Below are 56,811 nucleotides of genomic sequence, written 5' to 3'. Positions count from 1 at the left end.
GGAGCACATCACTTTCGTTCTTCTTCCGTCTCCTTCAACATCTCCAACTCTTGGCAGAAGTCGTTAAACTCCTCCAAACAATGGGAGTTCTGGTCAAAAAACAGGACGAGATTGTTGAGCGCTTTCATCGTGGAAGGCGAGACGTGGTGTTCGATGCCTTCGACGTCCCTCTGGATCGTTTCCTCACTGACGCCGAGCATCCGCAGAAATTCTTCCAACCGCTTGTGGCGTTGCTTCATCGATTTGCCGAGTTGCTCGCCCTTCGGTGTCAAGACGATTCCGCGGTACTTTTCGTAGGTGACCAGTTGCTTCTCATCAAGCTTCTGGATCATCTTGGTCACAGAGGACGGTTGCACCGAAAGCGAGGAGGCGATGTCGGATACTCGGGCGTACCCTTTTTCCTTCATCAATTCGTAAATCTTCTCCAAATAGTCCTCCATGCTGGATGTGAGCATACCAAATCCTCTCTCTCCTCGGAAGTATCCATGACTAGATTCGTCCGTAACATTTTACCCGAATTGCTTGCATCGTGCAAATTGCACAAAGCCAACGATTACCAAGAGAATTGGCCGCCAAACGTCTGATCCAGCAATAACAGGTTCAGGAGGTACAATCACCACAAAGATGCCTGCCCCAATTCTCGACGTACCGATTGTGCTCCGCGGTCGTCTTACTCTATGTGCGGGTGCCTAGATTGGTGAGTTGGTCGAGGGGAGACGCATGGTTTTTAGAGGTGTTCGTCCCACGGCATATAGCCTTTGTTCTTGAGGTAGCGGTAGAGGATGCGTTCAAAAAAGCGGTTGATCCTCGTCGGCCAACCTTCCTTGCCGTGCAGCGGGTCGACCCAGACGGTGAAAAAACCGAACTTGTTGCCTCCGTAGATGTCGGTAAGCAATTGGTCACCGATCACCACCGTTTCCTGTGACGAAGTGTGGAGCAGGCGCAGGGCCCGTTCAAAGGGGTGACCCCACGGTTTGCGCGCTTCGTAGACGAACGGGATGCCGAGCGGGCGGGCGAACTCGGAGACGCGAACTTTTCTGTTATTGGAGACGATCACAACTTTCAGACCTGCTTGGCGCAGGGTTTGAATCCATTTCATCAGGCGTTCGGTGGCGTGCAGGCTGTCCTGTTCGATCAGTGTGTTGTCAAGGTTGGTGATGATGCCGCGCACACCGCGCGCACGGAGTTTTTGAAAGTCGATGTCGAAGATCGTGTGCAGATGCAGGCTGGGTATGAAGCGTTGAAGCAACATGCGCCAATTCCCCCTTGGTCCTAAGAATGCTGGTAGGAGTAGCGTTCGCGGTTGCACAGGGCGGGATACAGGGGAAAAGGAGGAAACAACTGACACCTGTTGAAGTCAGTAGCAAGGAGGGATGATTATGAAAAAGGAACGCTTCTTGCTGCTCGCCGTGCTCGCTGGGGTGTTGATGGCGGGCAGCGTGTATCTGTATGGAGGCAAGCCGCAAGTGGAGCAAGCACCTCCAACAGCCACCACGGTTGCAGATGCCGCTGCGAAACCAGAGCCCGGACAAGCTGTTCGGGTGCATGTAAAAGGGGAAGTGAACACGCCGGGCGTGTATCAACTTCCTGCCGACAGTCGCGTGATCGACGCGGTGCAAGCGGCGGGTGGAGCCAAGTCTGACGCAGACACTGACAAGCTGAACATGGCTGCGGTGTTGAAGGACGGCGGGGAAGTCGTAGTCCCGAAAAGCGGAGCAGAGCCGGTGGCGTCCGCGCCGAAGTCCAGCACAGGCAAGCTCAACCTCAACCAAGCGACGGCCGAAGAACTCGACAAACTGCCTGGCATCGGCTCGACGCGCGCCCAAGCGATCGTCCAGTACCGTGACAACGAGGGTCGATTCCTCTCCATCGACGACCTCAAAAAAGTCCCCGGCTTCGGCGTCAAACTCATCGACCAGATCCGCGACAAAGTGACGGTGGAGTAGGTAGAAGTCTCTCAACGAAACGCCCTGCAAGTGTTACTCACGCAAAGTAGAAGTTCGCATCCTGTTAGAAGCCCGCTCTGTTTCCAGCAAGTTTTCGCCGCACTCGACACATCTCTACCTAGCAAGTTCCCCGCTGTACACCCCCTTCCTGAAAGTGAGGCTTTCTCTCATGACCCCCCGTCTGATCCTGTTCGCTGTGGTTTTTTTTGTCACGGGCATCTATGCAGGCCATTGGGTGCCTGCCGCTTGGCATCCGGCGTGGTTGCTACTACCTGTCGTCCTGACGCTCCTCGTCTACAGGCAACTTCCGAGAGTCGGGTTGCTGCTCACCGCCTGTTTCGTGGGCGTCTTCACCGTAGACGTGCATCAGTGGTACAACCAGCCAACGCTTGAAGCCTATGTAGGGCAGTCTGTTACACTCCGTGGTCAGGTACTCGACGACCCAACCCCCACGCGGTTCACGATCCAATTGACCGCACTCCAAGGCCACCCCGTCGGGGAAAAAGCGGTGGTTCGTCTGAAGACGCCCACCACGCTACATCACGGAGACCTGCTGGAACTCCAAGCTCGACTGGAAAGACCGGCACACGCCCGAAATCCCGGTGGCTTCGATGCATGGACGTACTACACACGCCAAGGCGTGAACTATTCCATCGCCCCAGATAGCCTCCACGTGATCGGGCACGACGACCGTGGGATACAAGCTCGCTTGCTCTACCCGTTGCGCCATCGGCTGTTGGCGGTCGTCCGCAACGCCTACAGACCTGACCAAGTCGCTCTCATCTCGGGAATCGTGCTCGGTGTGGAGGAGGGGCTTGATCCTGAAGTGAAGGCAACATTTCGCGAACTCGGCATCATCCACATCCTCGCTGTCTCCGGTGCTAACGTCTCGTTGCTGATCCTGCCCTTGCTCGCCCTGTTGAAAAAATTCGGGCTCACGACCCCGAAACGCTACAGCCTCGCCATCGTCGTCATCTTGCTCTACGGCGGTCTCGCAGGCGGTGGTGCCTCCGTGACGCGCGCTTGTACCATGAGCCTGCTCTGGTGTCTCAGCCGCATCCTCGCACGCGATCCCGACCCGCTCACCGCTTGGGCGCTGGCTGCTGGAATCCTGCTCACACTCGATCCGTTTCTGCTGACCAACATCGGCTTCCAACTGACTTTCCTGCTCACGCTGGCCTTGCTCATCGCCGCCCCGTACCTCGAAGCGCGCAACACACTCCTGAAAGCTCTGCTCCTGACCTTCCTCTCCGAACTGATCTCCACCCCGCTTGTACTGACGATCTCCCCTGTGTTCACACCGCTCTCCTTGCTTGCCAACCTCTACATCCTCCCGTTGATCGCCTTTCTCACACCTGCCGCCGTGCTCAGCATCTTGCTCGGTTTGCTCCACCCCGCTTTGGCAACCTTGCCTGCGCAGATCGTGTCGTGGGCACTCGACTTGCTCGTCCAGCCGTTGACCGCTGTCGGGAACGCCGGCTGGTTGGTGCGCCACTATCAGGCTCCAGCAATAGCGTGGCTGTGGCTGTACTACGGGGGATGGCTGCTAGTCGCACTGCGTCGAGTCGGCACCGGGTGGTACGTTCTCGCTCACCGTACTCGACAAGTTGCGCTGCTCGCCATCGCCTGCGCGCTCTCGATCGGCGCCCTCTGGCGCTTTTTCGCCCCGCAGGACTTGCGCGTCACATTTCTCGATGTCGGGCAGGGCGACTCGATCCTGATCGAGATGCCACATCACCACGTCTGGCTCGTCGATGGGGGCGGCATCCCGCAATTTCAACACAGCGAGTATGACATTGGGGAGCGCATCGTCCTCCCGGCGCTGGCGGCGAGGGGGATCGACGAGATCGATACTCTCGTGATGACCCACGCCGACGAAGACCACATCCGAGGTCTCGCCGCCGTCCTGCAAAACGTCCGCGTCCACCACATCCTCGTCTCCGATCTCACCACCGAAAAGCCCTTCTACCAAGACCTGCTCAGCACCGCTCGACAAAAGCAGATCCCGATCACTCAAGTCCACGCCGGACAGTCATGGACACCTGAGACCGATCTACAAGTCACGATCCTCAACCCACCGGTCAACCCCTTTCACAACACCCGCTCTGATACAAATGCCAACTGCATCGTTTTCACCCTGACGTACTTGACGAAGAGCTTCCTTTTTACGGGAGACTTTGAAGGGGACGAGGAACCCAGCCTTCCCCTACATTTGATCGACGACAGGAGGGACACCCCTGCCTCGAAACCTGCTTCCCGCCACATCGACGTCCTGAAAGTCGCGCACCACGGTAGCGCCTACTCCACGACGCTTCCGTTCCTGCGCCAGACCACCCCCACGCATGCGGTCGTCTCCGCCGGTGCGCACAACCACTACGGACATCCGGCCCCCGCCACACTCCAACGCTTGGGCCAAGCACACGCCACACTCTGGCGCACCGATGCCCAAGGCGCGATCGTCTGCACCACGGACGGGCAATATCTGGACATCTACTCCTGGTTGGAACGGGGATACTAGTGGTTGTACCACCCTGCCATGAGGTTAGGTGTGCAGGAACTCCAACTCGACAGGAGGAGATGACGGATGCCGAACAACCGCCGCAACCGCGCCGAAGTGCCCGGTGCTCGCAATGCGTTGGATCAGCTGAAGACAGAAGTCGCTGCCGAACTGGGGATTCCGAACTACGACCAAGTGGACAAAGGGATGTTGCCATCCCGAATGAACGGCTATGTCGGCGGCGTGATGGTGCGGAAAATGATCGAGTTTGCAGAGAGCGCGATGATGCAAAGCCCGCAAGTTTTGCAGGCCGTGGAGGCGCAACCAGGTGCTCAGCCCAACGAGATCCAAGCCGCGCAGGACTCCGTGATCGCGGCACAGGCGTACCTCGATCAGATCGGCGGCCTGCAAGCGTATCCAAATGGGGGGCAGCAACAACAGCAACTGCACTGACGTTTTCACGGTACAAAAACGAGGACAGCGCCTCCCGCGCTGTCCTCGTTTCATTATGATGGTAGAAAATGTGCGTTGCTTCGCGCCCGCCCTCCACTGTACGCTAGGTGATATACATCAGTGGGAGAGGGTCATGGGGATATGAAAAAAACAGCAGAGCAAAAAGAACCCGTCGATCAACTGATTGCCAAGATCTACGAATTGGCAAAGCAAGTATCTGAACATCCAAACGAAATTCTGAAGCTTCAAACAAGTGAATTTGTTCGTTCCTTTATCGATTTAACCCAAGCGGTCGAACACTTAGATGCCGCTCGCGAGCTGTTGCTCGGACGAGCGGAAAGCCTGTTAAGCCGCCCGCGAGACACCGAGAAGCGTCTGCGCAAGGAGCACCTCAAACTTGTCATCAACAACCAGCAATAAACCAAACCATAATCCCCCTCCCCGTTCCCCTGTATAGCGGAGCATTGCGCGACGGATACTCTCTTGTAGGAGTATATCTTGCGTGAAAAGGGAGGGGGATTTGACTTATGTACGAAACTTGGGTCAAACACCTGATTGATATCATGGACGAGGTTGCGCCTGTGACCGTCGTTCGCACACGCTTTGAACAGCCGGTTGGCTCCGTATCTGGGGATCTGTCGACGTTGATCCACAGCCGGCTCGATCTGACCGACGACGACAGCCCGTGGTGTGATCTGGTGGTCGATCAAGTCGACGGCCAGCTTCAAATCGGCTACATGATCCATATCCCGAACATCAACAAGCGCACGGACGAAGAAATCACCGAGAATGTAAAATCGGTCGGCGGTGGCGCGCGAACGGTGATGTTGCTCACGCCCGTGGGCGAAGTTGGACAGGAAACCTACGTGATAAAAGGCATGATCACCGCACCGCTGGAACATCCGTACGACAACCCGAACTCCGCGACGCACGACATGGCGGATGCGCTGGTCCGCCTGATGGAAGTCGGCGGGTACGAGCGCAGCGGCACGATGGAGGGCGTGGGCGGGCGAGACGAGCATGAGGCAGATCTCGTCACGTGGCCGCAGGAATGACCGAGCGTCGACCGCTTCCGTCATCACAAGGACTGGACCAGCAGGCGCTCGATGAACTGTTCCACATGCAGCCGATCGACACCAACCTGACCCCTGGCCAAAAAGTTCGTCGCGCCTTGACCCCGCGGTGGGAAGTGATCATTCCCGCCGCCTATGACCCCGTTCAGGAGGAAGACCGGATGATCGACAACATCCTGCGCGAACACCTCAACGACGAACAAAACCCCGGCGCTCCATAGGCCGGGGTTTTTTTTCACGGAACGGTCACAAGAGATTCGGTTCTGGTATGATGGGAAGAACAGATTTTTTTGCGCGACAGGTGCAACTTTTTAGTGCCTGTTGGCATCGTTTAGTAAGGGAGGGAAGAACGGGGATGCAGCAGGACTTAGAGATCGTAGCAGAGGCTTTGGAGAGCAAGGAAAAACTCTCGAATTTTTTGCGCACGATCGAACCGTTCATCTACCAGACGGCCTATTATATGACAGGCAAGAAAATGGATGCCGAAGACGTGACACAGGATTGTTTGTGGAAAGTCTGCCGTTCCCTGAGCCAGTACCAAGGGCAAGGTTCGTTGCGTGGCTGGGTTCACCGTGTCGTCGTCAACACCGTTCGCGAGCAAGCGCGCAAAAAAAAGGCGCAGTTCGTCGAATTGAACGAGACGTTGCCGGCAGATGGCATGTCGGTAGAGAAGCAAGTGGAGACCAAGATGACCGAGGAAAACCTGCACCAAGCGATCGCGGCCCTGCCTGAAAATTACCGCGAAGTGCTGGTGTTGCGCCACATACATGACTTGTCCTACCAAGAGATTGCCGATACGTTGCAACTCACAGAGGCCCAAGTGAAGACCCGACTGTTCCGCGGTCGGGAAAAATTGCGAACTTTGTTCACCGGAGGTGAGGAAGTGTGACCCATGACAGCTACCGTGAATTCATCCAGCGCGAACTGGACGGTGACCTGTCTGCTGAAGAGACGGCGTGGCTGGATCAACATATCGCCAGCTGTGCGGCCTGCCGCACCGAGCGGCAAGAGTACCATCAGTTGAGCGAAGGCTTGATGAGCATGAAAGCGGTGCTGCCGGACCGCAGCTTCGTGTCGCAGATGGAGTTCGACTTTGACGAACTTTTGCGTCCGCAGTCGCCACCGACCCCGTTGCAGAAAAAAGGCCGCCGACGCATCCCTTCGGGATGGTGGCAAGGCCTGTCCGTTGCCGCCGCCGTCGTCCTCGCCATCGGCTTTACCTATAACTTCCTCCCCAGTGGAACGGCGACACATACGGCTCAGCCCGACACCACGACCGACACGCCTGCGCCTGTCGTCGCATTAGGCGACGAGCACCGCCCGCCGACCACGCCAGATTCTTCGACAAAACCTGCTGACGCGCCGACCGCGAACGTCGAGAACCAAAAGACCCCCTCGACGGAGCCCAAGCAGCCAGCTGGCACGAAGGTCGCAAGCTCGCTTGCCGGAAGCAGCACACAACCGACCACGGGCAGTTCGAACCCCGCCACGGTCAATTCGAAACCTCCCATCAGCGCTGACACCACCACGACGACGGGCACTGCTTCAAACAGCAAGCCGACGACCAGCAAGCCGGAAACCGAGACGCCCGCTTCATCGGGGTCACCGCACGGAGGCACAGGCACGATCGTCGCCGTCGGCCCGTCGCAGGAACATGGAGGACAGGGCATCGTGCCGGCGCTCAAGGACCGCGATCGCTTCTATGGGCAAACCGCTGGAGCGCTGGCTGCGGAGCAACCGCCGTTGCCGATGATCGTCGGGACGATCGATCATGTTCCGTCTGAGTTGGATGAACACCTGCAAGACCAAGTGCGGCTCGGCAATCCGTCTGCGCGTTGGGGCACGATCCCGACGCAGGTCGTTCAACATGTGCTCACCGAGATCGGGTTCGCTGCGATCTCGAGCGTACACGAGACGACACATCCAGACCGTGTCGATGTCGTCCAAGGCGGGCAGACGTACCGCGTTCGTCTGATGCAACCGTTCGAGGCGGGTGCCAACGGCATCTGGCAACCGGTACAGATCTCCCGTGAATTGTCGTTGCAAAGCCTTGAGCCGACCGACAAGCCGATCATCGAGTACTTCAACCAGATGACACAGGAGCGGCAATTCACGATCGTATCGCTGCATGTCGAGGAGAACTTGTTGATGAACCGCACGGTCGTCGGAGCAGACTTGATCCTCAACACCGAGGCGGGTCCGCGCCAAGCCTATTTCGCCTACACGTTCCGTTTGAAACTCAATCAGGACTTTAGCTGGTCGCTCGACGGCAAGCCGATCGTCCGCCATTAAAAGGAGCCCACGCGTGTGGCTCCTTTTTTGCATGGATGAATTCCCCATACCTGTCGCATACTACAATCATTATCGACACGGAGGAATGCACCATGAAAAAAACACGCCTGTTGCTCGCCACGCTCCTCACACTGTCCCTGCTCACCGCTCCGGTACTTGCTGCTGACGGTCAAGGTGAGCCGGGCAAGAACGCTGGGGGAGTTGGCGGCAAGCACAACTTCGACCAGTGGCAGACGATCAAACGCCTGCAGATTCACAACTAAGTTGACTCGAAAAAAGAGACCGCGCACTTGGCCGAGGTCTCTTTTTTGCTCGTCTCCTAAAACCCGCTCGTCCTGCATATGGATAGCAGGGAGAGGGGGAACTACACATGCGCACGATCAAACCGCTCTGGCTGACTCTGGCCCTGCTCGCCAGCCTCAGTCTAGCGCTCGTTGGCTGTTCTGAGCAGACCGCGAAACCTGTACCGAACAAATCCACCCCACAGACACCTTCAAACGCCACCAAGCTCCCCACAGAGTCTGACAAGCCGATCGAGAACCCGACCCCGACTCCCAAGTCGGACGACGAGATCCAAGCGGAGATCAAGGAAAAACTCAACCGCATGACCCACCCGCAGGGCTACGTGTTGCCGACCGATGCCGAACAACATGTCACAGGCGTCTCCACCCTCGCGCAAGTCAGCGAGCAACTTCGCAAAAAAGGCTACTCCATCGACCTCGCCCGTGTGCTCACCCAGCAGTTTTACCAAGAGCACGCCACATCGGGCAGCGCGTATGTCACGATCCTTGCGACAGATGGCTACCCAGGTGCCTATGATCCGCGGCTGGAGGCGGTGTTCGCCCGCAAAAACAAATTCGCGTGGACGATTACGCAGAAGCACCCGGACGACGTGCTGAACGGGCCGAATGTCGCGACGTATGAAGTGGAAGTGCTCAAGGACGGCAGCTACCGATTGAACGCGTGGAAAGCAGAAAATCTCTAAAAAAGTAGTGAGACCGATTCTCATTTGCGCGAACTTGTGATAAACTAAAGGCAAATGTATAGTAACGGTCGAAAATCGCGAAAATACTAGTATGCTTTCCCAATACCTTCATATGTTTGACTCCTGACCTTTTTCGATCTACGAGGTCAGGAGATTTTCTGCGTGGATTCCTTGCAGAATCTAGGGAGATGTTTTATAATCTCTCTCAGAAGACATTGAAGGAGTGGTATTTAAAATGGCAAAGACTTGGGTTGACAAAGATACCTGTATCGCATGTGGCGCTTGCTACAGCACCTGCCCGGATGTGTACGAATCTGACGACGATGGTTACGCGTTCGTCAAGCTCGAAGGCGGCCTCGAAGGCTTCGTTGAAGTTCCGGAAGAGTTCCTGTCCGATGCACAAGATGCAAAAGACGGTTGCCCGACTGAATCCGTTCGTTGGGAAGACTAATCTTACAAACTTCATCTTACACCGAAACCGCCGGGCTCCGGCGGTTTTTTCATACGAACAATTCCGCGAATATTTCTGATATACATTTTTTGAACGTCAGGTGTAACCGTTAAACCACCTCGGTGTCTATTTTGACGATAACGGTGTGGAGATGGGGAACTGGCTTCTGGGGGAGTGAGTGCTGATGCTTGAACCGGAGGATCGCTCCAGAGCGCTAGAGGATTCGTTTCACGATCTATACGACCGCTATTTCCAAGACGTGTACAACTTCGTCGCTTACTCGATCTCACGTTCGCAGGACGCAGAGGACCTCACACAGGAAGTCTTTGTCAAAGCCTATCGCGGTTTGGCGAACTTTCGTGGGGATTCGGAGCTGCGCACCTGGCTTTTCGCGATTGCACGCAATACGATCCGCAATTGGATCGTGCGCAAAAAGCCGCTGCCCAGCACCGAGGACGAACTGCTCTGGCAATTGCCAGAGTCCGGCAGTACGCCGGAGGACGCCTTGGAAGAGAAGGAAGCGATGCAGAAGCTGCAGCAGGCCCTGGACCAGATCAAGGATTCCTACCGCACGGTGATCGTGTTGCGAGGACTCCACGGATTTTCCGTCAAGGAAACCGCCGATATCATGGGGTGCAGTGAGACCAGCGTCAAAGTCACACACTTCCGCGCCTTGCGGAAGTTGCGCACGCTGCTCGCCGCGGACCCGACCTTTCCCATAACTCTCCACCCACTACCGTCAAAGGAGGTGGGTACATGAACTTCCGTCACCCAGAGAGACAGCCGAAGTCTAGAGCTGACCTTCAGTCACTCGAAGATGCGTTGGCCAACTTGCCGCAGAAGCAACCGCGCGCAGGGTTGAAGCAGGAACTACTCACGAGGGTGTTAGCCGAAGCTCGTCGTCAGGAAGCGACGGTTGTTCGGAAACGCCAACTCCGATTCACGTTTCCCAAACTTCGATTGACCGCCACGCTGGCGGGGGCTGCTCTGTCGATCGCATTTGCCTTCCTGTTGTTGCCAGACACGCCGCAGAGTGCTTCCACATCCGAGGGTAGCATCAGCGGCATCAACGCCAATCAGCAGATCGCCCAAGAGATTGCGATGAAGAAGGGCGACAACGAGGATCGCTTGATGCGTCAGACGATTCCGCACACGAACGGCCAGTTTGTCGGTGAAGGTGTGGAGATCGTGCTCAACGACAAGCAATCGCTGCTGATTCGCAAGGGGGCGTCGCAGAGCGAGATCGAATCGAACTACGACTTGCTGCGCCTCGTCCAAGAGATCTACACCAGCGGCGGCCAAGTGGTCGCGATCAACGGCATCCTCGTCAAACCATACACCGAGATCGTCACGCGAGGTTCTTTGACCGAGGTAAGCGAGCGCCGGATTCAGTCGCCGTTCACGATCAAAGTCATCGGTGACAGCGACAAATTGTACATGAAGCTGAGCCAGAGCTCTTCGATCCTGATGTCCTTGAAGGACGAGAAGGAAATGGACATCGAGGTCCAACGCACGCATCTGGTCAGCATCGCGATGAAATAAGCAAAGCCACCTCTCTCCAGAGAGGTGGCTTTTTTTCTCGGCAATGGGATTCGTGATACAATGGAGACCTACATACTTCACGGAATGCACGAGGGAGGCAGCATAGATGACATTGAAATTGGGTTGGATCGGATTGGGGAACATGGGGCAGCCGATGGTGACGAGACTGTTGCAGGCTGGATTTGACGTGACGGTCTACAACCGCACCCGTGCCAAGGCGGAGGCGTTCGTCGAACAGGGCGCTAAGGTCGCCAACAGCCCGCAAGAACTGGCGGAACAGGTGGACACGGTGATCACGATGGTGGCGGACGGTGCGACGCTGGAGGAGGTCCTGTACGGCGAGAGCGGCGTGATCCACGGCGTGCGTGCTGGGCAGACGGTGATCGACATGAGCACCGTGGGGCCGGAGCCGGTGCGTTTTGCGGCGGAGGCCTTTTTGCAGCGCGGGGTGAAGTTCCTCGAAGCCCCGGTGTCTGGTTCAGTTGGCCCGGCGAAGGAGGGCACGCTGGTCATCCTCGTCGGTGGGGAGGAGCAAGCGTATGAGCAGCACAAGCCGGTGTTCGACGTGCTCGGCAAAGCGTCGTTCCACTTCGGGGAGAGCGGGCAAGGGGCGCAAGCGAAGCTGGCGATCAATCTGCTGCTCGGCGTGGTGCTACAGGGACTCTCGGAAGCCTTGGTGCTCGGCAGCAAGGCCGGGCTGGACCGCGAGACCCTGCTGAGAGCGATCGGCGTGACCGCCTGTGCAGCACCGATCGTGCTCGGCAAGACCCCGAGTATCCTCGCAGGAGAGTACCCGGCGGCGTTTTCGCTGAAGCACATGGAGAAGGACTTCGGACTGGCGCTTGACGAAGCGAAAAAAGTGGAAGCCGCGCTCCCAGCGACATCGGCGGCGCACCAGACCTATGTGGCGGCCAAAGCGAACGGGTTGGGCGATCAGGATATCATGGCGGTGCTGGCTCACTTGGAGCGGATGAGCGGGTTGAAGTAAAGTGCTAGGTTATGAACTCCATATTTCAGTACAAGAATCCTTCCCTTGGGAGGATTCTTTTTTGTCAGTAAATTGAAAATAAATACTGTTGTAATTATTTGTTTTATGCTAGAATAATCAGTGTAATCTAACAATGTGTAAGTTTTTGAATTTTTTACACTCACTAAGGAAGGGTGATTCAAAGATGAGAAAGTTTGTGTTGGGAAGTTTGTTTGCTCTGTTGTTTAGTAGTACACCGAACTATGCGTATGCAATTGGTGGAGGAGGTAATCAGAACATCATTGTTCCACCAGTCACGACATACCCGGATACCTATGAGCCAAATGATTCAAGCTCTACCGCCTACCCGATTTCCTATGGGCAAAAAGTAACCTCCTATCTCTCGTCTGGATCTGACGTCGATTATTACAAGTTCGTTCCGACAACCACGGGTATGAATTTTTTGGCCATGTCAGGTGCAACCAATAAAAATTATGATGTGATCGTCTATGACAAAGACTTGAATTTGATCGCGATGAGCGACCAGCCCGCCAATATCATGGAGGAGTTGTCATTCAAAGTTACAGCAGGCAATGTGTATTATTTGCAAGTGTGGAGCGAGCTTTCCGATTCTAGTTCGTCGCCTTATCAAGTTAAACTCATCGCGAGTAGTCCAGTCACTTACGCCTATGATTCACGGAACCGTATCTCCACAGCCACACAAGATCGGGCTCTGTACACGCTCAAATACTCGTTTATCTGGGATAAGTACGGCAATCTGCTGAAAGTGAACAAGGAGAAGATCGCCCAATGAAACTAAAAAATATACTGGCGTTCTCGTTAGCGACCGTTTTGGCCGTGACCTCGGTACCCACTGCAATGGCCGCCAATACCAATGGTTCGACGACTCTGACGTCGACCTCAGCCTCTGACAAAACTCCAATTAACCTGAATAACGTCTTCAAGCAAGCACCGTATGTCATCCCAGCCTCGAAGGATTATGTTTCGACGCTTACAGGCAGTGTGTACATCTCCAAGGACGACTTGGTGTTGCCAGGCGCAAACGGGTTTGACCTGAAATTGAAAAGAGACTATGACAGTTACTCTGCCCAGTTATTTGACGGAGTGGAAGAAGGAGGGACTTTTGTTGCCAAGCCCAAATCCCAACTGCGGACTTCGTTCCTCGGTCCCGGTTGGAGATGGGAATTGCCGTATGTAGATGGTTACGATGTCCACTTACCAAGCGGGGAGACCTACTCAAGTGGCGGTGCATACAAAGATGTAACGTTTGAAACAGACAACTCGTATCTCGATACCACTCGGAAGCTCACGATGTTGAAGGAAGGACGCTTTTACTTTTTCAATAACGAAGGACAGTTGATCCGAATCAAAGATACGTTTAATAATGTCATCACCTTCACGTATGATACGACAGGTCTAGACTGCTTTACTTTCGCACCGATTGCTGCTGGAGCAGGTAATAGGGGAACTCCGATTCGTAAAATTCAAAACAATATCGGAAACTCCATCACGTTCGATTACATCCCGGCTGGAACTGACGCAGATGGCGCTCAAAAAGTAGTTGTGAAAAGTGGTGCACGAACGTTGTACTACCGCTTCACTCCGACTGCTGTTGAATTATCGCCTACATCTGCACAGACCGTCCCCTTGCTGACAGAAACGGAAGTACTGCCAACAGTCAAAACCCGTTACCAGTATGCTGTGAAGGACGCATGGAGACAAACGTACATGTCCTATTTTGGGGCCAGTTACAATATCTTAAGTCCTTATGCCTTGATTACAACGGTTGAACACCCTACAGGGGATGTGTCGCAATACCAATACACAGAAATGGCAACCTTGCTGAGCGGCGTATCGTCCAATGACTTGTATCGCATCAAGGATGTCTCGGACGTAGTCAGCGATGGCGACAACAAGACAATCTACAATCATATGAGTTTCTCCTACTTTGGAGACATCACCCGACAGTACACAGATCGCACGTTCCGCACGGTGGTCAAGGATGATTTAGGGCGAAGTACTACGTACACCTACAAAAAGGATTCGCTGCCAGCGACACCGTTTTTCAAGAAAATTACGCAACGTGAAGAGCGCGGCGACTCTGTGAAAACAACGACATATGTGTACGATGATACGAAAAAGTATCCTGACCCGACTCAGATTCAAGAGGTCAATACAAGTAAATCGAACCCATCTGTATCAAGTAAACCGAAGACAACAACTCGATCTTATGATGAATATGGTTATGTTACCAGTGAGACGTTACCAAATGGTACGTATAATGAGTACAAGTACATCGCTTTTGCTGGATTTAATATGAACCCTATCTATCACGCGATGGTTTCCAAAACAGAATATCTGACAGGCAGTCCGACTAACACAAACGTACCTGCAACTTACAAACAGACGGACTATACGCTTGACCAAGCAACAAGTGCAGTGACAAAACAAGTTGTCAAAGACAAAAGCGGCACTCTCTTGCAACAAGAAGACTTTCAATATGATACCGCTGGCAATGTTATCAAGAAAAACGTTACTGATGGTACCCAAGTCTACACAACGAATTACACGTACAAGAGCGGCTTCCTTTCACAAAAAAGCACGGACGTAACGGATGTCAATGGAGCAACTTCGACGGTCTCTGAAGCCTACGTCTACGATGTACCAACTGGTCAGTTAAAACAGTACACAGACGCTCGTGGCAACATAAGCACCTATGAATATGATCTGCTCAACCGCATCTCAAAAGTCAGCAATCCGGACAAAACTGGAACCAAGGTCCTCTACGACGATCTGAAGAACACCACAGAAATGGACATCCTTGATGCCGTTGGAGCTACAGTGAAACGAGACGTCACCAAGTGGAACCCATTGGGCTGGAAGTCGGAAAGCGGCCATTACGAAGGCAGCACGTACCAACGAGATATTCAATTCGAGTACGATGCCTATGGTCGTAATCGATGGGTCCGTGACGCCAAAGACCAAGCCGACACGATGACGTTTGATCTGTACGATCGACTCTTGACGGTCACACATGCCGATAGTTCGCAAATCAAATATGAGTATGACGATATGAATAACACCAAAACCACCACGGATGAGGACGGGCATGTAACACGTGAAACGTACGATTTCGATGGGTATGTCGTCAAAACGGAATCAGTGCAGCCGGCGGGACCTCTTGTTATTTCTAGCGTGGCATACGATAATGTAGGCAATATTGTAAAAATAACAGATGGTCTGAGCAACCCAACCGAGTATCAATACAACGCGCTGTCTAAGCTCTTGGGTGTTAAAGCCCCAGATGGCAGTCAGACGGCCTACGAGTACGACATGCGTGGGAACCTGACCAAAGTCACCTACAACGACCCGAACAAAAGTACGATTTCTAAGTCGTATGACCAACTGAACCGCCTGATCAAAAAGGTCGACGAACAGAATCAGACCGTCAAGTATTTCTACGACGGAAATGACAATTTGATCAAACAGATCGACAAAGACGACAAAACCCTCAACTTTGAGTACGACACAAGGAACCGACTGACCAAAAAAGTAGCGGGTACTGACATCGTTAAGTACGACTACAACACCCAAGGTCTGCGCTCGAAGATGGAGGACCAAACGGGTACTACGCAGTACGCGTACACCGCTGACAATAAGCTCGCGGTTGAACAGCTACCGGATGGCAAGACGGTCTCGTATACGTATGATGTGGCAGGCAACCGCACGACGATGGTAGATCCATTTGGTCGCAAAATTGCCTTCACCAGTGATACCCGCAACCGACTGCAATCACTTTCGTTTGACAACGCTACGAACCCCACTGAAGTAGCGTATGCGTACACCAAATCGAATCGAGTGCAAAAAGCAACACAGGGTAATGGCTTGGTTTCCTCCTACGAGTACGATTTGAAAAATCAACTCACCTCGTTGCAACAGAAAAAGCCAGACGGTTCGCAACTCAATCTATTCCAGTACGGCTATGATAGCAATGGTAACCAGAACAGCATCACAGAAAATAATTCAGCCACACAACTCACATACGACAAGGTGAACCGTGTAGCGACCTCGACTCAATTCAACGAAGCTTATCAATACGATTTCCGCAGCAACCGTACCGGCTTGCAAACGGACAAACCGTTGGTGATCCCGACCAACACCTACGAGTACGACCTCTGGAATCGACTCACCAAAGTAACAACTGCGGATAACAAAGTTGTCACCTATAAGTACGACGGCGACGGTCTGCTCTACGAGCGAACTGAGAACGGTTCCACAACCCGTTATTATTACAACGACCAACAACAGGTCATCGCAGAAGCGAAAGTAGTCAACGGTTCGCCTGTTCTGCTGGATCGCTTCATTCGTGGTGTGAATGGTCAACTGGTCCTGCGGGAGGATGCAACGGGGAGTAAGTCCTACTACCAACACAACGGACACGGAGATGTCGTCGGACTTGTAGATGCCAACGGTGCCCAACTCAATACCTACTCTTACGACATCTGGGGGAACCAACTGACGGCTACCGGACAGTTGAACAACCCGTTCCGTTACACTGGAGAGTTTTCGGATTCAACGAGTGGTTTGATCTACCTCCGTGCAAGGTGGTATGACCCAAGTCAAGGTAGATTTATAACAGAAGACTCTTTCGAAGGCAATCTAGAGCAATTGCTAACTTTGAATTTGTATGCGTACGCTAGCCAAAATCCGCAACGCAATATAGATCCTAGTGGTCACATGACGGTTAGGGAGGAGCCTATCGCCCAAAATACGCCCATCTATGAAGAAGAAATGGAATCGGGACTCGCTTGGCTCAAAAAAATTGCTGACGCTATCCAAAAGGCATTTGGTGGGGAAGTTAAACGAACTAACAAAGATGGATGGGAAGTAAGGATTCCTGATGGGAAACAAGCACTACAAGTGAGGATAATGGCTGCGAATCAAAATAACCTAGTTCCATATTACCGTGTTGTAAAGAATGGGAAACCAGGGACCGACTACCTAGGTAAATGGACAAATAACCAGAAAGATACTCATATTGATCTAAATGAAAATCCATTCGAACAAATATCCGTGACATTAAGAGGATATTTTAGCAGGAGGTAAGAATGAATGAGTAAAAAAGAGTTGGAAATTATGTTGGCATCAGTAAGAGCCTCCATTATCACAAGTTTTTCTGTAGATTTGTTAAATAATTGCGTTATGTTTACTGTGCATACGTATCATAGTGAAGTAGATTACGTAGAGAATACAATTGTCTTTGGTGGGGTAGCCTCCTACTTTTTCTCAGCAGGAAAGGATAATGCTCGTAGAGACTTATACCCTCCTGACATTGATGATATTAGAGAAATGTCATCAATCTATTTTTACGAAAATGGAATTGGATCTATTGGTTTTGTAGACATTACAGACGAATGGGCCAAGAGATGGGTACGATACTACGGCTCGAATGTTAATTTTCTTGTCGAAATGACTGACTCTGTTTTATTCATCGAAGCCAACCGGATTCGAATAAATGATACGGAACTGATTGTTGAGTACCCAAGCGAGTAATCAATCATTGAAAAGAATCCCTCACTCTAGAGGGATTCTTTTTTTTCATCCTACAGGTTGTAAATCTCACCCAGAAACCCCCTTCTATAGTACAAGATACAAATAACATACCGCAAAACAAAAGTGACGACTTAAAATTTGGGAGGGAGGTTTTACGATGGACAAGAAAAAGATCTGCATCCTGATCATCCACGGGATGGGGGAGCAGGGCGTTTACGAGACGTTGGACACCTTCACGCGTAACCTCGTTGAGTCGCTCCACGCCTCCAGGCAGACTGGCATCCAGTTAAAACACCACCGCATGCGGCTCCGTGATGACATGCATGATTACATCAAACTCTCCCGGCTCGATGAATCCTCGACGGAGGTCGACATCCACGAATACTACTGGGCGCACACCATGCAGCGCGTCATCTCGTTCCAAGAAATTGTGCAGTGGCTGATCCGCGCTTCTGACGGGGCTGAGAAATTCTATGAAGAGAACGAAGAACTTGCCCGCCGCTATGAACATGACGATGCATTCGCCAACGCCTACCAAAACGGCAAATTCAAACGCCGCTGGTACCTCAAACACATCGGCAAGGCAGTTCGGCTCTTTTACGGACTCTCCCGTCTCTGTGGCACCCTGCTTCCGAAGGCTGTGGAACCGCTGTTCCGCGTGCTGATGGGCAAACCGGAGCAGATGATCGTCGATTACCTGGGCGACGTCGCCGTCTACACCTCCAACGACCGCAAGTCGAAATTCTACGAGACCCGCGCCAAAGTTCTCGAAGGCGCTGTGGAAAAACTCTCCGCCCTGCTGCACCAAGACTATGACAAAATTCTGATCGTCGGCCACGCGCTCGGCAGCGTCATCGCCTATGATGCGCTAAACCAGCTCAACTTGCAGATGAACCACGACGAGCAACTGGCGTCCGATGGTCGCAAACTGTTTGAACTGATCACGATCGGGTCGCCGCTCGACAAAGTCAAGTTCTTCCTCCGCGAGTATGTGCCGTCCGGCGAATACGTCAAACGGCTGATCTTGAATTCACTGAACGGTTTCCGCCGCCGCGACGCTCGCGATCTGGATTCGGATTCTGGACCGGAACTGTCGAGCACGTTGCAAAACCACTTGCAGCATCTGCACTGGACCAACTACTACGATCTCAAGGACCCGATCGGTGGGCACCTCGATTTCTACGAAGGCGTGCAGAACCAGCAAGTCGACAACGGTCTCGAATGGGGCTTTGCACACGTGGGCTACTGGCAGAATCCGAGCATCTATTCACGAGTCATCGAACGCGTCCAAGCGGCTGAAGCCCAAGCGCGCAACGACATCCAAGTGGGAGAGACGGCCTAGCATGAACACTCATCCAGAATGCACGCAAGGTCCCGATTCCAACAAGTCGGGACCTTTTTCTTATCCCCGAAGGTTGTAAAAGGACAAGCTCCGGGACATTTGTATGATAGTGGAGACGGACACCCTGAAGGGAGTGGTGACAAACGATGGAGAAGACAAAGATCGCGATCTTGATCACACACGGAGCAGGGGACCAAGGAGAACTCGACACACTGGATGTATGTGCCCGCAACCTGGTCCAGTCTCTGCAAGTCGCCCGCGGTAGAGACTTGAAGCTGACCCACCGCCGCTTGCAAGGCGCCAATGGCGGTCAGGATTATGTGCAACTGACCGACAACAAACGATCCAACTGGGAAGTGGATGTTCACGAATACTACTGGGCCTCTCGCGTCGAACGTCAGATCACGCTGAAGGAGACGCTCGGTTGGATGGGCAAAGCGTCAGACGGTGCTGGCATCCACGGTGTAGGGCCGGTGTTGCGCGGGATGAGTCAGCTCGGAGCGCTGGGGGAGAAGTTGATGCCCAAGTGGCTCGACCCGCTGTATCGATCGCTGATGGGCATGACCGCGCAAATGCTGGTTGACTACCTTGGCGATGTTGCGGTCTACACCTCGGGGGATCTGCGCTCCAAGTGGCATGAGGTGCGTGAAGACGTACTGAGCGGGGCGCTGGAGAAACTGCTCATGTTGATCAATGAAGATTACGACCGCATCATCCTCGTTGGACACTCGCTAGGCAGTGTGGTGCTCTACGATGCGTTGAATCGTTTGAACTTGAACATGAACGACGATGCTGTGTTGGCGGCCAAACGACACAAATTGTTTGAGTTGATCACGCTCGGCTCACCGCTGGACATGACCGCGCTCTACCTCGCGGAACACATCGGGGAGCACGAATACGTGAAACGCTTGATTGTGGATCACGTCAATGGATTCCGACGCCGCTGGCCGGAAGTGTCTGCACCGCAGGGAACGGTGCTGACAAGCTATGTCACCGACTGTCTAGCCCATCTGCGTTGGACGAATTACTGGGATGTGCTCGACCCGATCGGTGGGCCGCTCAACGAATATCTTGGGGTGAAAAACGTCAAAGTCGACAACAACCGCGCCTTTGGATTTGCGCATCTGGGGTATTTTGAAAATGTGGAGATTTACCGTGAGGCGCTCGAACGTGCTACGCCAAGGGAGACTGTGAAAGTGGCGGAAGCAGATCGTCACCTGCGGGCAATTTAATCAGGGGTAGGGTCTCGACAAAGGGGTCGGGGCCTTTTTTGTTGAATACTACAGGTAGCAACATCATTTTAGGAGGGATACATAATGAACAACAACTTCTACCACATCACAGTGAACGCAGCAGACGGCACCCCGAAGCAACTGGAAACCTACCAAGGTGACGTCCTGCTCCTCGTCAACGTCGCGTCCGCATGCGGCCTGACCCCGCAATACGAAGGTCTCGAAGCACTCAACCGCAAGTACCGCGAGCAAGGACTGCGCGTGCTGGGCTTCCCGTGCAACGACTTCGGCGGCCAAGAGCCTGGTTCGATGGAACAGATTCAAGAATTCTGCAAAATGAAGTTCGGCGCAGACTTCGAACTTCTGGAGAAAGTCAAAATCCTCGGCGATGACAAGCACCCGCTCTACACCTACCTAACCACGCATGCCGAACCGACGGGCGACGTGCAATGGAACTTCGAAAAATTCCTGATCGCGCGCGATGGCCAGATCGCCGCTCGTTTCAGCCCGAAAGTGACGCCGGAGGATGCGGACCTGATCGCAGCTGTCGAACGCGAACTGGCGAAGTAAGCACTCTACACCTCTGGGGAGGGGAAACCACCAATGAAGGACGTATATCTCGTATCGGCCGTTCGCTCCGCAATCACCGCGTTCGGCGGTCCGCTCAAGGACACGATGCCTAGCGAACTGGCAGCTCAATTGCTCACCGCCGCTGTGGAAAAAGCCGGGATCGAAAAAGGCCAAGTCGAGGAAGTCATCCTCGGCCACTGCATCCAACGCACCGACGAGCCGAACACGGCGCGCACCGCCCTGCTCAAAGCGGGATTCCCGCACACCACGACCGGCTACACGATCCAGCGTCAATGCGGCTCTGGCATGCAAGCCATTCTCGATGGGATGATGCAGATCCAGACTGGATTTGCAGACATCGTCGTCGCAGGCGGCGTAGAAGTCATGTCGAACGTGCCGTACATTCTCAAGCAGAACCGCTGGGGACAGCGCATGCAACACAGCACCGTCTATGATGCGCTGTGGGAGTGCCTGACCGACCCGATCTCTGGCGACATGATGGGCGTGACGGCAGAAAACCTCGCGGAAAAGTATGGCATCACTCGCGAGGAGCAGGACCAAGCTGCGTTGGAATCGCATCAAAAAGCGCTCGCCGCGATCGAATCGGGTCGCTTCGAGCGCGAGATCGTCCCGGTCACGGCCAAGTCCGGCCGCAAAACGGTCGAAGTCACCCGCGATGAACATCCGCGTGCGGACATCTCAATGGAAGGCCTCGCCAAGTTGAAAGCGACGTTCAAGTCGGAGAACGGCTCGGTCACGGCAGGCAACGCATCAGGCATCAACGACGGGGCTTCAGCAGTCGTCCTGATGTCGGGGGAGAAAGTTCAGGAACTCGGCCTGACCCCGCTGGCCAAGATCGTAGCGGGTGCGGTGGTAGGCGTGGAGCCAGAACTGATGGGCTACGGCCCGGTGCCGGCGATCCAGAAGTTGCTGGCGAAAACTGGCCTGACCGCGAACGACATCGACGTCTGGGAGATCAACGAAGCATTCGCCGCCCAATACCTTGCCGTGGAGCGTCTGCTGGAACTGGATCGCACCAAAGTCAACGTCAACGGCTCGGGCATCGCCCTCGGACATCCGGTCGGCAGCACCGGCTCCCGCATCACGGCGACGCTGGTGCATGAACTGCACCACCGTGAGCAGAAGTACGGCATCGCTTCGCTCTGCATCGGTGGCGGCCTCGGCATCGCGTTGCTGGTCGAGCGCGTCTAACGTCCCGCGAAAAAACACCCTGATGCCATCGGCACAGGGTGTTTTTGGCGAGAGCAGATCTCCCGAATCTAGGCGTTGATTTCGAGAGTGTGCGGACTGGTGCTAGTCGGTTTCGTTTCCTTCGTGCGCAACGGCTGGTTTTTTCACCGGGGCGTTGCCTTTTTTCGTCTTCAAGTCGTTGTACTTGTAGAGGATATCCCCCGTCATCGCATCCACGAAGACCTTCCAATCGGCGGGGGCCGTTTGGTCGTATACGTTGACGATGTAGACCAAGTTGATCTGCTCCGGTTCCGGGTAGGCGAAGTAATGGAGCATCGCTTTCGGAGGAGCGGAGGGCTGTGTGACTTTGACGTGTTCGAGCGCCGCTTTGATCGCTTGTTCACCTGTGAAGGTCGGGGATTTTAAACGCTCGCTGTTCCGTTCTACGTTCGGGGTGAATTGCCCGTTGATGGAGCGCACCACGCGGGACTTGTCGATATGTACGATCACCTCGTCCCCCCAGACCGGGATACCGTTGACGACGTGCGCGAGGCGGACGTGGTGCATGCCGAGCTCGTCTTGGTCGATGCGCTTGAGGGCAAATGATTTTTTGGCCTTGTCTACATGATACAGGTCCTTGATCGAATCGAGGAAGTGCAGGGCCATGTCGAGCGGCTCGCCCTTGAGCGGCTTGGAGAGCTTGCCGGAGATGAAGCGCGGCGTGCCGAGTTTGTCGTCCCACTTGACTTGGATCGTACCGCCAGAGCGTTCGGTCATCTCCTTCAGCTCACGATGCTCGCTTGGAGACAACTGGTCGCTCGGTTCGGCGTGTACCGTCAGGGGCGAGAGAAGCACCGCCAGCGCAAGGAATGAGGACAGCCAACGTTTTGCTTTCATTGTCAAACTCCCTCCTTTTTGGAATGCCTGTCAGAGAGTAGCGTACCCAACCCCGAATCAGCACATGCTAATGCGGACAAAAGGAGGTATGCCAGATGAGTCAACCTGCCGTGTTTCTCGACCGTGATGGCGTGATCAACGACCACGTTCGCTACGTGAACACGCCCGAAGACCTGATCCTGTTCCCAGGTGTCGGCCCTGCCATTCGCTCCTTGCGCGAGGCAGGCTATCGAGTCTTCGTCGTCACCAACCAAGGCGGTATCGGCCTCGGTCATATGAAGGAAGAGTCGTTGCACCTGATCCATGAGCAGATGGAGCGCGAACTGGAGCGTGACGGCGCCACCCTCGACGAGATCGCCTATTGCCCACACAAGCCCCATGCCCGCTGCGCCTGCCGCAAGCCAGAGCCCAAGATGATCCTCGACCTCGCCGCCAAGTACGACATCGACCTCTCGAAAAGCTACATGGTGGGCGACCGAGAGACAGACATCGAATCCGGGCAAAAAGCGGGAACCCAGACGATCTTCATCGGGGCCAAAGGGGAGAGCGACCCGCGAGCCACTTTTTCTGCGAAAACGCTCGTGGATGCTGTGGCCTTCATTTTACAAGCGAGAACGTAGCAAGCCTGCGTGATACCAAAAAGGCACAGCCCCTCACAGGGCTGTGCCTTTTTTCGACCGAACCTATTTGCGGAACATGTTCTTGATGATAAAGAACGCATTCGCCGGACGCTCGGCAATCCGGCGGGTGAAGTAGCCGTACCAGTCGTTGCCATAGGGAACATACACGCGCATCGCATAGCCTTCCTTCACCAACTGGCGCTGCGTCTCAGGACGCACACCGTAGAGCATCTGGAACTCGAAGCGGTCGTTCGGGATGTTGTGCTTCTTCACGAACGCCTTCACGTGGTTGATCACCATGTCATCATGGGTGGCCACCGCGGAGAAGTGACCGGACAGCAGGTGCATCTCGATAATTTTGAGGTAGTTCTGGTCCACATCGACCTTGTTCGGGAACGCGACTGTCGGGGATTCCAAGTACGCGCCTTTGACCAGTCGCAGGTTGCAGTTCTCGTAGGTCTCCTCCAAGTGCTTCATGTCATCGACGGTGCGGAACAGGTAGGCTTGGATAACCAGACCGACATGTTTGCCATACTCGCGCTTCAATTCGTCGAAAATCTCCATCGTGATCGCGATGTGCGCATAGTCCTCCATGTCAATTCGCACGAAATTGTTGTGCTCACGCGCTTTGTCGAGGATCAGGCGCATGTGCTTCAGGCACAATTCCTTGCTCAGGTCGAGACCGAGCGACGTCATTTTCAGCGACATGTTCGAGTTCACGCCCGATGCCTTGACCGCGTCCAGCACGTCCAGACAAGCCTGCGTAGAAGCCATCGCTTCGTGCTCATCGAACACAAACTCGCCCAGATGGTCGAGCGTCACAACCAGACCGTCACGGTTCAGCAATTTGACTTGTTCAATCGCTTCCTTGAGCGTCTCACCTGCAACGAAACGGGCCGCACCGAGTCGCATCCCATACTTCTTAATGAAACCGCTTACTACTTTGTTACCAGCAACGGACAAGACCATTTTCCTCGTGAAAGACACGTCAATCAACCTCACTCACTCTATGAAATGGAATGTAATAGACACAGAACAGACAAATCCACAACTAGTATAGCACAATCCCAATAAAAATGGACAAGTCTCGACATCCCGCCCATTTTCAACCCCGAATTGCGCAGGCCGGGCTCCTGTCACATAGAGTATGGTGACTTTCCAACCCGAGAGGAGCTCAACCATGTCGCAGAACGTTTGGAATCCCTATGACTTCCGCAACGAGGGAGAAGCCGTTGAAACAACCCTCATCTCTGAACAGACGCAACCGCCCGTCCCGCAAACGTGGCAATTCCCGCTGGAAACCCAACAATACCCGAACTACTACGAAGTCCCGATGCCGCAAAACTTCCCGTACCCGCGCACCTTCCGCACCGTCACACAGTCCGGCGACGAGGTCGAATATCAACTGCGCTTCTTCCCCGGACCAGGCCCGTTCTACCCAGGTCCTGTGTTTGGCCCTGTGCCGATCATCCGCCCCTTGCCGCCCGTCCCGTTCCTGCCGCCGCTGATCCCGCCGTTTTTCTGGTAACCGAATCGGGCATACTAATCGACGGGCATCCTGAGATGCCCGTCTACCTTGCTTCGACTTTTGAACTTCGCTACAATTAGCCTTGGCATGCATCATGACTACATATGAACATTGGGGGTACTCCTAGTGGCTGTGAAAACCTACAATCCTGAGCCGTTTATGGATTTCAGTCATCCAGAAATTCGTGAACAGATGTTGACCGCACTGAAAAAAGTAGAGGCAGAGCTCGGTCGTGATTACCCGCTCGTCATCGGCGGCGAGAAGATCACCACCGCTGACAGATCAACCTCGATCAACCCGTCCAACAAGGACCAAGTCATCGGCGTCGTCTCCAAAGCAGACCAAGCACTCGCGGAACAAGCGATGCAATCGGCACTGAAAACCTACGACATGTGGAAGGAAGTCGCACCCAAGGAACGCGCTCGCGTCCTCCTGCGTGCAGCTGCGATCATGCGCCGCCGCAAGTACGAATTCTCCGCATGGCTTGTATACGAATCCGGCAAAAACTGGGGCGAAGCAGATGCGGACACCGCAGAAGCGATCGACTTCCTCGAATTCTACGCGCGGGAGGCGGTGCGCCTCTCCGAAGAGCAGAACCTCACCCGCGTCGACGGTGAAGACAACGAACTGACCTACCTGCCGCTGGGCGTAGGTATCGTCATCCCGCCGTGGAACTTCCCGCTGGCGATCATGGCCGGCATGACTTCGGCAGCGATTGTAACCGGGAACACGGTCGTGCTGAAACCGGCAACCCCGACTCCGGTCATCGCAGCGAAATTCGTGGAACTGCTCGAAGAAGCGGGCCTTCCAGGCGGTGTCGTGAACTTCTGCAACGGTGCAGGCTCGGTGATCGGCGATTACCTCGTCGACCACCCGAAAACTCGCTTCATCTCCTTCACAGGTTCCAAGGAAGTGGGGGTGCGCATCTACGAGCGGGCAGCCAAAGTCCAAAAAGGCCAGATCTGGCTGAAGCGCGTCATCGCAGAGATGGGCGGCAAGGATGCACTCGTGGTGGACCAAGGTGTGGATGCACGCGAAGCGGCACAAGCGATCGTCACCTCGGCTTTTGGCTTCTCGGGTCAAAAATGCTCCGCTTGCTCGCGCGCGATCATTCACCAAGACATCTACGACGAAGTGGTTGCACATGTCGTGGAACTCGCGAAACCGCTGACCGTTGGCCCGTCGCATGAGGAAGGCGTCAACCTCGGCCCCGTTGTAGACGAAGCGGCGTACAAAAACATCCTCAACTACATCGAAATCGGCAAAGGCGAAGGCCGCGTCCTCGTCGGTGGCGGCAAAGCAGAAGGCAACGGCTTCTTCATCCAGCCGACCGTCATCGCAGATGTGGACCGCAACGCACGCATCGCTCAGGAAGAAATTTTTGGCCCGGTGCTTGCGATCATCAAAGCGAACGACTTTGACGATGCGCTGGAGATCGCCAACAGCACCGAATTCGGTCTGACGGGCGGCGTCTACTCCAACAATCGCTTCCATTTGAAGAAAGCGCGCGACAACTTCCATGTCGGCAACCTCTATTTCAACCGCAAGATCACCGGCGCGCTCGTCGGCGTCCAACCGTTCGGCGGTTTCAACATGTCCGGCACCGACTCCAAAGCGGGCGGCTACGACTACCTGTTGCAATTCACGCAGGCGAAGTGTGTCGTCGAACGCTTCTAGTTCACCTCAAAAAGGACCCTACCCGCTTGCGGGTGGGGTCTTTTTTTCTCAGCTGTGACACAATTCCTTCATTTGAATTACCCTGCTCATTAAGGTAGAATGTGCATGGAAACAAATACATAACGGAAAATGGTGACCTCCATGACCTTTAACGATACCTTCTTACGCTCGATTCGCAAGGAACCGATCGACCATGTTCCGGTTTGGTACATGCGTCAAGCGGGCCGCTCTCAAGCGAGCTACCGCAAGATCAAGGAAAAGCACTCGCTGATGGAAATCTGTGAAATTCCCGAACTCTGTGCAGAAGTCACAATCGCGCCCGTTCGCCAACACAATGTCGACGCTGCGATCCTCTACTCCGACATCATGATCCCGGTGAAACCGCTAGGCATTGATGTGGACATTGTGGCTGGCATCGGCCCGGTGATCGCCAACCCGATCCGCACGCTCGCAGATGTACAAGCGATGCGCCCGCTGGAGCCGGACAACGACCTCAAGGCCACGCTGGAGACGATCCGCATCTTGAAACAAGAACTGCACGTGCCGTTGATCGGCTTTGCAGGTGCCCCGTTCACGCTCGCGTCCTACATGATCGAGGGCGGCCCGTCCCGTGAATACCACAAAACCAAAGCGATGATGTACACCGCGCCGGATGTCTGGCAAGCGCTGATGGACAAGCTCGGTGACATGATCATCACGTATATGAAGTCACAAGTGGCGAACGGCTGTGCAGCGATCCAAATCTTCGACTCTTGGATCGGGGCTCTGTCGCAGGATGACTACCGCCGCTATGTGTACCCGACCATGAAGCGCATCTTCGAAGGGTTGGCTGATCTCGGCGTGCCGAAGATCTACTTTGGCGCGAACACTGGCCACTTGCTCGATCAATGGAAGGAACTGAACATCGAAGTTGTCGGCGTCGACTGGCGCATCGGTCTCAACCAAGCCCGTTCCATCGTCGGCAGCAAGTTTGCTGTCCAAGGCAATCTAGACCCCGTTTACTTGCTTGCGCCCAAGGCTGTGCTGGAAGCGGAAGCGGCGAAGATCATCGACCAAGGTCTTGAACAGCCAGGCTTTGTCTTCAACCTCGGTCACGGTCTGTTCCCGACCGCACCGGAGGACGTGGTCACACACCTGACGCAATTCATCCATGACTACAGCAAGCGGAGGCTGAGCGAACGATGAGCAAAAAAGTCATCGGCATCCTCTCGATGGCCTACGGAACACCGACCGCCGTCGAGGAGATCCTGCCCTACTACACCCATATCCGTCGTGGTCGTCCGCCAGAGGAACAACAACTCAACGACCTGATCGCGCGCTACGAAGCGATCGGCGGACTGTCTCCGCTCAACGAGATCACCGGTCGCCAAGTGGTCGGCCTCGCCATGCAACTCGCATCGCTTGATCCGGACAACGAATACCGCGTGTACATCGGCATGAAGCACTGGCATCCGTATATCGAAGAGACGGTGAAGCAGATGCACGCAGATGGCATCACCGATGCAATCGGCGTGGTCTGGGCTCCGCACTACTCCTCGATGAGCGTGGGAACCTACATCAAGTACGCACAGGAAGCGGTTGAAAAGTGGGGCGGTCCTGCGAACTTCAAGTTCGTGCAGGACTGGCACTTGCAACCGCTGTTCATCGAGTCGACCGCTCGTCGTGTCCAAGCGGCGTTGGAGCAGATTCCGGCAGAGTTGCGCGAACAGACCCCGGTGGTTTTCACCGCCCACAGTCTCCCAGCTCGCATCACCCAGAGCGGCGACCCGTACCCGCAGCAGATCGAAGAGTCTGGCCGCGCCGTTGCGGAGGCAATCGGTCATGGCAACTGGTTTACCGGCTGGCAGTCGGCAGGTCGTACACCGGAACCTTGGTTGGGGCCGGACATCCTCGACGTGATCAAGGAACAAGCGGAGCGAGGCGTGAAGTCGCTCGTCATCTGTCCGTTCGGCTTCGTCTCCGATCATCTCGAAGTACTCTATGACGTGGACATCGAAGCCAAGCAACTAGCAGAAGAACTCGGCATCCAACTCGTCCGTGCAGCCTCACCGAACGACGAGGCCGCGTTCCTGCGTGCCGTCGCGACCGCCGTCCTCGAACAAGTTGAGAAGGACTGATACAGCATGGAGCGGAAAACTGTCCTCATCATCGGAGCTGGGATCACGGGTCTCAGCGCCGCTTACTACGTCGAGCAAAAAGCCCGCGCAGCAGGCAAGTCTGTCCAAGTCATCGTCCTCGAATCGGATGACAAGCTAGGCGGCAAAGTGCAAACGGAGCGCATCGACGGATTCACGATCGAAAAAGGCCCGGATTCCTTCCTCGCCCGCAAACCGGCTGCACTCAACCTCATCCGGGAACTGGGCATCGACGACGAACTCGTCGGCACTAACCCGGAGGCGAAAAAGACCTACATCCTGCACCGCAAAAAGCTCCATCGCATCCCACAAGGCATGAACGTCGGCGTGCCGACACAATTCGTGCCATTTGCGACCACCGGCTTGCTATCGCTCGCTGGTAAAGTCCGTGCTGGCTTTGACTTTTTCCTGCCCAAGGCAGAGGAGACGGGCGATCAATCGCTCGGCCTGTTCCTAGAGCGACGCATGGGCAAGCAAGTCGTCGACTACCTCGCGGAACCGCTGCTCGCTGGAATCTACGCAGGCGACCTGCGCAACTTGAGCTTGCGTGCGACCTTCCCACACCTCGAACAGTTGGAGTTGAAGTATGGCTCGCTGATCAAGGGCATGCTCGCCCAAGCCCAACAGGTCAAGTCGGCACAAAAAACGCCACCGAAGCCGGAGCTCGGGGCGCGCACAGTGCCCAACAGCGTGTTCCTGACCTTCCGCACCGGACTGTACCGCCTGATTGAACGGCTGGAATACGTGTTAGAAAAAAGCGGCGTCCAGATCCGCCTCGAAACCAAAGTCAAGCAACTCGACAAGACGGCGGACGATCGCTACAGCCTGCAACTTGACAACGGCGAGACCCTGCTCGCAGACGCGGTCGTGATGACCACGCCAACCTACGATGCGGCGAAAGTTCTGCCCGAACAATTCTCGCAGAAGGCCTACCTCTTGAAACTTCCGTATGTTTCCGTGGCGAACGTCGTGCTGGCCTTTGGCAAAAACGCCATCGACCGCCCGCTGGATGGCAGTGGATTCGTCGTCCCGCGCAACGAAGGACGCACGATCACCGCCGCGACATGGACGTCCTCCAAGTGGTTGCATTCGGCAGAGAAGGGCAAGACCCTGATGCGCTTCTACGTGGGGCGTTCCGGGCAAGAGGAGATCGTCGACAAGTCGGACGCAGAGATCATCTCCAAAGTGCGCAAGGATCTCTACGAGACGATGGGCATCGAGACGGAGCCGTTGTTCCACCGCATCACCCGTTGGTACCGAGCGATGCCGCAGTACACGGTTGGACACCTCGACCGCGTGCAGGAATTTGTGGAAGAATCGCGCAAGGAATTGCCCGGCGTGTATTTCGCAGGATCGGGTTTCTATGGACTCGGCATCCCGGACTGCATCGACCAAGGCTTGAAGACCGCCGAACAACTGGTGAACAAGATCTGACACAACTTTGTGTCAGATCTTTTTTTTCATGATCCTCCTGCCGGTTTTCCACAATTGTGCCACAAACGTCGAGTATTCTAGAACCAGGAAACAACATGTGTACAACGCCGAAACCCCTGTACCGGCGTACACATTCAGCAAGGTTGCCATTCTTGAAACGCTCCACCTAACCCCCCTTTTTCGTTAAAGAACGATTGCCGCGCTCCTGATGGAGACGCGGCCCTTTTTTTGTACATACTAAAAGAAAGGGGACGTGCTATGTAGATATTCACAAAATGTTTAGAAAACTTCGCTTGTAATCACAAAAGTCGAGGCGTATAATCAGAACAAACAGATAAATAGGAGAGGTGAGAACCCTTGGCTACCAAAACTGAATGTTGCGCGCTGTGTCAAGCGGAAACTGAGGAAACAGAAGGAACTCCGTCTTACGAACGCAAGAACTTCATTGAGACGGCAGGTCAACTCTGCCCGGAGTGCTATAACGTCCTGTCAACGAACAAGGAATGGCACAACCTGCTGTAGAGAGAAAAACCAGAACCCAACAAGCTTGTTGCACAAAAAAAGCCTTCCGCTGGAGACGGAAGGCTTTTTTGTGTTAGCGCTTGGTATACAGATCGGGGCGGCGGTCTTCAAAGATCGGAATCCGGCTGCGAATCTCCGGCACGACGCTCAGATCGACGGTCGCGTAGAGAATTTGCTCGGTTTCCTCGCCTTCGACGAGCACCTCACCCCACGGATCGACGACCATCGAGTGACCGAAAAACGCGGTCTCCCCCGCTGTGCCGACACGGTTGGTCGAGACCACGAACATCTGGTTCTCAATCGCGCGTGCAAGTTGCAGGTGACGCCAATGGTTCAAGCGCGGGTGTGGCCACTCCGCAGGCAGGAACACGATCTGAGCTCCGTTCAGTGACATCGTGCGGGTCAATTCCGGGAAGCGCAGGTCGTAGCAGATCATCGTTCCGACTTGCACACCTTCCAACTCGAACAGCCCGATCTCATTGCCAGCCTCCAAGTACTTTTCCTCGTCCATCAGACGGAACAAGTGGATCTTGGAGTAGCGGCCGACGATCTCACCCGCTCGGTTGAAGACATAGGTGGAGTTATAAACTTTGCCATCGACGAGGCTTGCGACCGAACCGGCGTGGATGTTCAGGTTGTACGCCTGGGCGAGTTCGCTCATCAGCGCGATCGTCTCCTGACCGTCGTGGTCGGCGATCTCCTGAATGTTATCCAGCGAGTACCCGGTGTTCCACATCTCGGGTAGCACGACCAGATCGGCGCCATTGGCGGCTGCTTCTGCGATCAGGTCGGCTGCGCGGGCGCGGTTGACGTCCGGTTCCCCGAACGCGATGTCCATCTGCAACAGGGCGAGACGTAGTTGTTGACTCATGGTGTGAATCCTCCGTTTTATACAAAAGTATGTAGTTCTAGAGTAGCATGCATCCCGAAAATTATCCAGAATGGTACAATAGGAGAAAGGAGTGGTACACAGATGCTCAACGATATTCATCACATCGCCCAATCGATTACCCAGCGCGTCTTCAACGAAGGACGTGCGCAAGCGCTACAAGCGAACGGACAGTTGACGGAGCAGGACATCGAGAGGCTGAACACCAGCATGAGGGAGCACATCAAGATCCTGTTGCAGTTGGTGCAGGAGGAGCGGTGGGAGGACCTGCGCAAACTGGTTGACGAGGGGGAAAAGCCGAACCTATGAAGGTTCGGCTTTTTTTGCGGACGCTCGTGTTTTGACGACACTAGTAGTTGATGCTCGATCGGAAAACGTTTAGGATAGAGGACGAGATGTTGTACTCGCAATCGCAGGGGGAACTTATGGAGAAGATCGTGAAAGTCAGACTCAACGAAATCCCGCATCTGCGCTCGGTGGCGTTCATCGCGGTGGTCGCGCAGCATGCGATCGGGATGTTTACCCGCACGAACGGGATCAACCTGTCGGACCTCGTGGTGCTGTCGGTGTTGTTCAATCTGATGAAGTTTGCGGTGCCGATGTTTGTGTTTATCACAGGACTGGTTATTTTTTATAACTATTATGCAGAGATTCGTGTGGGGTCGTATCTGGTCAAGCGGGTGCGGGAGATCATCATCCCGTATGTGATCTGGGCAGTATTTTATTACTTCTACTGGGCGTGGGATCGCGCAGACCATGCGTGGCATGACCTCCCCAGCGTGTTGTTGACCGGGTCGGGGTATTATCATCTGTGGTTTGTCGCGATGATCTTCCAGTTTTACTTGCTGTACCCGCTGTTCCGCCTGCTGTTCAAGGCGTTGCAGCCGTACCTGAGCCGGGAGCGGGTGTTGGTTCCGTTTCTGGTGGTGTTGACGGCGTTTTTTATCTGGAGCACGGTTTACCTCATCAACCACAGCAGTCAGTGGCATTCCAACGTATTCGGGTTGCGTGGGTTCTTGAATAACTTCGACCGCACGTTCCCAGTCTGGTACTTGTACTTCGTGCTCGGTGGCGTTGCGGCGCTGGCGATCGGCAAGTGGCGGCTCTGGGTGGCGAAGGTACAGGGTTGGAACTACGTGGCGTTTGCCATTGGACTAGGCTGGGTGACCTACGAGTTGGCGAAGGGGATCAATCTCAACGCCAAGCTTCCGAGCCAATTTCCGATCTACCTCGGGGTCTCGAACTCGTTCAAGCTGTCGATGATCCTGTTCACGCTGTCCTCGTTCGTCCTGCTCTACCAGTGGGCGATGAAGTGGAGCGAGCGGGACAATTTGCTGACGAAGCTGTCGATTCTGATCGGCAAGTACTCCTATGGGACGTTCCTGATCCACGCGCTATGGCTGGATGAGGTGTACCACGTGGTTGTCGATTACATGCCATCGTACAACAACACGGTGAAGGCGCTGGTGGCGGTGGTGCTGTGCGTGACGCTGTCGCTGGTGTCGACGATGGTGATCAGCAAGATCCCGTTCCTCGGGGCTCTCGTCGTCGGGACGACAGGCAAGCGTCAGAAAAAGCCGAAAGTTTCCTTTTAAGAGTGAGAAAAAAACCTCCTATGCCTGCGGGCGAGGAGGTTTTTTTGCACAGCGAGCTAGGCGCCGAGGACTTGGAGTTTGCCTGATTCGTGGATGTGTACGCCGGTGTCGGGTTGTTGGGCGAGGCGGGACATGGCGCGAGCGACGGTGCGGGCGTGGATGGCGCGGTAGTTTTTCGGTGTGGCGAAGGTGAAGGCCTTCGCGAACACCGTGCCGATCCGCTCCCCGAGGCGGAACTCTGGGCGATCACCGAGCAGGAGTGAGGGCCGGATGATGTGCACAGTGGGGAGCCCGAGGGCGGTGATGGCTTGTTCGACCTCGCCTTTGACGCGGTTGTAGAAGACTTTGGAGTGGGCGTTGGAGCCGAGTGCCGTGATGAGCAGAAACTTTTTGACTTGGGCTTGCTGAGCCAATTTTGCAAGTTCCAGCGGGTAGGTGTAATCGACGCGGCGGAAGGCTTCCTGTGAGCCGGCCTTTTTAATCGTGGTGCCGAGGCAGCAGAACACGTCATGTACGCCCGCGAGGTGGCTGGCGTAGGAGTCGAGGTGATCGAAGTCGACGGTGACCTGTTCGAGCTTGCGGTTGTGGATCGGGAGTGGACGGCGGACAAAAACGATGATTTTCTCGTAGTTGGGGGCTTGGAGTAATTCCTTAACCAGTTCGCCACCGACTAAACCAGTGGCTCCGATGACCAATGCTGTTTTCATATGTATCACTCCTGAATGAGTTCTCCACCAGTACTATCTGTGCGTTGTCTTGCATATACTCTACCAATTCACAAGGAAAAGTGATAGGGGGCAGCGCAGAATGATAGAATTGAAGGTTGGAGAGTTTCATGTGCTCAACAGTGGGTCGGTGTTGGTGTATGAAAATGAACCGCTGGAGTTTGTGCTGGACGACGGGGATGGAGAGTTGAAGGTCCAGTGTGTGTTCGAGGAGCGGGATGATGTCGCGCAAGGCGAGGTGCTGGAGGGGGAGTGCGAGAACGAAGGCGAGGAGAGTCGGTTGATTTTTGTCAACTTCAACAGCCGCTTGGGGACGGGCAGCAAAAAGCCGGTGGAGGTCGGGGTGTACAACGAGCGGAAGTTGTATTTGAAGTACTTCGTGGCCGCGCCGAAGTCGTCTTATAAGGTGTTTCATTATACGTGGTTTTTGGGGAAGGTTGTGAAGTAGAGGTTTTGTGGGTGTTGATAACTGGCTTGAGAAGAGACCTAGTATGCTGTTATGGTATGCTGGGTCTCTTAGTTTTGAAATGAGATCAAAGAAAGAGTCAGTGTGTCGCTCGTTGCAAAACATGCGAAATTTGACATCGCATGAACGCTGAGCGTATATTTTGATATGAGTAAAAAATAATATGTGAAGTCATTTTGATGAAGTTATAAAATTTGATTGCTTCCGCGGTAGCTTTTGGAGTTCTCACTACGACTGTCCGATTGGAATGTAACCACATCAATAACTTACCGGAGGCAATTAAATATGGACAAGAAGCGCATTGCATTATCGGTCGTAGTCGCAGGCTCGTTGCTTGCTGGAGGAGTAGCTTACTCGATGAAAGACATAAAATCGACCGTTCCGATCGCAGCATCACCGCAAGTTGCAACTGAAACTCATTCCACGATCCATGCTGATCGTCCGCAATATAGCAACATCAATGATCTACGTCAGGCATCGGACCTAATCTTTATGGGGACGGTTCAAGGCATTGATGGCACTCGCAATTTGGCACGTGACCCACAGAACCCGCTACAGGAAGATCCGAATCTTTATATCGAAGGTGTTGACTACAAGGTTAAAGTTGTTGAGTCTCTAAAAGGTAAGGCTGAGGCCGATGTACTTGTCACCGAGCAAAAGCAAATGCGATTAAGCAAAGATCAGCCAATGGTTCTGGATGAGGATTACATCGGCTTGAATACAGGGCAGACTTATATCTTTTTCGTCAAAAAATCGACTTCCACCGGTCGTTACTACAGTGCAGGTGTCCCCTTTTTCTTCGTCATTGAGAACAACATGGCCGTGTTGAAGACCACAGAAAAAGACCTAGAGGCTCTTTATAAGCCTGCAGACGTTACTTCGTTCAAAAAGGCAGTCAAAGAGGGTAATTGATGATACAGAAATAATTGGATTGGCACGTGCAGGATGGTCAAATAGTAAAGACTCTGGCCTCAGCCAGAGTCTTTTTTGTAGGCATACGTATGTGCACGCACATGTCCTGTGTCACATGAGTTGACTAGGCTGATCGATTTTTCCCGTTGCAAGGTGAGTGGGAACTGCAGACTCCGAGTGGATACTTGATTTGGGTCGTGATTTGCCTGAATCCTGTCTTGAACACAACGTCGACAGGCCCTCGTTCATGGTTGGAATTGCACTTGATGCAGAAAAACACGACGGATCACCTCAATCTCCATAATATCACAGATGTTTGCAAGAAATAGTATAATATTGGGAAAGTACTCGTGTAAAGTGTTTGCTTTCAGAAAGATTTAAACATTATTACAGGAGGGGAAAATCTACAGGAAACTACATCTCTCCGCCTGATGTGACACGGATTGTCGAAGGGTTGCTGTGGAAGATCGTGGGGGGCTATTATATACTATCGAAGGCTGTCGGTATTTATGGGGGTACATATCAAAATGAGGATTCATGAGTTGAGCGGCTTTGGAACCAGTCTTTGTTGAATTTGTATCAATGTCTTCGTGTACGAATACACCAAATCAAAAAAGAGAACCCGCTGTACTTGAATCCGGGTTCTTTTTGTATGTACAGAAATGTAGTGATTGGTTATAATTAGTATCTGATTCTAATAGATAATTGCTACTATTTTTATAATATAGAGTTTGTACACGGGAGGTAACTTCGGATGTCTACACTCGACGCCACTGCGACTGCTGTGGTTGACAAGATACCGTTGGGCCGACGCATCGGAGAGATCATGGAGGAGAAGGGCGACGCGTTTTCCATCCGGGCCTTCTCCACGCGGATCGGGATGAATCGAGAGATCCTGCGCGTGATCATCGCAGGAGAACGCACGATCCTGCCGTCGGAGTTGGAGCGGATTGCGGAGGGGCTGGGAATCAGCCTTGAGCGGCTCAAGCAATTGGATACCATGCACATGGAGCAGGAGCTTAAGGCTCTCATGAATTCCAAACAAGACTTGAAACGTGCTCTTGATCTGGCAAATCAGCTTGTTCTTGTTGCTAGAGGTGCGAGTGAGAAATGCATCAGTCTGTATAGTCTGGGCAAAGTGCATTATCTCTCGCAACAGTATGATGAGGCGCATCAAATCTGGTTGGATGCATTGCCATTTGCGGAAAAGATTCAACAGAAAAGTGGAGAGAACAACTTATACCATTTGGTAACTGCCAACTTGATGCTTTCATACACCGTTCGAAAAGAGTATTCGAATGTGGAAGTCATGCTGAAGACCGTAGAATCTGTGTTTTTGGATGCACCTGAAAAGATCGGGTCTGTGTACTATACACGGATGCGTATTATGCAACATACGGGAAACCATACGGAAGCTAGAAAGTACTCGTACCTTTGTTTGGAACAATTTAAGCTGACCAAAGATGACTATCAGATTGGGCTGGCGTTGATCAATGCTGCTGACTGTGATTATAGGCTCGGTGATTTTGAGACGTCTGTTGAACTTCTAAAAGCAGCTTGTGTGAGACTTGAAGATGTGCCGCATTTTCAAATCGTCGCTGGAAAAGATCTAGCAAAAACTCTGCTCAAACTTGGGAGATGTACTGAAGCACTTCAGATCATCGAAACGTATCTGCCACGTGCTGTAGATTATCCAGATTACAGAGGGAAGTTATTGATCTTGTATTCGATTGCAACAAACGACATTTCGTATGCAGAAGGTGTCACTAAAGATGCACAATTTGCATTGAAAGTTCGTCTTCTCGCGTATAAGTATTTGATGAATCATTACAAGGAGCAACGTGACGCATGTACTCTGTTACGTTACTATGAAGAGGCAGAATTACTCTCTGCTCCTAATTATGATTATCTTGAGGAGGATGAACTTTAAATGAGGAAAAGGATTGCAATAGGTCTTGCCATTTTTATTCTGCTTGCTGTAGCACTACCAGTTGCCCAGATTCATTCTTTAAATAAAAGCGCCGAGGGAGTACCAATTGGACCACTTTCAGTAAAAATAACCCTTCTGTAGTGATCAAAGCCCCTCGGTTAAAACGAGGGGCCTAGTCATGTCACGATGCCCAATGACATATGCCATTGAAAATAAGACATACCACCTCCTGTAAAACCAACGCAAATCAACCGCGTTGGTTTATTCTATTTATTAGACATAACCAATTCGGGTGGTGGTTTATAAAATGGAAACACTTGGACAACGCATTAGAAGTCTCCGCTTGAAGAAAGGCATCACACAAGCAGAACTCGCTAAAAGCATCTGCACTGGATCAATGATCTCGCAGATTGAATCAGATAAGGCCAAACCGTCCTATGGCGTTCTGGCGAGAATCGCTGAAAAACTCCAAGTACCTGTCGAGGACTTGATGAGCAACGTGGAAATGAATCTCATCGTGCTGAGCGAGTACAAAATTGCCCGCTCGATGATGGCGATCGGTGAGTACAAGAACGCGCTCCCTCTGCTGTTGAATGTACAAGAACGGAACAACGGCAAACTGATCCCCGCAGAAGTCCTATTGGAGATCGGAACGTGCTACCTACACACCAATCAAACCAAGGAAGCGGAACTCACATTCAAAAAACTCAAAGAATACGCCACCGCACTAGGCGACCAATCCATACTCTCACGTGTCAGCTACTTGTTTGGCCAACTGGAATTGAAACGGAAGCGATATCAGATTGCCGAGCATCATTTGATGGAAGCAAGTGAGTGTTTTGAGCAACAACGCGGCGTTCGTGATGAGTACTTGCTCACCTCCATCTTGACTGCTTTAGCAGAGGTCAGAACACGAACAGGGCGTGTCCGTGAAGTCACGCTGACCTACAAACAACTCCTCCCCTTGTTCCAGGCTCGCGAAGATTTTGAAGGTCTTGGAACTCTCTATATGAAGTTGGCAGAATCATATACTGTAGCTGACGATCTTGAGCAGTCCGTGGAATGCTCGCAACGGGCGATCTTCTTTTTTGAAACGATGAACAGCATGACCCATAAGCTCTCGACACAGGTACGGTATGCTGCACTCCGAGCGGAACAGGGGCACGCCGAGGAAGCGATCCAGCAACTGACCTCGATCAGTGAGGAGTTACGAGGGATGAGAAAAAGCGAAGAAGCCGGCATTGCCTATGCGGAGTTGGCGAAAATCCAGTTCAAGTGCGGAAAGTTGGATCAGGCCGAGGAGTCCTGCCAAATGGCGCGTGGCCTCCTGCCTTCGATACACCTTCATCAAGGGTGGGTGCTACGAGTACAGGCCATGATTGCGAAAGGCCGGTCTCAGACAGAAGGATCGGTACGGTTTCTGAAACAGGCTGCGGAGTGCTTCAAACTACTTGACGCAACTGTGGAGTACGAGGAGACGATGCAGGAACTGTCCGTTTTTTATTCGGAGCAGAATAACTGTGAGATGGCGTTGAAGATCGCTAGGGAGATGCTGGCGTTTAACCGGATGACGCTGGAGCAGAGAGGGATTGTGCTGTGAGGATGGTGGAGGAGGGGAAGACAGTGAAGGATACTGAATGGAGCCTGTATGGGCGTGGTCAGATCCCCTCTGGGGAGCGGCGCGGGTATTTATATAGAAGTAATGCGGATAAGTCCCTGTGGAAGTGGAAGGACGTTGTGTTTGAGGCGAAGTCGCCGCAGGAGGCGATTGAAGGTTTACTGGCACAGCGAGTTTCAGCATTTTAGTTAGAGACTTGATTCCATCTTGGTTTTAATGGACAATCTTAGAAGAACTGCTTCGAAGGGAGTCAAAAAACAAGATGAAGAAAACTGTAGATGTAGTAGGAGCTGTCATCCGAAATGAAAAAAACGAAGTGCTCTGCGCACTTCGCTCACAAAATATGTCTTTGCCAGGGCTCTGGGAGTTTCCAGGAGGCAAGATTGAACCCGGTGAAACACCGCAAGAATCTTTGAAACGTGAGATCATTGAAGAATTGGATTGTGAGATCGAAGTAGGTGAATTGGTTGCAGATGCAACTCATGAGTACGAGAAAGTCATCGTTCATTTGATTACCTACTTTGCCACGGTCGTAGGTGGGGAGCCGAAAGCGAGCGAGCATGAAAAACTCGTATGGCTCCCAAGCGAGCAACTGTGCTCCTTGAATTGGGCTCCTGCCGATTTGCCTACGTTGGACAAATTATTGTCCTAACACGTATTTAAGTTGAATCCTAAAGGTCTTATCGAATCAGGTCGTTAAACAGGTCATCTGGAATCGAACGGTGGAGTTTCCATGTGATATTCATGGGCCTGTCCCCTGAACTTCTCATGTAGTCCATTTCTCCAACATACGTAAACGGAAGGGTCGTACCATGCATCTCTTTGAACTTACGGACAAAGAGGTGGAAATGTACGTCCCTATTTTTGTGCTCGACGTACAATTGACCACGGGATGCTTGATGGGAGTCTTGATTTGGACTCTGCCAGTGGAAATGTTGATTGTCGACAAAATAGTCCTTGTAATCAAGATGATCTGCTATACCTTCGTCTTTGTTCAAGTTGATGAAAATAAGGTAGTGGTTATCTACTTTACTCACACCTTCACGCCAAGAACCTTCCTGAGCTGGCGATTGGAAAAGAAACATCAATTCATTGCGGGTGTAGTTCTGATATTCAATTAAACCATTTTGGGAACCGAAGAAGATATCGGGCTTTGAGGTACGGTGGAACTCGATTAGACCATAAATCAATCTCTGTTGTAGATATCCAGCCATTTCGTGCACATGCCATGCGTCGAATACTTTCTCAGATATAATGAATTGCTCGTCAGAGAACTCACCGAATGCCCATTGCTGCTTTGAAGGTATTTTTGACAAACGTCTCATAGCTTGCAGAACAAATGAGCCGTGGACTTGCTCGTTGATTAGAGTGGTGCTGAATCGCTTTTGCAACTCCGAAATGACTTGGCTTACAGTGACGGTTTTCAACTTGGTTGCAAGGTCAAGCACTACAAACTCATAGGGCCAACGCAAAGGAAGCATTTGTTCTAAGCGCTGTACGAGACTGAAATGAAACTCAGAAGCGAGCAAATTAATATCGAATTCGTTCAGGTCCTTCATAGCTTTCTTTGTTTGGACCCAAGAACCAAACTTTTTTATGAAGTAGAATAGGCTTGGTGCCTGTTCGGAATACAAAAAATCTGGAAGTTCAGGCGAATACCCAAGGTCACGGCGGAACTGGTTGTACAAATCGGTAAGCATCTGTCTGCTGTCCATTCTTACGTTATCGAGGGTATTTAGAATTTGTTGTCTAGAAATCTCTTCGAGATCGACATAACAACCTTCTGGAAGATTCGAGAACTCGGTTTCCAAAGTCACTCGAAGTGCATCACGGTCAAACGCTTTGTGATTGACTTGGCCGGAGAGGGCAAGCGGGACGATGAACGACTTCTGATAGTTCCCGATAAAGTCTAGCACAGTTACATATTCCTTACCTTTAGCTTTTCTAAGTCCACGTCCAAGTTGTTGAATAAAAATCGTCGCAGAGTCTGTGGGACGCAAGAACAGCAACATGTTGACCGTTGGGATATCAACACCCTCGTTGAAGATGTTTACAGTAAAAATGACATGTAGAGGGTCTTTGTCATTGATCAAGCGTGAGATCATTTCCTGACGCAATACTGGGTGATCATTTCCTGTCAGACAGGCGGTATGGTAGCCCCGAGAGTTAAATTCATTAGACATGTATTGTGCGTGTTCAATAGAGGCACAAAAGCCGAGGGCCTTCAAAAGGTCTCCATCATGACCAAACTTCTGAATCATGTCGATCACATAGCCGACCCGCTCATGAGAGTTAAGAGCATGAACTAGCGCCGCTTCGTTGAATGTACCGTTTTGCATAGGAATTTCTTCGTAGTCTACATGTGGGTCGCTCAATCCGAAGTAGTGGAACGGAACTAGCATCCCACGTTTGAGTGCATCACGGAGTCGTGTTTCGTAGACAACGTTGTGATCGCATAATGCCAACACATCACGGCCATCCATTCGTTCCGGTGTTGCTGTGAGACCTAATAAAAACTTTGGTTTGAAGTAGTCGAGAATTTTTTGGTACGTATCGGCCTGCGCATGGTGGAACTCGTCAACGATAATGTATTCAAAATGATCTGGTTGGTAACGAGCTAAAACATCTTCTCGATACATTGTCTGAACCGTGCTGAAGAGATATGGACGATCCCAGTCCTTCTGTGTTCCCGAAAGTTTTCCACACATTTCTGGATCATTAAATACATGGGCAAACGTGGTTTTAGCACCCTCTAGTAATTCGTCACGGTGAGCCAAGAACAATAGAGTGCTTGCTTCAAATTGATGAACGTCAAAAGCAGACAAGTAGGTTTTTCCTGTTCCAGTTGCGGCGATGATAACGCCTCTTTTGTACCCGTTCTGGCGCGTCTCTCGAAGGGCTTGCAAGGCTTCCACTTGCATGGGGTTTGGAGTGGGGGTCTTTTTTATTATTTCTTTTTTAGCAAGCACGTCTTGACCTTTTGCGATGGAGTAAAATTTCATTTGCGGTTTTTGTTGATAATCGAATTCGTATCTCTCCAAAAACTCATCCGTTACAGGGATTGATCGAGGATCGCTCCACATTTCTTCGAAGATCTGGTGAGCCCGTTTTGCAACAGGAATGTGCGAGGAGGTAGGCAACTTGACGTTCCACTCAAAACCATCCTGCAAGGCTGCTTTGGAGAGGTTTGAGGAACCAATGATGGTCGTATCCATTCCAGATTCACGGGTAAAGAGATACGCCTTCGTATGGAAGGAACGTTGGCCTGAGTTAAAGACACGTAGTTCAACGTTATCAAGTTCATGAAGTCTACGAAGGGCTTTAGGCTCTGTGTATTTCAGATACGTAGAAGTCAGAATCCGAACTTTTTTGTTTTCTTGCTGCATTTCATCAAATGCCCGTAACAACAACTGTAGCCCGGACCAACGAATGAAACTTACCATGAAGTCCGCGCTGTCGGCGGTGATAAGTTCAAACTTCAGCATCTTGAAAAGATTCTGATCTCCCAGACCATAGTTCGTAATCAATAAAGGGGAGGTCAAAAACATTTCAGGGAAAACGGGGATCAGACGGTCGTCGAAGCTGTAATGAATAGCTTGGAGCGGCATTTGTAATTCCTCAATCTGAGGGCTATCAATTTTTCTACGCAACTCGTTTGCTAACTCAAACATCCCTTGATAATCACCCTGGCCGGCTAAAACTTGAAGGCGATCTCCGATCTCTCTGGAGATTTGTTGAATGATTGCATCAGCGTAGGTCTGTGGCTGGAGAGGGTAGGCGCGAGAGTTGCTTGGATAGGATTTATTTTTGTACATCAATTCTTCAAAGAGTCCGCTTCGTTCGTCCATTTTATCAAGTTCACCTCAAAAGTATTAGCAGTGTTGACTAAACAATCTTTCTACGTTGTATAGTTACATACCTCTTTAAGATAGTGTATCAATTCAAATTTCGAACATGGGAATAAAGGGATATCAATAATACTATTAAATTCTGCTTTTTATATTATGATCACAAATGTGTTGATAGAATCCATGTATTTGGATATAATTCAATAAATAATATATGGATGGAGTGAGACAATTGTTGAGAAGTTTTATATATTTGGACAAAGTGACCCTAGATGATTACCTTGCAAGTTTAGATGGATACATAGTTGGAGATGAGATCGAGCAAAATGAAATTGAAAGATCGATAAGTGACAAGTATTTCCAAAACGACAATGTCACTAACGATTCAAGCAGAGAGACAAGGCAAAAATTAGTTGTACCTTTAGCAAGTAAGTTTCAACGATTATATACACTTATGGAACAAAAAAGCCTTATTCATCAGTTGGATGATATGAATAATGATGATTATATCGGTATTAAAAGGGGAAGTATAATAGAAGCTCAAGTATCGATAAATTTACCGGATATAATTAAGGTTATTGAAGGGTTAGGAAATATGACTCCGTATTTTGATTTGTTAGGAGATGAGAGCCCTATTCAAACAGATAAAGATAAGGAATTGTTTGGGAAAATAGTTGGGCTTGGTGAAATAAATAAGAACAATGATTTTAGTGTTATTATGAAATCTGTTTTAGAGAAGAATAGAAAGCTCATTACAAATCTAAAAAGGTCAAATTTGCTTCAAGAGCTAAGAGATTTGCAAGGGGAATGTACAATATTAGGGAAAGTCCAATCGATTTTGCCTAAAGGCAAAACGCACGAGGTCAATTTTTTGGCCTCTGAGATTAAGGAACTATTAGAAATTGGTAATCGGCAACAAAGAAGGCAAAAGCCCAAAAATAATGTACCAAATGAGATTATGGAGGTAGTTAAAGGACCTGCTTTGTTGCTCATTCCTTTGGCCATATATAGATAGGGGGCAAAATGATGCACTTGAAAAGTGAAACATTCCTGAGGGTCCCATTGGAAAGTGCTCGTGTTGAACTCAAAGAACGGTTAAGAATTGGGGGAGAGATAGAGATTAAATTAAAATTAATGCTTGCGGAGTCGCAATTTGAAAAACATGAAGAAGCCTACTATATTTGGTCAAATTATAATAAGAGCCTTTTAGGTAAAAAAATTTTTACTGACAGAACAATTTCTGATGAATATAGTTTTTCTTCAATAGAAGTGGTCAGCATCAGAGGGGTAAATGAATTTGAAAAGAGAAGGAATCGGGTAATCGAAAGAATCAGAAATGAGATGAAATTCTTACGATCTGTTATATCTCAGTTGGAATTCTATGATGAGCAACTAGAGCCTAAAACAGGAGGTGGACATGAAGTGAGCAACAATAAAAAGGTTTTCATCGTACACGGACGCGACGAACTAGCAAAATATAAAGTATCTGATTTTCTAAGCAAAAGGAGTCTTGAACCATTAATTCTCCACGAGTTACCAGGAAGAGGAAGAACTGTTATTGAAAAAATAGAAGAGCATTCAGAAGTTGGATTTGCAATAATCCTAATCACACCTGATGATGTAGGAACATTACAAGAGGAATTTAAAACGATTGGAGTCACTAGCCTTAAGCCACGTGCGAGACAAAATGTAATTCTTGAGTTAGGCTACTTCATTGCAAAACTCGGACGTGAGAACGTTGCTGTATTATTATCAGGGGAAGTAGAAAAACCGTCTGACATTGATGGTATTATATATATATCCTTGAGCGACCGTGGTTGGGAGACCGACATAATAAAAGAACTCAATTCAGCAGGTTATAATGTTAGGGTATAAAAAAGCCGATTCCAAAGGAATCGGTTTTTTTTTTACGCCTCGTCTACAACCTTCACGCTCTTCATCTTATCGCCTTGCTTAATCCCGTCGATCAGCTCGATACCCGACAGAACTTGACCGAATACGGTGTGGTTGCCATCCAGATGAGCAGTCGCAGCGCGATCATGCACGATGAAGAACTGCGAACCGCCGGTATCGCGGCCCGCGTGAGCCATCGACAGAGCGCCTTTTTGATGTTGGTGCGGGTTGTTTTTCACTTCGCACTTGATGGTGTAGCCTGGGCCGCCAGTGCCGGTGCCTTGCGGGCAACCGCCTTGTGCGACGAAGCCTGGGATGACTCGGTGGAAGGATAGACCGTTGTAGAAGCCGTCGTTTGCCAGCTTCTCGAAGTTTTCTACAGTGCCCGGAGCGTGCTCGTTGAACATCTCAAACTCCATGACGCCGCCTTTTTCCAGCTCGATAATTGCTTTTTTCATATGTATTCCCTGCCTTTCATTATGTAGGTTCCTTACCCATTATACACAAGTTTTCTCGACAGGACATCACGATGACCGTAGAGAAATTCTAAGAAGTGGGTTTTTGTGTGCCCTCGTAAACTAGGACAACGTTCCGAATCTTATAACCATGCAATGGGGAGATGAGTAGGAGGCAAGTACAAGTATGCAGAAGTTCGTTCAACTCTGTACGGCGATCGTCATCATGGCGACGATGCTGACAGGGTACGCAACCGAGGCAATTGCAAGTGCCTTACCATTTCGCGACATCCAAAATTCGTTTGCTAAGTCACAAATCGTCGATCTCAACAAACGCGGTATCGTAGGCGGGGATGGAAATGGGTATTTCCGACCGACCGCACCGATCACCCGCGCTGAGTTTGCGACGATGCTGTTAAAGTCCAAAGCGATCCCTGCACCAGCGGCGGAGAGCTATCAAGGCACGTTTCGCGACGTCCCGCGGGGAGAATGGTTTGCACCTTTCGCAGAAGCATCCTATCGGCTGGGCGTCACGAGTGGGAAGGCACCTGGATTGTTCCAACCTTCCGATAACCTCACGCGTGAAGAAATGGTCAAGATGACCGTCAACGCACTCGGTCGCGAGTCCGAGTCTGCGCGCAAGATGAGCTATGGCGCGTATAGCACCGCCATCAACAAATACGCTGACCGGGGCACGATCAGCTCATGGGCCGTCAAACCGCTGGCCTACGCGATACAGGAGGGCATGTTGTCAGGACGCACCGCCAACGAGATCAAGCCGCAAGACCTCGCGACTCGCGAGGAGGTCGTGGCGTTCCTATCTCGTTCGTTGGTTCCGCATCCGAAGGGCAACAATCTCATACCTGTTAGCCGAGGCAATTTGCCGTTCTTCAATAAGCAGGGGGCAGAAGCGACTGCTTACACACATAGTGGTGCTTTGTCCGCAATCGGGCTGCAAGTCCGTGAGGGTCTCGTCGCTGTCGATCCGGCGCAGATCCCGCTGGGCTCGCATCTGTACATTCCGGGTTATGGCTACGGCATCGCTGGAGACACGGGCGGCGATATCAAGGCGGCTCGCGTTGACCTTTTCAAAAACAGCTACAACGCCGCGATTCAGTTTGGGCGGCAGGATGTTGACATTTTCGTGATCGACTAACCACACCACGCATGAAAAAAAGGCACTCCTTCGCCCTTCGCGACGGAGTGCCTTTTCCCCTACCCACCTACAAATGACTCAGAAAGAACTCCACCACTTTCTCCCGATAAGCATCCGGTTCCAACTCATACGTCCCGACATGCCTCGCGCCTGCCACTGTCCAGAGCTCATCCTGCGGGTTGTTCAGCGCTTGTAGCATCTTTTCACTGTTGCTTTTGTTAATCGCCTGATCACTCCCGCCGTGGATGAACAGGATCGGACGGTTGCGTAGTTTTTCCACCGATCCAATCGGACTCATCTCACTCGTTTTGTGCCCGGTGATCCAGGGCAGTTCCCAGAGGATCGTCTGCGTGAACGGGATGTCGGGCAGGTGTGTCCAGTACGGCATGTTCTCGTGCAGGTAGTCGGTCAAGTCAGCAAACGGGCTGTCCACCACCAATGCCTTCACTTCGGGAGCATCGGCCCCCGCCGCAAGCGTTGTGGACGCGCCCATCGAGAAGCCGAGGAAGCCGATGCCTTGCTTGCCGTAGCCTTGCCCTTGGGCGAACTTCAACGCTTGGAGCAGGTCGGTTTTCTCCATCACCCCGACGGTGGTCATCTCTCCATCAGAGGCCCCGGAGTTGCGGAAGTCGAACATCAGCACGGAGATGCCATTGTCCCGCAGCGCCTTGGCGGTGGGGAGTGCCGGTTTGTCACCCGCACGATTGCCTGTGTAGCCGTGTGACATGATCACCAGTTTGTCGGTGGAGCCGCTCACGGCCGGAATGAACCAACCGCGTAGGGTTAGACCGTCTACAGATGGGAACTCGATGTCTTTGAACTCCATGTCGAGGGACTGTGGGCTGCTCTCGACGGCTTTTTTCTGAGGATGTGTCAGGTCGTAGCCGACATAGCCGCTGATCCCGGTGACGGCGAGCAGGAGCACGACGAGGAGCGCTGCGAGCACGCGCAGGGGTCTGAGGCGACGTCGACGAACTCGTGGGCGTAAAAAGACGGGTGTTGTTTCCATATAAGTTCACCTTATTTTCCAAAGAGTTTGTTAATTGATTCGGGTAGGAGCGGGGAAAATCCTGCTCCAAATGGATTCTGTAAGCCATCTCTCGTGTATTCCCGTCCAAAAAGTGGTACACTGATCTAGCATGAGAATCGCTACATAAGACGAATGTGAGGTCGAATGGCATGTCCGATACCGTAAAAGTCACCATTCATTTGGAAGAAACGGATGAAACCGTAACTATTGAAGTTGCGAAAGGTAGCAACTTGCTCGAAGAATGCAAGAAGCGCCATATTGAAATGGAGTGGGGCTGTGCAAGCGCGGAGTGCGGCCAATGTTCGATCAAGGTCCTCCAAGGCGAGGAACATCTGAACGATCCGTCTGTTGATGAGATCGACTACCTGCTGTTCCGCATCGACGATGGTCACCGTCTGGCTTGCCAGGTTGAATGCAACGGCGATCTGGAAGTTGACCACCCGGCTCGTTAATCGAGGAGAACGACCGCGCCTGTGAGGGTGCGGTTTTTTCCTGTCTAGAGGAGTGTGTGAACGATGAAGATTCGATACAACCGCAAGCCTGGCTACTTGTTGCTGGCGGCGGTGACTGTGATATTCGTGATGCGGGTCGTCCGCGTGTTTACGGAAGGGTTGCAACTGGACAACATCCTGTTCGCAGCGGCGTATCTGCTGGCGGCGACGATGTTGCATTTCCAGTATGTGAACGTGGCGATCGTCACGGATGAGCGTGGACTGACGGTCCAGCGAGCGGGCATCCCGAATCTCGTGTACGCGTGGGGCGAGCTGCAAGTGGAGCAACGGGAGAAGGAACGTCGGGGCCAAGGCGGTTGGTTGTTGGAGCGCAAGGGGCAGGACAAACCGCACTTTCTCCCGTGGAAGGGCCTCGCGGATGAGGACATCACAGCGCTGAATCAGGAGATGCAAAAACGCCTAGAGGCGCGTGGTTGATGGCTCGCGTGTCCTGTGAGATCGAGATCAACGCACCTGTGGAGACGGTGTGGCAGGTCATGCAAGACCCGACCCGACGCGGGGAGTGGGACTTTCGCGTGACGGGCGGGCGTTTCACTCGCGACGGCTCACCGACGAAGGGCGCGACGTTTACAACTGGTGGTCGGATGCTGTGGCCGTACTGGTTTGACATGGAGTACTTGACGGTGCAACCCCATCGCCAGACGGTGGTGCGCCTCGTGCAAGCGCACGGTCTGCCGATTGAGTCGGGTGCCGGGTCGTGGACGTATCTGCGCGATGGAGCCAACCGGACCGTGGTGCGGTCGACGTTTCGCTTCGAGCTGAAAAAGCCGTGGAGCTGGCTGTTTGATCCGTGGTTGATGACCCCGGTGATGTACTGGATTACCCGGCGCAGTTTGTGGAAGTTGAAGCGGTTGTTGGAGCGGAAGTAAGACCTTGCCCAGTTGGGCGGGTCTTTTTTTTTGTTGAATTTGTGGAACGAATAATTTCCAGCGGAACGAAATTGTTCCGGAAATGCACAGGAAAGCCCGATCCCTCCGCTAGAAAACCCTTGGCACCATTCTTGCAACCGCTTACATGTAGAAGGAACCTAATGAGGGGGACAAAAACATGGAACGGAAATTTGCAAACTTTGAGACCAAGAGTATTCACACAGCAGACCCGCGGACGGAGGCGTTTGGTTCGTTGACCGTGCCGCTTTATATGACATCGACGTATGTATTTCCGAGTGCAGAAGTGGGCGGCGCACGATTTGCCGGCGAAGCGGAGGGCATGATCTATTCGCGGATCGCCAATCCGACCACCGACGTGCTGGAGAAGGCGATGGCGGAGTTGGAAGGCGCTGAAGCTGGCTTGGCTTTTGGTTCCGGGATGGGCGCGATCTCGGCTGTGTTGATCGCGCTAGTCAAATCGGGCGATCACATCCTGTGCTCGGATGGGCTCTATGGCTGCACCTATGGGCTGCTCACGATGTTGAAGGAGAAATTCAACGTGCAGTTTGATCTCGTCGACATGGCCGATATGGAACGAGTTCGTGCCGCGATGCGCCCGGAGACCAAGGTCGTCTATGTGGAGACGCCGATCAACCCCACGTTGAAGGTTGTGGATCTGGAAGCGCTGTCGGAGATCGCACATGCAGGTGGGGCGCAGGTGGTGGTGGACAACACGTTCATGACTCCATTCCTGCAACAGCCGTTGCAGTTCGGGGCAGATATCGTGGTACACAGTGCGACGAAGTATCTCGGCGGACATGGCGATCTGATCGCAGGTGTCGCGGTCGGGCGCAAGGCGTTCCTCGATGAGGTGCGATTCTCCACCTTAAAGGACATCGGTTCGGTGATGGCCCCGATGGAGGCGTGGCTGATCCTGCGCGGGTTAAAAACGCTCCCGCTGCGCATGGAGCGCCATTGTGAAAACGCACAGAAGGTCGCGGCGTTTTTGGCGGCTCACCCCAAGGTGAAGCAGGTCTACTTCCCCGGTTTCGCGGATCATCCGCAAGCGGAAGTGGTCGCACGCCAGATGCGCGGATCGGGCGGGATGATCGCGTTCGAAGTCGAGACGCTGGACGGCGGGCGCACGTTGATGAACAGCGTCCGACTCGCTCAGTTGGCAGTCTCACTGGGCGAAGCGACGACGCTGATCCAACACCCGGCCTCGATGACACACGCCGTCGTGCCGGCTGACGTGCGCCGTGACGAGATGGGCATCGCCGATGGTCTCGTGCGACTGTCTGTTGGATTGGAACACCCGAGCGACATCATCGCGGATCTGGAGCAAGCGTTGGCGAAAATTCCAGTTGCGTCGGAGGCTCTTGAAACTGTTCATGAGGATGGGCCGAACAGCGCGGCGTAAGCGAGACGGCAACCGCGAACCACCAACAGCGTGCAGATCGAAAAAGAACCTCGTCCGGTTTCACAGGAGAGGTTCTTTTTTTTGTACTGGATCTTCAGAAGTTCTTCAGGTTTTCCCGACTTTGTTTCTAAGGTTTTCTCGGTAGGATGATACTAGGAGTGACAACCGAGAGGGTGTGGAGACATGCAAACGCAACAATTGACCGAAAAGTGGATGTTTCTGGCGAAGTTTTTGGAATCTCCGAAGAGTGTGGGCAGTGTAACGCCGAGCTCACGTTTTCTAACTGATAAAATGCTACAACCGATCGACTGGACGAAGGCGCGTGCCGTGGCTGAACTGGGTTCGGGCACGGGCGTTTTCACACGCGGGATCGAGCGGATGATGCGCTATGATTGCCAAGCCGTGCTGTTTGAACAAGACCCAGAGATGCGTCGTCGCTTGGCTGTCGAGTTTCCCAACATGCTGTGTCGACGTGATGCCTGCGAGTTGATGAAGGACGTAGCGGCGCTCGGGCTCGGGTCGTTGGATGCGGTGGTGTCCGGGTTGCCGTTTGCCAATTTTGAACAGGGTTTGCGCGACCAGATTCTCGATGCGGTCGTGCAAGCGTTGAAACCGGGTGGGGTATTCGTGACCTTCCAATACTCGCTACAGATGCGTAGCCAACTGCGCGAAAAGTTTGACAGCGTGGAGACGGCGTGGGTTCCGTTGAACTTCCCGCCGGCATTTGTCTACATCTGCCGGATGCGAGAGGTGTGAACGTGATGGATCTGCAATGGCTGTTGAATCTGATCCATCAGTATGGCTCTGCGGCGTTGTTTTTTGCCCTGTGGCTGGGGATTGTCGGCATGCCGATTCCGGATGAACTGATCGTGATGGGGGGCGGTCTGGTGGCTTCGACCGGGTTGTTGCACACGGTGTCTGCGTTCGTGATGACTTATCTCGGCGTGGTTTCCGGACTCTCGATCGGATTTGTCGTCGGACGTCGGGTCGGCGCCCCTGTGCTGGAGAAATTGGCGCGTAAGAAAAAAATCGGCCGCTACTTCGTGCGCGCTCAAGACTTGTTGAACTCATGGGGCGAATGGTCGCTCTGCCTCTCTTACTTTCTCCCGGTGGTGCGCCATCTGGTGCCCTATCTCGTCGGTGTGGCTAGGATGCCGTTTCGCCGCTATGCGCTGTACTCCTACGGGACCGGGTTGGTGTGGACGTCTGTTTTTTTCCTGATCGGGTACTGGTTTGGCGATCAGGTTGACCAGATCGCAGCGACCGTACACACCTATGGACTGTACGCGTTGGGGATCGTCGGCGTCGGCGCGCTGGTAGTTGGACTGGTTCGATTTGGGGGTCGGAAGTATACTACGAAGTGAGGTGAGGCTATTTTGGTACGCCAGGCTACGATCTTGGTCATCGATGATGAAAAGGAAATACGCGATCTGATCGAGATCTATTTGAAAAACGAAGGATTTCGCATCCTCCACGCCCAAGACGGTGTGGAGGCGCTTGAGCTTTTGGATACACATGAGGTACATCTGATCATCCTCGATGTGATGATGCCGCGTATGGATGGCATTGTGACTTGCTTGAAGATCCGTGAAGACAAGCACATGCCCATCCTCATGCTCTCCGCCAAGTCGCAGGATCTGGACAAGATCCACGGTCTCAGTACAGGTGCGGATGACTACATGACGAAGCCGTTCAACCCGCTGGAGCTGGTGGCGCGCGTGAAGTCGCAGCTGCGGCGCTTTCTGTTGTTGAACCAAGCCTATCTCCCTGAGGCAGACGAAATTGAGGTGGGGGACCTCGTGATCAACACGTCGACACATGAAGTGCGGGTCAACGGGCGTGAGGTCAAGATGACGCCGATTGAATTCTCGATTTTGGAACTGTTGGCTCGCAACCGGGGGATCGTTTTCAGCGCGGAGAAAATCTACGAGCGCGTGTGGAACGAGCCGTTTTATCAATCGGACAACACGGTGATGGTGCACGTGCGCAAGATTCGGGAAAAAATCGAGGAGAACACGCGCAAGCCACGCTTTATCAAGACCGTCTGGGGAGTAGGATACAAAATTGAAACCTAAAAGCTGGCTGATGTCGATGTACCACCAGCTCGTGCTGCGGTCGAAGCGCAGTCTCCGGACGCAACTCATTCTGACCTTCGTGGTATGTCTGTTGCTCAGCAACATCGCAGCGATCCTCGCCAACTCCTTGACAGAAGCGCTGTTCCGACAGGCTGCGGTCGACTATTCCTCCGGGCGGAACAACATCGAGGACGTAGCTCGCAACCTGACGCAGAGCTTTGCTTTCACGACTGAGGGCGGCGTGCTGGATGTGCAAAAGGAAATCGACGAAGTGACCGAGCGAAACCGCCAAACTGCACAGATCGGAGACCTGAGGATCATGGTCGTGGACAGCACCGGCAAGGTTCTGTACAAGTCGAGCAAGGTCAAGGAGAGTGCGATCAACCTGCACGATGTGCTGTGGGAAGCGTTAGATCATCGTGAGGGGGATTCGTATCAAGAGGCGGGAGAAGCGATCTACGCATATCCAACCGAGATTGAAGGCCAGCATGGGTTCGTCATCGTGCGTGGCGAACCGAAGCCTTCGATCTCGTATTATCCATCGGGCAATCCAGTTCCGGTGTGGTGTTATTCGTGGTGTTTTTCGTCGTGTTCTATTGGTTGACCAAGCGCAAATTGCGCTACATCGGGCAGTTGGCGGACGGTGTACACCTGATCTCGGAAGGGCAGTTGCAACACCGAGTGGCGGAGCACAGTCAGGATGAGTTGGGGTCGCTGGCGCACAGCATCAATCACATGGCACAGGAATTGCAGACCAAGATCGAAGCAGAACGCAACGCGGAGAAGGTCAAAAACGAACTGATCACCAACGTCTCGCATGACCTTCGCACCCCGCTGACCTCGGTGATGGGGTATCTGCGTCTCCTGTATGAGCACCGATATGAATCGCCCGAGCAGTTAGAGGAGTACGTGCGGGTCGCCTATGCCAAGTCGGAGCAATTGCAAGGGTTGGTGGAGGATCTATTTGAATACACCAAGCTGTCTGGGCCGGGCGTTCAGGTGGCGCATCTCAGTGTCTGCCTGAATGAATTGCTGGAGCAGTTGGTGGAGGAATGGATACCGCTTTTTGACGAGGAAGTGTTGGCAGTTCGTCGAGCGATTCCAGAGGCGAGACTGTTTCTAGGCGTGGATGCGGAGAAGTTGGTGCGGTTGTTGGAGAACTTGTTCAGCAATGCGATCAAATACAGCACGAAGCCTGGTGAAGTGGCAGTGACGTTACAAGACACGGGGGATGGTGCCCAGATCACCGTGGAGAACTCCGGGGAGCAGATCGACCCGGAGGACTTGGAGCGCATGTTTGACCGCTTCTACCGCATGGAGAAGTCTCGTTCTGCGAAAAGCGGTGGCTCCGGCCTCGGCCTCGCCATCGCTCGCCACATCGTCGCCTTGCACGAAGGCAAGATCTGGGCGGAGAGTGAAGCGGAGAAGGTGCGGGTGCATGTATGGTTACCGCGTGTGTAGAAAAAAAGGCTCCACGACTTGGTCGTAGGGCCTTTTTTCGGTTACCATTCGGGGATGTCTGATTCATCTGACATTTCGGTTACATCTGGGTGAAATTGATAGTGCTCCAGACTGATCAGGTTTTCCTTTGTAAATTCAACGCCTTCCAGCTCAAGCGCAAGTCTTTGGGTGTTGAACGACTCATCATCTGACAATCCGATCTGGCCTTTGGCATTGATCACGCGATGCCAAGGGAGATCGTGCTTGCCACTCATCGAGTGCAGGATGCGCACCACCTGTCGGGCTGCTCGTGGACTTCCGGCTAGTCTGGCAATCTGTCCGTAGGTCATGACGGAGCCGCTGGGGATGCTTTTGATGATGTGGATGACCTTTTGTGTGAAGGGACTCATGGGAGCGTGGGGCTGGACGTTTTGATGACTTGGACATTGTGATCAGGTTCGGTGTTCACGAGGTTCCACGCGAGATCGAGCGCAGAGCCGTACAGCGCGATCGGGCCATCAACGAGTTTCGTGGCATCGACCGCGATGGCGAAATGCCCGCTCTCATCCGCATGTCCCGTCCCGTATACATCGTGCCCCTCGGTGTCCGCCGCATAGACGGTGACTTGTGCTCCCGGTTCCGCCGTGCCGATGATCGGGTAGTTCGACAGGTTCGTGTCGTCGATCATCTGGGTGTTGGTGATCGCGAAGTTGCGAGAGGCGATGTCCTTGTAAGTCTGCAAGGTTGCGGTCCTCGTCGCTCCTGCAACATCGATTTGCGTGGCGGTGATCGTCACCGGGCCTTCCTGCAAGGGCGTGGTGTCGACCGTCAATTTGAATGTGTCATCACGTTCAAAAGCTGCTGAACCCGTCACCGTATGGACACCGTCGCTCAGTGAGACATGAACCGTCCCGCCGCCGCCCGTTCCGTCGATGCGATATTGCGTTTCGTAGAGGGCGTTGATCGGATCGCTCGTATGTACGCGCAGTTCTGCTGAGATCAGCGTGTGTCCCGTCAACTTGTAGACGTCCATCTCCTTGTTGAACTTGTAGGCGAGCAGGGCGACCGCTTGGCGATCAGCATTTGCTTGTGGTTCAAAAACGAACTGGCCTGTACCTGTAGGTGCGCCGACGAACAGGCCGATTTTTTGCGCGAACCCGACGTAAGGTCGTGCCCAGCCGGATACTTGGCTTGCGTCCGAGAACGTCGGCTGCTCTCCGTACAGATAGGCTTGTGGGCCTAACGCCAGAGCGTTCAAGCAGGTGATCGCCAATTCCTCGCGGCTGATCGGACGACTTCCCTCGAAATTGATCCCGTCCGTGCCATGCATGATCCCGACCTTGACCATCGCCGCGACATAAGGTTGTGCCCACGGGGAGACGTCTGAAAAGGTAGAGTGTGCATCCGTATCGATGTCGAGATGCATCGAGCGCGACATGATCACCGCAAATTCCTCCCGCGTTGTTGCATCGACCGGGGCAAACGCACGAGGGGACTTGCCGTTGAGGATGCCCTGTTGCGCCAAGGCGAGAATTTCATCCCTCGCGTAGGAGTCGTTGAGATCTTGAAATCCAGCCGCTGCGGTCGCAGGTTGCGCCAGTGCGGTGAGGAGTCCGAACGCTACCACCCAAGCGCCCCAAGGCCGCTTGTCTTGCATACACATCGTTCCTTTCTTGTACAAAATTTCCGCTCTAGTGATAGAGTAACAAATTTTAATGAAAAAACCCGAAGGAAATTGCTGGTTGTGTGCCAAACTACTATACGAGGGGGAATTCAAGATGCGGAAAAAGCTACGTTTGCGCCCAGCGGAGTTGGATGATCTCGATGAGATCTATGAATACCGGTTGGACGAAGAAGTGATGTATTGGTCGGCCGGAGCGCGAGGAGATGCGTTTCGCAGTCGCGAGGAGTTGGCGGAAGAGTTGCGCCAAAACAAGAGCACGGCGAACCACCGCAACTATATGATCGAGGTGGAGGAGGAGACGGGCGAGTGGCAGTCGATCGGCACGATCTCCTACCGCAACCTCGACTTGCTCGTGGGCAACGCCGAACTCGGCATGCTGATCGGCCATCGTGACTACTGGGGCCACGGATATGGCACCGAAGCGATGCAACAGTTCCTCGACTTGCTGTTCCGCCGCTTCAATCTGCGTCGCGTCGGACTGGGCACGCATTCTGACAACAAGCGGGCGATCAGAAGCTATGAGAAGGCCGGCTTTGTGGTCGAAGGGGTGCTGCGCCAAGCGATGTACACGCTCAACGGGCTCCGCGACCATGTGATGATGGGCCTGTTGCGCGAGGAATGGGAAGCCCGCGTGCAACCAACTCCCAAGTATCTGTAGAAAAAACGAGGTGTCAGCGCACGCTGACCACCTCGTTTTTTGTTATAATGGAACTAATTCTTTCCAAAAGGAAACGGCAGGTGGAAAGCAACATGTCCATGATCCGCTGGATGGTGGAAACAACCGACCGCATCGGGATGACGCTCGATGTGGTGCGCGTGCTGACCGACCATGCCTGTAACATCGAGGCGATGGAGGTCATGCGTCACTTTGTCTACGTCCGCTTCGAGCATCCGCAAAACGAGGTCGAGCGCGTGCAACGCGACCTGCTCCACATCGACGGGGTGCAGGCGGTGACCAAGGTGCAGAAACTGCCCGCCGAGGAGCGCGAGTCACAATGGGTGCGTGAATCGTTCAAGAGCCGGGCGGATGAGATCACATTTGACGACATCGTGCATGAGAGCGACTTGATGCGGCGCTGCATTCAGACGGCACGGATGGTCGCCAAAACAGACTCGACCGTGCTGTTGCTAGGCGAGAGCGGCACGGGCAAGGAACTTTTTGCCCGCGCCATCCACAACGCCAGCTCGCGGATGCAGTATACATTTGTCGCGATCAACTGTGCGGCGTTGCCCGAGCATCTGTTGGAGAGCGAACTGTTCGGGTACGAAGAGGGCGCTTTTACCGGCACGAAAAAAGGCGGCAAGCCCGGTCTCTACGAGGCCGCCGACAAAGGAACGCTGTTCCTCGATGAGATTGCAGAACTGC

General features: G+C 52.8%; 61 protein-coding genes (1 of these 61 running past the window's edge). 50 read left to right on the top strand and 11 right to left on the bottom strand.

The window, feature by feature from the left end; translation table 11 throughout:
* Positions 1–8: 8 nt before the first annotated feature.
* Both mntR and C7459_RS03580 read right to left on the bottom strand, forming a co-directional pair.
* Positions 9–455, bottom strand: a complete 447-nt coding sequence (gene mntR / locus C7459_RS03585; protein ID WP_109686400.1) for a transcriptional regulator MntR — start codon at positions 453–455, stop codon at positions 9–11.
* A 272-nt stretch (positions 456–727) separates the two neighbouring features.
* Positions 728–1,252, bottom strand: coding sequence for a YqeG family HAD IIIA-type phosphatase (locus tag C7459_RS03580; protein WP_109686398.1), 525 nt, complete (start codon positions 1,250–1,252; stop codon positions 728–730).
* 127 nt (positions 1,253–1,379) lie between these two features.
* On the opposite strand from C7459_RS03580, the gene C7459_RS03575 reads away from it, so the two are divergent.
* The 21 genes from C7459_RS03575 (at position 1,380) to C7459_RS03480 (ending at position 22,136) form a co-directional block, all read left to right on the top strand.
* Positions 1,380–1,946, top strand: coding sequence for a ComEA family DNA-binding protein (locus C7459_RS03575; protein WP_170119243.1), 567 nt, complete (start codon positions 1,380–1,382; stop codon positions 1,944–1,946).
* Positions 1,947–2,115: 169 nt separating this feature from the next.
* Entirely contained in the window at positions 2,116–4,464 is a 2,349-nt protein-coding gene (locus C7459_RS03570; protein WP_109686393.1) for a DNA internalization-related competence protein ComEC/Rec2, read from the top strand.
* A gap of 66 nt (positions 4,465–4,530) precedes the next feature.
* The gene (locus tag C7459_RS03565; RefSeq protein WP_109686391.1) at positions 4,531–4,896 is read left to right on the top strand and encodes an alpha/beta-type small acid-soluble spore protein; all 366 of its coding nucleotides are present in this window, start codon (positions 4,531–4,533) and stop codon (positions 4,894–4,896) included.
* Between the two features lie 141 nt (positions 4,897–5,037).
* On the top strand, positions 5,038–5,316 hold the full coding sequence (locus C7459_RS03560; protein WP_109686389.1) for a hypothetical protein: 279 nt from the start codon (positions 5,038–5,040) through the stop codon (positions 5,314–5,316).
* 107 nt (positions 5,317–5,423) lie between these two features.
* The gene (locus C7459_RS03555; protein ID WP_109686388.1) at positions 5,424–5,951 is read left to right on the top strand and encodes a hypothetical protein; all 528 of its coding nucleotides are present in this window, start codon (positions 5,424–5,426) and stop codon (positions 5,949–5,951) included.
* Positions 5,948–6,190, top strand: a complete 243-nt coding sequence (locus C7459_RS03550) for a hypothetical protein (RefSeq protein WP_109686386.1) — start codon at positions 5,948–5,950, stop codon at positions 6,188–6,190. The genes C7459_RS03555 and C7459_RS03550 overlap by 4 nt, the downstream gene beginning before the upstream one ends.
* A gap of 134 nt (positions 6,191–6,324) precedes the next feature.
* Positions 6,325–6,858 (top strand): RNA polymerase sigma factor, encoded by a 534-nt coding sequence (locus C7459_RS03545; protein WP_170119242.1) that lies wholly within the window; start codon positions 6,325–6,327, stop codon positions 6,856–6,858.
* Positions 6,855–8,261: a zf-HC2 domain-containing protein gene (locus C7459_RS03540; protein WP_109686380.1), complete on the top strand. Its 1,407-nt coding sequence runs from the start codon at positions 6,855–6,857 to the stop codon at positions 8,259–8,261. The genes C7459_RS03545 and C7459_RS03540 overlap by 4 nt, the downstream gene beginning before the upstream one ends.
* 92 nt (positions 8,262–8,353) lie before the next feature.
* Positions 8,354–8,524 carry a hypothetical protein gene (locus C7459_RS23125; protein ID WP_170119241.1) on the top strand — a complete coding sequence of 57 codons (171 nt, stop codon included), beginning with the start codon at positions 8,354–8,356 and terminating at the stop codon, positions 8,522–8,524.
* A gap of 107 nt (positions 8,525–8,631) precedes the next feature.
* Complete coding sequence (locus C7459_RS03535) at positions 8,632–9,246, top strand: hypothetical protein (RefSeq protein ID WP_109686378.1); 615 nt, start codon at positions 8,632–8,634, stop codon at positions 9,244–9,246.
* Positions 9,247–9,481: 235 nt separating this feature from the next.
* Positions 9,482–9,697: a ferredoxin gene (locus C7459_RS03530; protein ID WP_109686376.1), complete on the top strand. Its 216-nt coding sequence runs from the start codon at positions 9,482–9,484 to the stop codon at positions 9,695–9,697.
* A gap of 184 nt (positions 9,698–9,881) precedes the next feature.
* On the top strand, positions 9,882–10,457 hold the full coding sequence (locus C7459_RS03525; protein ID WP_109686374.1) for an RNA polymerase sigma factor: 576 nt from the start codon (positions 9,882–9,884) through the stop codon (positions 10,455–10,457).
* Positions 10,454–11,239 (top strand): DUF881 domain-containing protein, encoded by a 786-nt coding sequence (locus tag C7459_RS03520; RefSeq protein ID WP_109686372.1) that lies wholly within the window; start codon positions 10,454–10,456, stop codon positions 11,237–11,239. The genes C7459_RS03525 and C7459_RS03520 overlap by 4 nt, the downstream gene beginning before the upstream one ends.
* A gap of 106 nt (positions 11,240–11,345) precedes the next feature.
* Positions 11,346–12,227, top strand: coding sequence for an NAD(P)-dependent oxidoreductase (locus C7459_RS03515; protein ID WP_245884376.1), 882 nt, complete (start codon positions 11,346–11,348; stop codon positions 12,225–12,227).
* 184 nt (positions 12,228–12,411) lie between these two features.
* Positions 12,412–13,020 (top strand): hypothetical protein, encoded by a 609-nt coding sequence (locus C7459_RS03510; RefSeq protein WP_109686370.1) that lies wholly within the window; start codon positions 12,412–12,414, stop codon positions 13,018–13,020.
* A complete protein-coding gene (locus C7459_RS03505) occupies positions 13,017–17,333 on the top strand; it encodes an RHS repeat-associated core domain-containing protein (RefSeq protein ID WP_109686368.1) in 4,317 nt (1,438 codons plus the stop codon). The genes C7459_RS03510 and C7459_RS03505 overlap by 4 nt, the downstream gene beginning before the upstream one ends.
* Positions 17,334–17,339: 6 nt before the next feature.
* Positions 17,340–17,780: a YxiG family protein gene (locus tag C7459_RS03500; RefSeq protein WP_109686366.1), complete on the top strand. Its 441-nt coding sequence runs from the start codon at positions 17,340–17,342 to the stop codon at positions 17,778–17,780.
* 157 nt (positions 17,781–17,937) lie between these two features.
* On the top strand, positions 17,938–19,122 hold the full coding sequence (locus C7459_RS03495) for a hypothetical protein (protein ID WP_109686364.1): 1,185 nt from the start codon (positions 17,938–17,940) through the stop codon (positions 19,120–19,122).
* A 146-nt stretch (positions 19,123–19,268) separates the two neighbouring features.
* A complete protein-coding gene (locus tag C7459_RS03490) occupies positions 19,269–20,354 on the top strand; it encodes a hypothetical protein (protein WP_109686362.1) in 1,086 nt (361 codons plus the stop codon).
* An 84-nt stretch (positions 20,355–20,438) separates the two neighbouring features.
* Positions 20,439–20,924, top strand: coding sequence for a glutathione peroxidase (locus C7459_RS03485; protein ID WP_109686360.1), 486 nt, complete (start codon positions 20,439–20,441; stop codon positions 20,922–20,924).
* Positions 20,925–20,957: 33 nt separating this feature from the next.
* Positions 20,958–22,136, top strand: coding sequence for a thiolase family protein (locus tag C7459_RS03480; protein WP_109686358.1), 1,179 nt, complete (start codon positions 20,958–20,960; stop codon positions 22,134–22,136).
* Positions 22,137–22,238: 102 nt separating this feature from the next.
* Here the strand turns inward: C7459_RS03480 and C7459_RS03475 are convergent, their stop codons facing one another.
* Positions 22,239–23,012, bottom strand: coding sequence for a PepSY domain-containing protein (locus C7459_RS03475; protein WP_109686355.1), 774 nt, complete (start codon positions 23,010–23,012; stop codon positions 22,239–22,241).
* Positions 23,013–23,107: 95 nt separating this feature from the next.
* Between C7459_RS03475 and C7459_RS03470 the strand changes: the two genes are divergently transcribed.
* The gene (locus C7459_RS03470) at positions 23,108–23,632 is read left to right on the top strand and encodes a D-glycero-alpha-D-manno-heptose-1,7-bisphosphate 7-phosphatase (protein WP_109686353.1); all 525 of its coding nucleotides are present in this window, start codon (positions 23,108–23,110) and stop codon (positions 23,630–23,632) included.
* Between the two features lie 63 nt (positions 23,633–23,695).
* Here the strand turns inward: C7459_RS03470 and C7459_RS03465 are convergent, their stop codons facing one another.
* Positions 23,696–24,601: a proline dehydrogenase family protein gene (locus C7459_RS03465; protein WP_109686351.1), complete on the bottom strand. Its 906-nt coding sequence runs from the start codon at positions 24,599–24,601 to the stop codon at positions 23,696–23,698.
* A 211-nt stretch (positions 24,602–24,812) separates the two neighbouring features.
* On the opposite strand from C7459_RS03465, the gene C7459_RS03460 reads away from it, so the two are divergent.
* The 6 genes from C7459_RS03460 (at position 24,813) to C7459_RS23120 (ending at position 30,928) form a co-directional block, all read left to right on the top strand.
* Entirely contained in the window at positions 24,813–25,160 is a 348-nt protein-coding gene (locus tag C7459_RS03460; protein ID WP_109686349.1) for a hypothetical protein, read from the top strand.
* Positions 25,161–25,319: 159 nt separating this feature from the next.
* A complete protein-coding gene (gene pruA, locus C7459_RS03455; protein WP_245884383.1) occupies positions 25,320–26,837 on the top strand; it encodes an L-glutamate gamma-semialdehyde dehydrogenase in 1,518 nt (505 codons plus the stop codon).
* 141 nt (positions 26,838–26,978) lie between these two features.
* Positions 26,979–28,022: a uroporphyrinogen decarboxylase gene (hemE, locus tag C7459_RS03450; protein ID WP_211320329.1), complete on the top strand. Its 1,044-nt coding sequence runs from the start codon at positions 26,979–26,981 to the stop codon at positions 28,020–28,022.
* Positions 28,019–28,954, top strand: a complete 936-nt coding sequence (hemH, locus tag C7459_RS03445) for a ferrochelatase (protein WP_109686345.1) — start codon at positions 28,019–28,021, stop codon at positions 28,952–28,954. The genes hemE and hemH overlap by 4 nt, the downstream gene beginning before the upstream one ends.
* A 6-nt stretch (positions 28,955–28,960) precedes the next feature.
* The gene (gene hemG / locus C7459_RS03440) at positions 28,961–30,406 is read left to right on the top strand and encodes a protoporphyrinogen oxidase (RefSeq protein WP_109686343.1); all 1,446 of its coding nucleotides are present in this window, start codon (positions 28,961–28,963) and stop codon (positions 30,404–30,406) included.
* A 357-nt stretch (positions 30,407–30,763) separates the two neighbouring features.
* Entirely contained in the window at positions 30,764–30,928 is a 165-nt protein-coding gene (locus C7459_RS23120) for a hypothetical protein (protein WP_170119240.1), read from the top strand.
* Between the two features lie 73 nt (positions 30,929–31,001).
* Here C7459_RS23120 and C7459_RS03435 read toward each other — a convergent pair whose 3' ends face one another.
* The gene (locus C7459_RS03435; RefSeq protein ID WP_109686341.1) at positions 31,002–31,799 is read right to left on the bottom strand and encodes a carbon-nitrogen family hydrolase; all 798 of its coding nucleotides are present in this window, start codon (positions 31,797–31,799) and stop codon (positions 31,002–31,004) included.
* Positions 31,800–31,901: 102 nt separating this feature from the next.
* Here C7459_RS03435 and C7459_RS03430 point away from each other — a divergent pair, with 102 nt between their 5' ends.
* Together C7459_RS03430 and C7459_RS03425 are read left to right on the top strand one after the other, a co-directional pair.
* Entirely contained in the window at positions 31,902–32,126 is a 225-nt protein-coding gene (locus C7459_RS03430; protein WP_109686339.1) for a hypothetical protein, read from the top strand.
* Positions 32,127–32,242: 116 nt separating this feature from the next.
* Positions 32,243–33,412, top strand: coding sequence for an acyltransferase (locus tag C7459_RS03425; RefSeq protein ID WP_170119239.1), 1,170 nt, complete (start codon positions 32,243–32,245; stop codon positions 33,410–33,412).
* Between the two features lie 56 nt (positions 33,413–33,468).
* Here C7459_RS03425 and C7459_RS03420 read toward each other — a convergent pair whose 3' ends face one another.
* Positions 33,469–34,119: an oxidoreductase gene (locus tag C7459_RS03420; RefSeq protein ID WP_245884375.1), complete on the bottom strand. Its 651-nt coding sequence runs from the start codon at positions 34,117–34,119 to the stop codon at positions 33,469–33,471.
* A 100-nt stretch (positions 34,120–34,219) separates the two neighbouring features.
* Here C7459_RS03420 and C7459_RS03415 point away from each other — a divergent pair, with 100 nt between their 5' ends.
* The 6 genes from C7459_RS03415 (at position 34,220) to C7459_RS03390 (ending at position 39,715) form a co-directional block, all read left to right on the top strand.
* Positions 34,220–34,585, top strand: coding sequence for a DUF6864 domain-containing function (locus tag C7459_RS03415; RefSeq protein ID WP_109686335.1), 366 nt, complete (start codon positions 34,220–34,222; stop codon positions 34,583–34,585).
* A gap of 303 nt (positions 34,586–34,888) precedes the next feature.
* On the top strand, positions 34,889–35,515 hold the full coding sequence (locus tag C7459_RS03410; RefSeq protein WP_109686333.1) for a hypothetical protein: 627 nt from the start codon (positions 34,889–34,891) through the stop codon (positions 35,513–35,515).
* 754 nt (positions 35,516–36,269) lie between these two features.
* Positions 36,270–37,445 (top strand): helix-turn-helix domain-containing protein, encoded by a 1,176-nt coding sequence (locus C7459_RS03405; protein WP_109686331.1) that lies wholly within the window; start codon positions 36,270–36,272, stop codon positions 37,443–37,445.
* Positions 37,446–37,752: 307 nt separating this feature from the next.
* Positions 37,753–39,045 carry a helix-turn-helix domain-containing protein gene (locus C7459_RS03400; protein WP_109686329.1) on the top strand — a complete coding sequence of 431 codons (1,293 nt, stop codon included), beginning with the start codon at positions 37,753–37,755 and terminating at the stop codon, positions 39,043–39,045.
* Positions 39,046–39,068: 23 nt separating this feature from the next.
* Positions 39,069–39,251 carry a hypothetical protein gene (locus tag C7459_RS03395; RefSeq protein WP_146200937.1) on the top strand — a complete coding sequence of 61 codons (183 nt, stop codon included), beginning with the start codon at positions 39,069–39,071 and terminating at the stop codon, positions 39,249–39,251.
* Positions 39,252–39,325: 74 nt separating this feature from the next.
* Entirely contained in the window at positions 39,326–39,715 is a 390-nt protein-coding gene (locus C7459_RS03390) for a (deoxy)nucleoside triphosphate pyrophosphohydrolase (RefSeq protein WP_109686325.1), read from the top strand.
* A gap of 28 nt (positions 39,716–39,743) precedes the next feature.
* On the opposite strand, the gene C7459_RS03385 is transcribed toward C7459_RS03390, so the two are convergent.
* Positions 39,744–42,911, bottom strand: a complete 3,168-nt coding sequence (locus C7459_RS03385; RefSeq protein WP_109686323.1) for a DUF3427 domain-containing protein — start codon at positions 42,909–42,911, stop codon at positions 39,744–39,746.
* A gap of 214 nt (positions 42,912–43,125) precedes the next feature.
* Between C7459_RS03385 and C7459_RS03380 the strand changes: the two genes are divergently transcribed.
* Positions 43,126–43,926: a DUF6414 family protein gene (locus C7459_RS03380; protein WP_425450712.1), complete on the top strand. Its 801-nt coding sequence runs from the start codon at positions 43,126–43,128 to the stop codon at positions 43,924–43,926.
* A gap of 11 nt (positions 43,927–43,937) precedes the next feature.
* Positions 43,938–44,786 carry a TIR domain-containing protein gene (locus C7459_RS03375; protein WP_170119237.1) on the top strand — a complete coding sequence of 283 codons (849 nt, stop codon included), beginning with the start codon at positions 43,938–43,940 and terminating at the stop codon, positions 44,784–44,786.
* A 32-nt stretch (positions 44,787–44,818) separates the two neighbouring features.
* Here C7459_RS03375 and C7459_RS03370 read toward each other — a convergent pair whose 3' ends face one another.
* Positions 44,819–45,262 carry a peptidylprolyl isomerase gene (locus C7459_RS03370; RefSeq protein WP_109686318.1) on the bottom strand — a complete coding sequence of 148 codons (444 nt, stop codon included), beginning with the start codon at positions 45,260–45,262 and terminating at the stop codon, positions 44,819–44,821.
* A gap of 184 nt (positions 45,263–45,446) precedes the next feature.
* On the opposite strand from C7459_RS03370, the gene C7459_RS03365 reads away from it, so the two are divergent.
* A complete protein-coding gene (locus C7459_RS03365; RefSeq protein WP_109686316.1) occupies positions 45,447–46,415 on the top strand; it encodes an S-layer homology domain-containing protein in 969 nt (322 codons plus the stop codon).
* A gap of 67 nt (positions 46,416–46,482) precedes the next feature.
* Here C7459_RS03365 and C7459_RS03360 read toward each other — a convergent pair whose 3' ends face one another.
* Entirely contained in the window at positions 46,483–47,424 is a 942-nt protein-coding gene (locus C7459_RS03360) for an alpha/beta hydrolase (protein ID WP_109686314.1), read from the bottom strand.
* A gap of 170 nt (positions 47,425–47,594) precedes the next feature.
* Here C7459_RS03360 and C7459_RS03355 point away from each other — a divergent pair, with 170 nt between their 5' ends.
* The 9 genes from C7459_RS03355 (at position 47,595) to C7459_RS03315 (ending at position 53,782) form a co-directional block, all read left to right on the top strand.
* Positions 47,595–47,897 (top strand): 2Fe-2S iron-sulfur cluster-binding protein, encoded by a 303-nt coding sequence (locus C7459_RS03355; protein WP_109686312.1) that lies wholly within the window; start codon positions 47,595–47,597, stop codon positions 47,895–47,897.
* 63 nt (positions 47,898–47,960) lie between these two features.
* Positions 47,961–48,374, top strand: a complete 414-nt coding sequence (locus C7459_RS03350) for a hypothetical protein (RefSeq protein WP_109686310.1) — start codon at positions 47,961–47,963, stop codon at positions 48,372–48,374.
* Entirely contained in the window at positions 48,374–48,826 is a 453-nt protein-coding gene (locus tag C7459_RS03345) for an SRPBCC family protein (RefSeq protein WP_109686308.1), read from the top strand. The genes C7459_RS03350 and C7459_RS03345 overlap by 1 nt, the downstream gene beginning before the upstream one ends.
* A gap of 178 nt (positions 48,827–49,004) precedes the next feature.
* Positions 49,005–50,246, top strand: a complete 1,242-nt coding sequence (gene megL / locus C7459_RS03340; RefSeq protein WP_109686306.1) for a methionine gamma-lyase — start codon at positions 49,005–49,007, stop codon at positions 50,244–50,246.
* Positions 50,247–50,429: 183 nt separating this feature from the next.
* Complete coding sequence (locus C7459_RS03335; protein WP_109686304.1) at positions 50,430–51,002, top strand: class I SAM-dependent methyltransferase; 573 nt, start codon at positions 50,430–50,432, stop codon at positions 51,000–51,002.
* A gap of 5 nt (positions 51,003–51,007) precedes the next feature.
* Positions 51,008–51,610 carry a DedA family protein gene (locus C7459_RS03330; protein WP_109686301.1) on the top strand — a complete coding sequence of 201 codons (603 nt, stop codon included), beginning with the start codon at positions 51,008–51,010 and terminating at the stop codon, positions 51,608–51,610.
* A gap of 12 nt (positions 51,611–51,622) precedes the next feature.
* Entirely contained in the window at positions 51,623–52,321 is a 699-nt protein-coding gene (locus tag C7459_RS03325) for a response regulator transcription factor (protein WP_109686298.1), read from the top strand.
* On the top strand, positions 52,311–52,925 hold the full coding sequence (locus tag C7459_RS03320; RefSeq protein WP_146200935.1) for a hypothetical protein: 615 nt from the start codon (positions 52,311–52,313) through the stop codon (positions 52,923–52,925). Before C7459_RS03325 ends, C7459_RS03320 begins: the two co-directional genes overlap by 11 nt.
* On the top strand, positions 52,910–53,782 hold the full coding sequence (locus C7459_RS03315; protein WP_146200934.1) for a sensor histidine kinase: 873 nt from the start codon (positions 52,910–52,912) through the stop codon (positions 53,780–53,782). The genes C7459_RS03320 and C7459_RS03315 overlap by 16 nt, the downstream gene beginning before the upstream one ends.
* Before the next feature lie 41 nt (positions 53,783–53,823).
* Here C7459_RS03315 and C7459_RS03310 read toward each other — a convergent pair whose 3' ends face one another.
* Together C7459_RS03310 and C7459_RS03305 are read right to left on the bottom strand one after the other, a co-directional pair.
* The gene (locus C7459_RS03310; protein WP_109686292.1) at positions 53,824–54,171 is read right to left on the bottom strand and encodes an MGMT family protein; all 348 of its coding nucleotides are present in this window, start codon (positions 54,169–54,171) and stop codon (positions 53,824–53,826) included.
* Complete coding sequence (locus C7459_RS03305; RefSeq protein ID WP_170119236.1) at positions 54,168–55,418, bottom strand: S-layer homology domain-containing protein; 1,251 nt, start codon at positions 55,416–55,418, stop codon at positions 54,168–54,170. The genes C7459_RS03310 and C7459_RS03305 overlap by 4 nt, the downstream gene beginning before the upstream one ends.
* A gap of 121 nt (positions 55,419–55,539) precedes the next feature.
* On the opposite strand from C7459_RS03305, the gene C7459_RS03300 reads away from it, so the two are divergent.
* Positions 55,540–56,103 carry a GNAT family N-acetyltransferase gene (locus tag C7459_RS03300; protein ID WP_170119235.1) on the top strand — a complete coding sequence of 188 codons (564 nt, stop codon included), beginning with the start codon at positions 55,540–55,542 and terminating at the stop codon, positions 56,101–56,103.
* Between the two features lie 92 nt (positions 56,104–56,195).
* A protein-coding gene (locus tag C7459_RS03295; RefSeq protein ID WP_109686285.1) for a sigma 54-interacting transcriptional regulator crosses the window boundary here: on the top strand, positions 56,196–56,811 show its start. 629 nt of this gene lie beyond the right edge of the window; only the first 616 of its 1,245 coding nucleotides appear in the window; it begins with the start codon at positions 56,196–56,198; the stop codon falls past the right edge of the window.

Origin of the sequence: Tumebacillus permanentifrigoris, assembly GCF_003148565.1 — a bacterium.
Taxonomy (GTDB): domain Bacteria; phylum Bacillota; class Bacilli; order Tumebacillales; family Tumebacillaceae; genus Tumebacillus; species Tumebacillus permanentifrigoris.
Note: the sequence above shows the minus strand (reverse complement) of the source record. Positions and strands in the feature narration are given on the sequence as shown.

Bases quoted from the DNA above. Each gene is read 5' to 3' on its own strand.
- C7459_RS03435 (WP_109686341.1), bottom strand. From the start codon at position 31,799: ATGAGTCAACAACTACGTCTCGCCCTGTTGCAGATGGACATCGCGTTC.
- C7459_RS03390 (WP_109686325.1), top strand. From the start codon at position 39,326: ATGAAGAAAACTGTAGATGTAGTAGGAGCTGTCATCCGAAATGAAAAA.
- C7459_RS03555 (WP_109686388.1), top strand. From the start codon at position 5,424: ATGTACGAAACTTGGGTCAAACACCTGATTGATATCATGGACGAGGTT.
- C7459_RS03305 (WP_170119236.1), bottom strand. From the start codon at position 55,418: ATGCAAGACAAGCGGCCTTGGGGCGCTTGGGTGGTAGCGTTCGGACTC.
- C7459_RS03430 (WP_109686339.1), top strand. From the start codon at position 31,902: ATGCTCAACGATATTCATCACATCGCCCAATCGATTACCCAGCGCGTC.
- C7459_RS03485 (WP_109686360.1), top strand. From the start codon at position 20,439: ATGAACAACAACTTCTACCACATCACAGTGAACGCAGCAGACGGCACC.
- C7459_RS03400 (WP_109686329.1), top strand. From the start codon at position 37,753: ATGGAAACACTTGGACAACGCATTAGAAGTCTCCGCTTGAAGAAAGGC.
- C7459_RS03550 (WP_109686386.1), top strand. From the start codon at position 5,948: ATGACCGAGCGTCGACCGCTTCCGTCATCACAAGGACTGGACCAGCAG.
- C7459_RS03520 (WP_109686372.1), top strand. From the start codon at position 10,454: ATGAACTTCCGTCACCCAGAGAGACAGCCGAAGTCTAGAGCTGACCTT.
- mntR (WP_109686400.1), bottom strand. From the start codon at position 455: ATGCTCACATCCAGCATGGAGGACTATTTGGAGAAGATTTACGAATTG.
- C7459_RS03370 (WP_109686318.1), bottom strand. From the start codon at position 45,262: ATGAAAAAAGCAATTATCGAGCTGGAAAAAGGCGGCGTCATGGAGTTT.
- C7459_RS03470 (WP_109686353.1), top strand. From the start codon at position 23,108: ATGAGTCAACCTGCCGTGTTTCTCGACCGTGATGGCGTGATCAACGAC.
- C7459_RS03570 (WP_109686393.1), top strand. From the start codon at position 2,116: ATGACCCCCCGTCTGATCCTGTTCGCTGTGGTTTTTTTTGTCACGGGC.
- C7459_RS03475 (WP_109686355.1), bottom strand. From the start codon at position 23,012: ATGAAAGCAAAACGTTGGCTGTCCTCATTCCTTGCGCTGGCGGTGCTT.
- C7459_RS03500 (WP_109686366.1), top strand. From the start codon at position 17,340: ATGAGTAAAAAAGAGTTGGAAATTATGTTGGCATCAGTAAGAGCCTCC.
- C7459_RS03565 (WP_109686391.1), top strand. From the start codon at position 4,531: ATGCCGAACAACCGCCGCAACCGCGCCGAAGTGCCCGGTGCTCGCAAT.
- C7459_RS03525 (WP_109686374.1), top strand. From the start codon at position 9,882: ATGCTTGAACCGGAGGATCGCTCCAGAGCGCTAGAGGATTCGTTTCAC.
- hemE (WP_211320329.1), top strand. From the start codon at position 26,979: ATGACCTTTAACGATACCTTCTTACGCTCGATTCGCAAGGAACCGATC.
- C7459_RS03415 (WP_109686335.1), top strand. From the start codon at position 34,220: ATGATAGAATTGAAGGTTGGAGAGTTTCATGTGCTCAACAGTGGGTCG.
- C7459_RS03495 (WP_109686364.1), top strand. From the start codon at position 17,938: ATGGACAAGAAAAAGATCTGCATCCTGATCATCCACGGGATGGGGGAG.
- C7459_RS03465 (WP_109686351.1), bottom strand. From the start codon at position 24,601: ATGGTCTTGTCCGTTGCTGGTAACAAAGTAGTAAGCGGTTTCATTAAG.
- C7459_RS03560 (WP_109686389.1), top strand. From the start codon at position 5,038: ATGAAAAAAACAGCAGAGCAAAAAGAACCCGTCGATCAACTGATTGCC.
- C7459_RS03515 (WP_245884376.1), top strand. From the start codon at position 11,346: ATGACATTGAAATTGGGTTGGATCGGATTGGGGAACATGGGGCAGCCG.
- C7459_RS03510 (WP_109686370.1), top strand. From the start codon at position 12,412: ATGAGAAAGTTTGTGTTGGGAAGTTTGTTTGCTCTGTTGTTTAGTAGT.
- C7459_RS03310 (WP_109686292.1), bottom strand. From the start codon at position 54,171: ATGAGTCCCTTCACACAAAAGGTCATCCACATCATCAAAAGCATCCCC.
- C7459_RS03530 (WP_109686376.1), top strand. From the start codon at position 9,482: ATGGCAAAGACTTGGGTTGACAAAGATACCTGTATCGCATGTGGCGCT.
- C7459_RS03380 (WP_425450712.1), top strand. From the start codon at position 43,126: ATGGATGGAGTGAGACAATTGTTGAGAAGTTTTATATATTTGGACAAA.
- C7459_RS03410 (WP_109686333.1), top strand. From the start codon at position 34,889: ATGGACAAGAAGCGCATTGCATTATCGGTCGTAGTCGCAGGCTCGTTG.
- C7459_RS03375 (WP_170119237.1), top strand. From the start codon at position 43,938: ATGCACTTGAAAAGTGAAACATTCCTGAGGGTCCCATTGGAAAGTGCT.
- C7459_RS03545 (WP_170119242.1), top strand. From the start codon at position 6,325: ATGCAGCAGGACTTAGAGATCGTAGCAGAGGCTTTGGAGAGCAAGGAA.
- pruA (WP_245884383.1), top strand. From the start codon at position 25,320: ATGGATTTCAGTCATCCAGAAATTCGTGAACAGATGTTGACCGCACTG.
- C7459_RS03345 (WP_109686308.1), top strand. From the start codon at position 48,374: ATGGCTCGCGTGTCCTGTGAGATCGAGATCAACGCACCTGTGGAGACG.
- C7459_RS03480 (WP_109686358.1), top strand. From the start codon at position 20,958: ATGAAGGACGTATATCTCGTATCGGCCGTTCGCTCCGCAATCACCGCG.
- C7459_RS03300 (WP_170119235.1), top strand. From the start codon at position 55,540: ATGCGGAAAAAGCTACGTTTGCGCCCAGCGGAGTTGGATGATCTCGAT.
- C7459_RS03535 (WP_109686378.1), top strand. From the start codon at position 8,632: ATGCGCACGATCAAACCGCTCTGGCTGACTCTGGCCCTGCTCGCCAGC.
- C7459_RS03420 (WP_245884375.1), bottom strand. From the start codon at position 34,119: ATGAAAACAGCATTGGTCATCGGAGCCACTGGTTTAGTCGGTGGCGAA.
- C7459_RS03425 (WP_170119239.1), top strand. From the start codon at position 32,243: ATGGAGAAGATCGTGAAAGTCAGACTCAACGAAATCCCGCATCTGCGC.
- C7459_RS23125 (WP_170119241.1), top strand. From the start codon at position 8,354: ATGAAAAAAACACGCCTGTTGCTCGCCACGCTCCTCACACTGTCCCTG.
- C7459_RS03490 (WP_109686362.1), top strand. From the start codon at position 19,269: ATGGAGAAGACAAAGATCGCGATCTTGATCACACACGGAGCAGGGGAC.
- C7459_RS03405 (WP_109686331.1), top strand. From the start codon at position 36,270: ATGTCTACACTCGACGCCACTGCGACTGCTGTGGTTGACAAGATACCG.
- C7459_RS03330 (WP_109686301.1), top strand. From the start codon at position 51,008: ATGGATCTGCAATGGCTGTTGAATCTGATCCATCAGTATGGCTCTGCG.
- hemH (WP_109686345.1), top strand. From the start codon at position 28,019: ATGAGCAAAAAAGTCATCGGCATCCTCTCGATGGCCTACGGAACACCG.
- C7459_RS03360 (WP_109686314.1), bottom strand. From the start codon at position 47,424: ATGGAAACAACACCCGTCTTTTTACGCCCACGAGTTCGTCGACGTCGC.
- C7459_RS03335 (WP_109686304.1), top strand. From the start codon at position 50,430: ATGCAAACGCAACAATTGACCGAAAAGTGGATGTTTCTGGCGAAGTTT.
- C7459_RS03575 (WP_170119243.1), top strand. From the start codon at position 1,380: ATGAAAAAGGAACGCTTCTTGCTGCTCGCCGTGCTCGCTGGGGTGTTG.
- hemG (WP_109686343.1), top strand. From the start codon at position 28,961: ATGGAGCGGAAAACTGTCCTCATCATCGGAGCTGGGATCACGGGTCTC.
- C7459_RS03365 (WP_109686316.1), top strand. From the start codon at position 45,447: ATGCAGAAGTTCGTTCAACTCTGTACGGCGATCGTCATCATGGCGACG.
- megL (WP_109686306.1), top strand. From the start codon at position 49,005: ATGGAACGGAAATTTGCAAACTTTGAGACCAAGAGTATTCACACAGCA.
- C7459_RS03505 (WP_109686368.1), top strand. From the start codon at position 13,017: ATGAAACTAAAAAATATACTGGCGTTCTCGTTAGCGACCGTTTTGGCC.
- C7459_RS03350 (WP_109686310.1), top strand. From the start codon at position 47,961: ATGAAGATTCGATACAACCGCAAGCCTGGCTACTTGTTGCTGGCGGCG.
- C7459_RS03355 (WP_109686312.1), top strand. From the start codon at position 47,595: ATGTCCGATACCGTAAAAGTCACCATTCATTTGGAAGAAACGGATGAA.
- C7459_RS03580 (WP_109686398.1), bottom strand. From the start codon at position 1,252: ATGTTGCTTCAACGCTTCATACCCAGCCTGCATCTGCACACGATCTTC.
- C7459_RS03385 (WP_109686323.1), bottom strand. From the start codon at position 42,911: ATGGACGAACGAAGCGGACTCTTTGAAGAATTGATGTACAAAAATAAA.
- C7459_RS03460 (WP_109686349.1), top strand. From the start codon at position 24,813: ATGTCGCAGAACGTTTGGAATCCCTATGACTTCCGCAACGAGGGAGAA.